Here is a 57,671-nt window from a genome sequence, read left to right on the forward strand (position 1 = left end):
TAGATAATCATATTGGTGCTATTTGGTATTTTATTCATCATTATAATTCTTGTTATAGCGCCTAATTTTATTATCACTACATATTTACCACTACCGGCGGAGGTTGGAGTTTTTCTGGATAAGATTTAGAACTAAATCAAACATTGGAGACATCAAATGACCAAATGTATTAATTAATAGTATGTCTGGTTTGATAACTAGTAATCTGCGGAATGTATCTATGATAATTGCATCAAAAGTCGCACCACTAGCAGCTTTTTGCAAATGTTGCACATGATTTTTTATAGTTAGTAAAACAAAATACTGATTAATTTCATCTTTTCCTCTCAAAGCAAAGCATGATTGATTCATTGCCATATCTACTGCTGCCATTACTGCCTTACCTACAGTTCCTCTGGCAGTTATAAATACAATATTTTTTGGATAAAGTTTGCTATTGCATTTACTTAACCCGATTTCTGTAATACTTTTTTCTGTTTCTGTTACATAAAAATTATCTGGTGCATCTTTTGGTGTAAAAAATGGAATATTTCCATTCCAATATTCAAGAATCTTTGTCTTTGGAGTTCCACCACTTAAAATATCAGCAATATCTGTGAAGCTTGCTACCTCCCAACTTTCAGGGATTAACCCCAATTCAGAATCAACCATTTTGGTATGTTCATGACCAGGGAAGCGGAATTTGACAAACCACTCATGGTAGAGGGTTTCTGCCATTTCTTCTAATATTTTGATGTGTCTTGTGTTGTTTTCTATTAGGTCATCATACGCTGAGAGTATAGCAGCAATTTTCTTCTGCGTGGGGAGAGAAGGTATTTTGACAGGTAATAGATGTAATGCATTCCGATTTAATCCAGGTACTGCACCTGCGGTATTTTGATGAGCGAGATTTAATGTCTTTAAAAAGTAACTTATAAATTTATGATCATTATCTTTAAAGTTTTTGACATATAAAGTTGTGTTTAATGGCCAAAAGTCTTGGTCTATGTGAAAAACTTCTCCAAGGGTTCCGTATCTACCTGTTACAACTCCTGGAGCTTTTACTTTGGCAACGTTATGATAACCACTAATACCTGAGGATGAAACTACTGGAACCTTTCCATCTTGTCGCTTACTACTAGGTAAATCAAACCCTCTTTGAAGCGTTATAACATCACCTAATGTGCAATCTTTCCAATTAAAAACCATTCAACTTTTCTCTGTAACAGTTTTATATTTTTGTAGGGTGTGTTATGCCGCAGGCTAACGCACTATTCTATATTTTCGGTGCGTTAAAACTAAAGTTTATAACACACCCTACAATATTTAATTCCATGATTCATTATTTTTGACTTTATCGAGCTTTCCATAACTTTTCCTGTAATCTGGCAATTACTATCTCACCATCAATTACTTCACCTTGTTCGATTTGTTCAGTTCCCACAGCAATTTTTTGGCGTAATTCTTCAATTCGCCGTTCTCTTTCTTGAAGCAACTTAAAAGCTTCATTATCCGCTGCTTCCCATAAACGTTTCTCTAAATCAGTAATGTTAGCAGGCATAGACAGACATCAGATTACCAAATCTACTTATCATAGGATAGTTTGTGTGTTACCTACCACTCGGTGAGCTACCAAGTTGAGCAGAAACCAGCAAGATGATGGCACTTTAGACAGAAAATGGGCGATGTCTGGCGACAAGAAGCAGAGCTTCTACGCTTTTTTTGATTTAATGCAGAATTATATTCTGTGCGATGTCTACGACGGGCTAGCGCCTACGCAGGATGGAGAAATGCCAGAGTATGAGATGCGATCGCAGTTTCTGTTTTAGTAACTAAATATCAAGCATTTTCAGGGTATATTGCCAGTTTTTACAACAATTTCAATACATCACCCAGTTTTTAGGGGAATGAAAACTGCGATCGCTTATTCCCGGTACGATCGCCCTATATATTGTCACCCGTGCATTATTAAAGTTGTCGCTATGATTGCAGCCAAAACACCCACTCGCAGACACTGGGAACTGTTTGAGGTTTACAAAGTTAACAATTGATGACTCCCTTTCCCTGACTCTGGTAGGAAGTTGCAGAACCTTTGCGATCGCATTTGGGGCATTTAGGTTTACTCAAGTCTTCAGGTTGCTACTCCGGCAAAACTAGTTGGGAAGCAACTTCAAACCTTAACTGTTTTAGTCGAATAAGTTCAAGCACATTCATCATGGTTCTGCTCTGTAACAGAAGAGGTGTTTTGAAAAATGATGGATTCTATCTGACCATCACGGATGAAAATTTTATGTACTATGCGGCGATATATCTGAACCTTCTCATTGTTAGATAGCGATCGCAAACGGTGAAATACTCTCTGATACAGAACTCCAAAACACAAAATTATAAGAAAGTTTTCAGACAGAAACTACATCTTTTTTTGGTTGAACAATCCAATCTTTTCAAGTTCTTGACTTTTAATGTCTACTGTTGAATTACTAACTTGAATTGCAAAAGACTTTGGCTCATGAAAAATTACCCCAAAACCTTTTAAAACCACTACTCCTGATTTTAGATATGCATCTATTCCGAGAAAAAGAATGGTTATTTAGCTTGCTGGTAATATCTCTAGTTATATGGCTGATATTTCTAGGAAACTCCTCTTTGCGAGACTGGGATGAAGGTACTTACGCTCTAGTTGCTAGAGAAATTTACCGTACTGGAAACTGGCTTTATCCCACCCTTCAGAGAGAACCATTTTTGTTAAAACCGCCTTTGATGCAATGGTTAATTGCTTGCTGCTACCAACTAGGAGGAGTGCAAGAGTTAACTACACGCTTACCTGGTGCGGTTTTAACTGCTGTGGGAGTGCCTTTGCTTTATTTGGTGGGGCGTTTGGCTTTTAAGCAAAGTTTACCGGCTCTATTTGCTGCTTTAGTTTACTTGACAATGTTGCCTGTAGTGCGTCATGGACGATTAGCAATGTTAGATGGGATGACTATTTCTTTTTTCTTGCTGTTGTTGTTTTGTCTTTTGAAGGCACGTCATAATCGAAGATATGCTCTAGGGGTGGGATTTTGTCTGGGGTTAATTATTCTAACTAAGGGAATGATAGTTTTGCTGTTGGGGGCGATCACCTGTTTATTTCTGTTTGCAGATCGACAAGTAGCTTTGTTAAAAAATCCCTATTTATGGGTGGGGATTTTGTTAGGAAATACTCCAGCGATCGCTTGGTATACTGCTCAATTGCAACATTATGGCAATACTTTCTTAAAAGTGCATTTTCAAGCTCAAGCCTTTGACCGCTTAATACAACCTGTTGAAGGTCATAGCGGGCCTGTTTGGTACTATTTATTTGAATTACTCAAATATGGTTTTCCGTGGCTATTATTTTTACCTGGAGGGCTTTATCTAGCTTGGAAAAAACGTCATACTACTTGGGGTTCTTTAGTTCTGTTAGGTACAATTGTTTACTTAGGAACTATTTCTTTTATGAGAACTAAACTTCCGTGGTATATCATGCCTGTATATCCATTTTTAGCTTTGGCAATTGGTGCTAATTTGAGCGAAGTTTGGCAGAATTGTGATTTCCGAGTGCGAACTTGGACAATATTCCTGGCCATTATTGCTGTTGCAGGTTTAGGAGGTTGTGTTTACTTTCTTATTAAGAAAGAGCCTATTTTGATAGTCATGAGCTTTCTTTTAGCAATAAGTATGAGCATCGCAGCATGGCTAGTTAAACAGCGCGATCGCAAATTTATTCCAGTTTTATTTACAGGGATGTATTTAGTTTTAATTCTGCTGGTAAGTTCGCAATCTTGGATTTGGGAATTAAAAGAAACTTTTCCAGTCAAACCAGTTGCAGCATTAATTCGTCAACACGTCTTACCAGGAACAAAAATCTATAGCTCATTTGCTTATAATCGTCCTAGTTTAGATTTCTATAGCGATTGCAAAGTAATTTCTGCTTTTGTTGCTGTTTTAAAAGAACAATTTTATCATCAATCTTATTTATTATTAGATCGTCCGACTTTACAGCAAATAATTTTATCTGAATATAAGGTTCTAGGCACCGCTAATAACTTTACTCTAATATCACTATCAATCAAATAATACATGATACTGATTTTAGGTTGAAAAAGTAATGTTTGTAGCATCGCGGAAAATAAATTTCCTAAATAGGGATAAAGATGACGTGTAAGTAACGCTGCTTCGCTACCAAAAAAAGGGATGATAATGCAGTTAGCAATTAAAAACCATATTGTCCCGCTAATAATAGCGATCGTACCGTCTAAACAGTTTCTCTAGTGGGATTATTGATAGTCATTTAATTTATGTCAAATTTGGTTGAAATAGTTAGGAAAATCTTTTCCAGTTCTTAACTTTTAATGTCTACTGTTGAATTACTGACTTGAATTGCAAAAGACTTTGGCTTATGAAAAATTACCCCAAAACTATTCTGTCAACTATTGTTGTAAGCATTTTGGTATTTGGTGGTTATATCCAAACAACTTATGCCTATCAATTACCATCTCATCTTTTAGCTATACCAAAGTCTGCTAACGGTGTCCAAATTGCTGAAGTGGATAGCCCTCACGATCGTGATAGTAGTCATGAAGATGGCGATAGAGAAGCTAGTGATCTTAGAAGAGTGTCTGTGACAAGAACGCACAGAATAAATCAAACTAAGTATCCTTTGAAACATCATAGAAAATATCATTATGCAAGGAGGCAGCATACAAAGTAACTGCCTATGTGGGAATGGCACACAGGCTAGGCACAATTAACAAAGTTTGAGCAGTTGCTCATGGGGCTATTCTGCTGCTACAAATGAAGGTTTTGGTAGGGTCGGAACCAGTATCCTTTTTCTGTCTAGAATCGCTAGTCTGGTTATTTACTTAAGCCTTAAGCAGAAGAAACCAGCCTTACTGTCGATTTACTGATAATTCAGATTAGCGATCGCTAATCTGAATTATCATGACTTGCTATTTTTTTATTGTGGAAAAGAAATGAACAAAGTTGCAAAAGTTACAATTTTCTTCTGGATCATGAAGATTATCGCCACAACCCTCGGTGAGACGGTAGGTGACTTCATCTCAATGACTCTTGGGCTGGGGTATTACATAGGCTTTGCTATAACCTTTGCCATCCTGGCTATTCTCCTATTTTTTCAAATTCAATCCGACAGATATCGTCCAGTCCTTTACTGGGTGGCCATCATTGCGACAACTACAGCTGGAACCGAAGTTTCAGACTTGATGGATCGATCATTCGGGCTGGGCTACGCAGTTGGATCGCTTATCCTGGTAGCCGGTCTGTTGAGCGTTCTTGCCATCTGGTACTACCGGGATCGAGATTTGAGCGTTTATCCGATCGTGAGGAAAGACGCAGAGATCACTTATTGGCTGGCTGTCGTGTTCTCCAACAGTTTAGGAACGGCCTTTGGTGACTTTCTAACAAGCAACTTAGGACTGAGCTATATTCAGGGCGCATTTGTGACAGCTAGCGTCATTGGTGTTGTCATCGCCCTTCACTACTTAACAAAGTTGAACGATATCCTCCTATTCTGGCTCGCGTTCATCTTCACGCGTCCCTTCGGAGCCACCTTCGGAGATTTTCTCACTAAACCAGTCAAATGATGGCGGTCTATCACTGCCAAGGGAGTATGCTTCGGCGATCGCCTTTATCCTGCTGGCAGTTGTCCTATTCTTTTCCGTGCGAAAGGAGAAAAAAGCGCGTCACTCAATTGAGTAATGAGTTTAAGCAGATAGATGACCATAGTATAAAGATATGCGAATTTTAATAATTGAAGATGACGATCGCATCGCTAAACCCTTAGCCGAAGATTTAAAACACCAGCATCATGCTGTTGATATTGCTTGTGATGGGATTGAAGGTTGGGAATATGCCCAAGCAGGTAATTATGATTTAATTTTATTAGATTTAATGTTGCCGCGCTTAGATGGAATTACTCTATGTAAACGGTTACGTGCTGCTAAATGTAATACTTTCATTTTGATGTTGACAGCACGAGATACAACACCAGATAAAATAATTGGACTTGATGCTGGTGCAGATGATTATTTAGTTAAACCATTTGAACTAGAAGAATTAGCAGCACGAATTAGAGCTTTATGTCGGAGAAGCCCAGAAACTCATCAACTAATTTTAATTCACGGTGATTTACAATTAGACCCTAATAATTATCATGTAACTTATGCAAGTAAAGTTTTATCATTAACACATAAAGAATACATGATATTAGAATACTTTTTGAAAAATCCTACTCAAGTTTTAACTCGCTCGGCAATTTTAGATAAATTGTGGGAGTTTGATAAATTATCTGGGGAAGAAACCGTTAAAACTCACATAACAAATTTAAGAAAGAAACTCAAAGCGCTAGGAAGTTCAGAGGATTTTATTGAAACTATTTATGGTTTTGGTTATCGCCTGTGTCCTAAATAAATGCAAATTTAGCTGATGTTTGAAAAAATTCGCCGTCGTTTACTTTTATCTTATTTAATCGTTTTATCATTAATCTTAGGTGGATTTGCAATTGCTGTTCGGATTGTCTTTACCCATAGCCTCTATAAACAACAAACACAAAAACTTGCTGCATTAGCACAAGTTGGTGCTGCTAATGCCGAGTTTGATAACGGTAAACTTAGAATTGAAAATGACTTCCCTCAAGATAAAATGTTTAAAAATTATCAAGAATTAAACTGGTTTGATACTAAAGGTAATCTCATTGCAAAACAGGGACGAGATATATTAAAATTGCCTACTCATGTAAAAGAAGGAGAACAAATTAATCCAGTTGGTAAAAATCGTATTCAATCTGTTACTTTAGCCATTATTAATAGTGATGATAAACAGTTCATTGGATATGTAATAGCAAGTCAATCCCTAGAAGAATTCGATGAAACTTTAAATAAATTAGATTTGGGGTTAGGCGGTGGAATTGTTGTAGCTTTGATTATTAGTGGTGCAGGTGGAGTTTGGTTAACTCGTCAAGCGATGCAACCAATTGAAGAAAGCTTTGAACGGTTAAAACAGTTTACTGCTGACGCTTCCCATGAACTCCGCAGTCCTTTAATGGCGATTAAAAGTAATGCAGGGGTAGCACTTAAGTATCGAGAAGGAATGCGAGAAACTGACGCAGAAAAATTTCAGGCTATTTCTAGTGCTACTAACCAAATGACTCGACTTACAGAAGACTTACTATTTTTAGCTCGTCATGATAATATTCCTAACCACATTAAAGAAACTGTTAATCTTAGTTCAATTTTAAATAACTTAGTGCAATTATATCAGCCGCAAGCAGTGGCTAAAAAAATTCATCTGAAAAGTCAATTTAATGAAAAGCTTTATCTGTTAGGCGATCTGAATCAGATAACACGATTATTTAGTAACTTAATTCAAAACGCTATATATTACACACCGTCAAAAGGGATAATAGAAATCATAGCTAATCTTAGTGTTTCCCATTTAGTAGTTAATGTCCAAGATACGGGTGTAGGAATTGCACCAGGAGATTTAGAAAATATTTTCGAGCGTTTTTGGCGAGCAGATAAATCACGTTCTTATAATTCTGGTGGTTCTGGTTTGGGATTGGCTATTGCCCAAGCTATTGCTGAGAATCACGGAGGATTAATTACTGCCACAAGTCAATTGGGAATTGGTAGTTGTTTTACTGTGCGTTTACCAGTAGGTTCACTTAATTAATGCTTGTAAAATTTTCTTATTAAATACCACAATACAGCTATATTAACCATAAATACTAAAACTTTTAAAATTGTTACCCCTTTAATTAACTCAAATATTTCGGGAGGTATACTAATAGTAACTAATCCAATAACTAATATCTTTGCTCAAGTTTTTTCATACCACAAACCTACAGATTCGATTGCGGTTACTAAAGCATAAATTCCCACAGCTATGCCACTAAATTTTAATGTCGAACGTTTGAGATTGATAACTTTCTCTAATAGCCATTCAATAATCTCCAGTTTTCCTTCTAAAACATACGATTGGGAGAGTGTTACCAGAGTTTCGTAATTTTTCAGAGCTAAAAGTAAAACTAGAGATGTTGCAGCCAGTAGTAAAGCAACGAAGCCCTTATAAATGATGATTGCTACTAAACCAGGGGGATGCTTCTTTTTCATTTAAATCTTTGTAATTATTGATGATTTATATATTGGACAATAAAAGTTAATAACTTATACTAATTCTATGTGAATCTGGGCTTTATTCACTAGAACCAATACCCTGCGATCAGCCGCTTCTCTATGAGATGCTCCGCGAATGCGTCTACACAAATTGTTCCAGAGCATGTGTATTTTTGTGTAAGTCTTATAGCAACCGCACATTTACGGCTACTTTTTCTCAACCTGTAACTCCCGGTACTACACTGACAGTTTCTCTCAAAGGTATTGAAAATCCAGGTGAAGCACAGACTTTAGTATACTCTGTTTCTTTTAGAGGTGTTGGTATGACTACAGGCATACCACTTAGATCAGTAATAATTCAAACCTATGTTAGTAATCATCAACTATGGGCGGAATTAATAAACTAGACGAAAGATAACTGAGACAAGTATCAGGGTGAAAATAATATCAAGTGATCGCACAAGCACTGACTTGTCAGTTTGCGCGATCGCTTTTATAGTTCTGCCCTTCCATATAAATCCAAAGCCTGTAAACCTACGCTTAACAAATTCAGGTAAATCTTTTCGAGTTCTTTACTTTTATTGTATAAAGTGCAACTAATTACCAGAAATTACTGATTGATGTCAATAATATTGTACTAAATTTTCAAGCTCTTAACTTTTGTTATTTAGAGTAAATTTGCTCACTACCTTTTTCAGGAAGGTTAACATGAAAAAGCTAATTCATGCTGTTGCATTAACTTTAACAATTGCGTCTTTATCATCCGCTGCCTATGGCATAACTATAATGAAAAATAGCAGATTTCCTTACATTGTTGGAGCTGTGCAATTTCCTCAAAATAAGGCGAAAGTTGTCAGAGATTCTTTCCAGTTAAAAATTCCTCAAGATAGCAGAGCTTTATCCCAGATGACTATTGCTGTACCTCAAGGTTTAACTGTAAGGAATGACATCAACTTATCTGACCAGTCTGGTCAAAAAATTGCTGCCAATATTACTGTCAATGGCAGAACCATTACAATTGCTTTCCCTCAACAGGTAGCTCCTGGAACTGAACTCAACATTGATCTCAATCGTGTCTTAATCTCAGGAACTTCTAATTCTTGGCTCTATCCGGTTTCTGTCAGGCTTGTGGGGCTGAATGCAGATATCCCAGTGGGCGTATTTCGGCTACGAATTTACTAACGGGTGTTTTTGGTAAAAAGTTGAACATCAATTTTAGCCGTGATGGTTGTGATAACAGGAGTATGACTGCGGGTGTCACGTGTATTAGTATTGTCTTTATGCATAACAATTGAGTCGCTAGTATGTTTATCCGTTTCCTTGCCAGTTTTTGCTCAGATAGCTAGAGTATTAAACCTCACCTTGGAGACGGCAATAAATCAAGCTGAAGCAAATAATCCTCAATTGCTGGCAGCACAGCGCAGTATTTCTGTTGCTCAAACAGGAGTCGCCGTCGCCGGAGTTATACCAAATCCACGAGTAGCAATAGATATACCTTTTGGTCAAGCTGAAACTAAGCGTATTATTGGTATCGAGCAACTGATTGAACTGGGCGGTAAACGCGGAGCACGTCTAGCTTTAGCCAACTCCCAGGTGCAACAAGCCCAGTTACAGTTAGACTCTTTACGTTGGCAAATTCGTATTCAGCTACGTCAGGCTTATGCAGAGTTAGCGATCACTCAAGGAGCGCAGCAGAATACAGAACAATCTCTTGCTATTAACAAACAACTTGTTGATATTGCTAAGATACGTTTTCAAGCAAATGATGTGGCACAAGCAGATGTTGTCCAAGCTGAGTTTGCATTTACTCAAGCACAGCAAAAATTGGAACCAGCAATTAACCGCCTTCGTCAGGCTAGCATTCGTCTGAGTACGCTTTTGGGTCAACCTACTGACACAGTGATTAACTTAGTGGATGGCGAGGCGTTCCGATTTTCTGGGAAAGACTCACAGCAAGGATTGGCAACTTTAACAAAGCTTCGAGATTTAAGGGTGTTAAAAAAGTTAGCAAAAGCGTCACGATTAGATTTAGCTCTAGCTCAACAACAAATACAAGTTAATAATAAACAGATTCAAGTGGCTCACTCAGCCCGTATTCCAGATATCACCTTGGCAGCATCTTATGTTTGGGACCCTGGTTTAAGTACAGATGGTGCGCCACCTCCTACGACGACAACGGCTGTTATTTTGGGTGTGCGAGTGGATCTGCCTTTGCTCAATAGCGGAGGGAGTGGAGTTAGACAAGCTCGTGCTAATCTTTCTGTGGCCGAAGCACAGAACGCAGCTCTAGAATCACAAGTTGATTCTGAGGTGGCGATAGCCTACGAAAATATCGTGAGTACCCAACGAGTATTAGAACGCGATCGCACAGTTTTATTACCGCAAGCTCTAGAAGTTCTCAATTTATCCCGTAAAAGCTATGAGTATGGTCAAACTGGTTTGAGTGATGCTTTACTCACACAGCAGTCTGTGCAAGCTGTGTTTGATAACTTCTACACTGATATCCTCGCTTACCAGACGGCTTTAGGCGCACTAGAGCAAGCCGTTAATCTACCTCTGTCTGTGATTCAGAACACCGATGTCCTCAAAACACCTTAAACAAGCGGGGTGTTTGCCGGGGAAACTTCCCTTGCCAAACATCTTTACCACTATCTTGCTGATGCTGTTGCTAATTGGTTGTCAAGGGAAAGACCCAACAGCCACTGAAACCCCTCCTGTAGTATCCTTACCTGTTGTTGACGTGCAACGCCAGGATATACCTGTGGTAGTCAACATTCGCGGCACAGTTAGCGCTTCTCCTAATATGAGTGCTAAACTTAGCCCAGCTGTAGCCGGAAAACTTGTAGCCGTCACCGTAGTACCTGGTCAGCAGGTGGCTAAAGGGCAGATAATAGCTCGTCTGGATAATCGTCAAAGTCTCGATCAGGTAAACCAAGCAACAGCAGCGTTACGTTCAGCCCAAGCGGGTGTTGCTCAAGCACGCACGGCTTGGAAACTTGCACAGAAGAATTTAGAGCGATCGCGCCGCCTCTACAATGAAGCTCTTAATCCGACGCAAAAACTCACAGATCCCGGTATCCAAGGAGCAAGAGGAGGTGTTGCTCAAGCTCAAAGCAATCTCACTTTTGCCCAAAATAACTTACAACGACAACAAAAACTCTTTAAAGAAGGCATAACACCCAAAAAAGACTTGATTGCCGCCCAAAATCAAATCGAAACGGCTCAAGCTGCTTTGAGCACTGCCCAAGCAGCTGTACAACAAGTCGCGCCCGAAAAAGATGTGATTGCCGCTCAATCTCAATTGGAAACAGCCCAAGCTCAACTTGCTGCTGCAATTGCTCAAGAGAAACAGGTTAATGCTTCCCGCGAGCAAGCCCAAACTCAACTCAGCTTTACTGATCTCCGCAGCCCCATTGCTGGAGTTGTAGCTAACCGCTTTTTGAATATTGGTGATACCACTGACCCTACTATACCAGTCATTCAGGTCGTAAACTTATCAAAAGTGATAGTCAATGCCAATATCAGCGCCGACAAAAAAGCTAATGTTCGTGTTGGTCAAAGCGCCAAAATCCTCAGCTTAACCGACGGAAGCTATTCCAGTGTTGTCACGGCTGTTAATCCAATTGTCGATCCCCAGAGTAATACCCGGAATATCCAAATCCGCGTTGACAATTCTGGCGGGCGGTTAAAAGAAAACCAAATTGTCACTGTGTCTATTATTACAGATATTCATCAAGCAGCAATTACAGTGCCCCAAACAGCGTTGGTTTCAGACCCAGAAAATCCCAATGGACGGATGATTTATACCGTCAAAGCTGGGAAGTTGGAAAGAAAAAAAGTGCAAATTGGTATCCAGCATAATGATGTAACGAGTGGCGATCGCTTTGCTTCCCGCGTTGAGATTGTGTCAGGATTAATAGGTAATGAAAAAGTGGTAGCTAAAGGGGCTTACGGATTGGCAGATAGTACTCTTATACAAGAGGTGAAACAATGATTCGTTTTACCAAACTACTACAATCTCAAGCAAAAGCGATTTACCTAATATTTGTGTTCATGGCAATTTTAGGTATATTAGCTTACAGTAATCTGCCCAGTGGAGTGTATCCGGAATTATCCTTTCCTCGGATTGCCGTAATTGCTGAAGCTGGGAATGTTGCCCCAGAACAGGTAGTCCTCACCGTGACTCGCCCTTTAGAAGTAGCTGCTAACCAAGTTTATGGTGTCCAGAAGATACACTCAAAGACTGCCCGTGGCTCTACAGAACTCTCAATAGAGTTTCAGCCCACGACCGATATGCAGCAGGCTCTCCAACAATTGCAAGCCAAAATTAATCAAGTACGAAGTACCCTGCCAGCTGGCGTTAACCTTACGGTTGAGCGAGTTACCCCCGCAATTTTTCCGGTACTCAGCTACAACGTCACCACCGATACTTTAGCCCAAACAGATCTATACTCGATTACTCAGTATCAAATCTTGCCTTATTTAAGCAGAGTTGCAGGTGTTGCCCTTGTCAATCTTCAAGGCGGAAATATCCCGGAAGTGGAGGTGCAGATTGACCCGAATCGCTTGCAAAATTATGGTTTGAGTTTATCACAAGTTGCCGACACGATTGGGCGTTCAACTCAGAATCAAGCAGTAGGTAAACTAGATAGTAACTACCAGCAAAATTTAATAGTTACTAATGGTCAGCCAATAGACCCGTCTGCGCTCATAGGGATTGTGGTAACGACGAAAGGTGCTGGTAAACCTATATTTTTAGAGGATTTGGGACAAGTTTCTTTGGGTGAGGCTGACCGCACTCAAATTGTTAGTGCTAAGGGGAAACCAGGATTAACACTAAATATCTTCCGTCAACCGAATAGTAATGTTGTAGCTGTAGCTGAGGCAGTACAGCAGGAAATTAAATCGTTGGAAAAAAGCTTGCCGCCAGGAGTGCAAATCGTTAAAGCTTACGATGAATCCGGATTAGTTGTAGACGCGATCGCTAATGTCCGCGATTCTATTGCTATTGGTATTGTCCTGATTATCATTGTACTATACGTATTCTTACGAGAATGGCGCAGTACAGTAATTGCTGCCATCACTATTCCTCTGTCTGCACTTGCTGCCTTTGGGGTGTTATCCTTCGTTGGTCAAAGTCTGAATCTCATGTCTTTGGGAGGACTAGCGGTAGCGATCGGCTTGGTAATTGATGATGCGATTGTGGTAATTGAAAACATCGACCGCCAACTCCAAAAAAACTTGAACTCAACCGCAGCCGTAGCCGTAGCAATGGCTGAATTAACTGAACCCGTGATTAGTTCCACGATCACCACAGTAGCAGTGTTTCTGCCTTTGGGACTGTTATCAGGTGTTGTCGGACAGTTTTTTACTAGTTTGACCACTACCTTAACTGCTGCGGTTGGTTTCTCTCTACTGTTGGCGCTGACTCTCACTCCTCTACTGGCTGCAAGCTGGCTGCGGCGTCAATCAAATCACTCAGAACCCAAATTGTTAGTCAAGCTGGACAATGCTTATACACGGTTATTGCGTGTTGTGTTTGGGAAAGCGCGTTGGGTTGGTGCGATCGCACTGTCTTTACTAGCAGTAGGGGCAGTATTATTTACTCAGCTAGGTTCGGATTTTTTACCAACCTTTGATGAAGGCAGCTACATCATTGATTACCTCACACCGCCGGGAACATCCTTAACTGAAACGGACTTTCTCGCACGCCAATTGGAAGAAATTATCGGCAAAACTCCTGAAGTAACAAATTGGACGCGACGTACAGGTGCAGAAAATGGTTTATTTGCGACTCAGCCGAATAAAGGTGATATTATTGTCGTCCTCAAACCACTGGGGCAGCGTCAACGCCAAGTCTTTAATATTATCGAAGCTCAACGGGAAGATATTTCTAAAAAGTTACCCCAGTTAAATATTGACTTTCACCAAATCCTACAAGATGAACTTAACGACCTTTCTGGTGCGGCTAGTCCTGTAGAAGTGCGAATTTTTGGCGAAGAACCAGGTATTCTGCGTAAATTAGGAGAGCAAGTTCAAGCCCGTATTGATAATATTCCTGGTTTAGTAGACTTGGTGTCTAGTGGAGGAGTAATCTTACCACAATTAGATATGCACGTTGATTCCATACAAGCCGGACAGTTAGGATTGGCAGAATCAGAGGTTGCACAGCAAGTACAGGATGGCTTGTTTGGACGGGTAGCGACTCAGATTCGTCAGGGTGATAAGTTAGTAGATGTGCGGGTTCACCTTTTAGACAGTGTGCGTCGAGATCCGCAACAACTAGACCAAATCCCAATTGTCGGTACAAATGGCACTACATTACCGCTTTCTGCTGTAGCTAAGATTAAACCAACAACAGGCGAAGAAGCGATTCTGCGTGAGAATCAGCAGCGTTACGTTTCCTTTACAGGTGGTGTGGAAAAACGCGATCTCGGTTCGGTTGTCCAAGATATCAATAAAAAATTAGCCGGATTCAAGCTACCTCAAGGCTACATACTCTCAGTAGGTGGATTAATTGCTTCTCAGCAGCAGTCTTTCTCACAATTACTGATGGTCATGGGTTTAGGAGTATTGCTAGTCTATTTGGTGCTGGTTATACAGTTCCGTGACTTATTACAACCACTAGTAATTTTTACGACAATTCCTTTAGCGCTTTTAGGAGTAGTGCTGAGTTTGTGGGTTACTCAGACACCACTGAATGTTTCATCGTTTATGGGGATTATTTTGCTGGTGGGTTTAGTGGTAAAAAACGGAATTATTTTGTTGGAATATACCAACCGTTTGCGTTTAGAAGGTCATTCTGTAGAATCTGCTTTACTTGAAGCTGGTCGTGTCCGACTGCGACCAATTTTGATGACCACACTCTGTACTATTCTGGGTTTACTGCCTTTAGCTTTGGGTTTAGGTGCAGGGGCAGAATTACAAAAGCCGTTAGCGATCGCCGTTATCGGTGGGCTTTCACTCTCTACTATTTTTACTCTAATATTTGTCCCAGTTGTGTTCCGTATCGTTTCTCGATTTCAGGGTTAAAATGCTATGCAAATTATCATGTATCTGACAAAAGTTTTTTATAAAGTGGGTGATATTCCTATATTTAATCCTCTTTATATTCATGCTTACATTATTCATCAATGGCTATTAAACTTTAGAAGCCAGCCTTTATCAGTTAATCAAAAATCAGCAATAATATTCTCCCCCCATCAAGATGATGAAACTTTAGGTTGTGGTGGTTTAATTGCTCTTAAACGTGAAATGGGAATTCCAATTAAAGTTATCTTTTTAACCGATGGGCAAAAATCGCATACAGCAACTCCTTGGATTAAACCACCAGAGAATCTTATTCAAGTTCGTAAACAAGAAGCAACAACAGCTTTACATATTTTAGGGGTAGAAGTATCAGATATTCACTTTTTTAACCTGACAGATTCTACTTTAAGCCATCTAACTAGTGAGAAATATGAAAATACTATTAAGTCTATTGTTGAACTAATACAAACTTTTAAACCAGGGGAAATTTATGTTCCTCATCGAAAAGATAATCATCCAGACCACGAATGTACTTATAAATTTGTTAAAGCCGCAATTGAACAATCACAAATAGAGTTGGAAATACTGCAATATCCCATTTGGATATTTTGGTTATCGCCATTATTTATCAAATTAAGATTTTCTGATTTAACTGGTGCTTATCGATTATGTATTAATTCTGTCTTAGAAGAAAAAAAGCGAGCAATTACAGTTTATAAATCTCAAGCTCCAATTCTTCCACCTCGGTTTCTCAAAAGTTTTTTGCTGAATCATCACGAAATTTTCTTTAAAGTTCAATCGAAAATATAAGTTAGTAACTTAAATTTAATTTTAAATCTATTTTGAACTTCATGAAGGTCTGTCAAGTCTTTTTATGTCCTTAATTATGCCTGGCTAACGCTCTTTTATTACTCTCATCCTAAAATATTTAAAACCTTGTTTTTCCGTACTTGGTTCCAAAGAAGGATTTTTTGGCTTTGCTGAACAAGTGAGGCTTTGACAAAGATCAAGATCAGCATCTTATTTTTATCTCCTCAGAGATATGAAAGAGCGCTAAACAATGATTAAAATTGATTACTGTTGAAATAATTAACGATAGATGATGTTGATTTAGAACTATTTAAACTCAAACTGTTCTGTTAAATCTTTTATTTGAGGTATAATTTTACCGTCTTTAGTTAACTTAAATTGCAACCCCCGCCACTCAATTGTAGTGCCAAAAAGACAATAGCACCAGATTGAAAAACTTATCAAGTCTCGGAAAATTACAAGCCAAAAATATTTTTTAGCGCTCGCATCTTGAAGATATTTGACACCAACAATCCAGCCCATTATTAAACGTAATATCCAGGTAATAGCTAGCCCAAACCAACACAAAATAGACCCTTTTATAGTCACCATTAGTATTAAGCTAGTGATATTCCCATAAGTAAGAACTAGTCCCAAATAACCCCAAGGACGAGAAACTCGAATACCACGCAACCAGCGAACCTGATGCTGAATAGAATCAATCAAGGTGTTAGCAAATAACACGTGTTCTACTATATAGTCAGAAAGCATGACCTTGTAACCCACTTTGGCAGTTAGATAGCCAAGTTGAAAATCGTCTGCGAGATAATCGGCGATCGCTTCAAATCCCCCGATTGCTTTTAGCACTTCTTGACGAATTACAATCGTTGAACCGAGTGCGAACTTCATACCCTCTAACTGTTTGCTGGTAATAGCACCTGCATGAAAATCACAAGCAGTCCCAACCGCTTCTAACTTTTCTACCCATCCCGGTGCTACAGAACGATATAAACAGGTGACAACACCAACATTCTTATTATGTAACGGTTGAACAACTCGCTGCAAGTAGTCTTCCCCAACTCGGATATCGCTATCAGCAATAACTAGGATTTCGTATTTGGCGAAAGATAAAGCATTTGCCAGATTACTCACCTTTAGGTTTGTACCAATAATGCGATCGCAGACTATCAACTGAATATTCAGTTTCGGGAAGTCTCGGATAATTTGTTTGACCACATCTATTCCAGGGTCTTGCGGGCTGCGGACGCTGAAGATAATCTGGTAAGTTGAATATTCCTGTCGACAAAATGTTGCCAAATTTTCGTAGATATCTCTGTCCAGTCCGCAAATTGGCTTCAGGATAGTAATGGGTGGATAAAAATTGGGAGCATATATATGGGATTCTCCGAAGGTGACAACTGCTGAATAGATTGAGTAACAATAAAATAGGATAGCTGACAAGCAAAGAATTACTATTAAAACGTCAATAACTTTCAGGTTGATATTTGCCAAAAAAGCAGATGCATAAATTTCCATTGACTTAAAGCATTAATCTCCCGATTCTGTCGATAAATATTGATTACAGACCATTAGTATCTACTTTTACTAAAGTAAGTTGAACGTCTGTAATTATATGATGTATTTCGGGGTTTGCGATCTGAATTTAAAGATAAAAAGTTAAGAACTCGGAAAGAATTGGCTTTTTGAGAAGAAATGACATTATTTTCCGATTATTCCAGAAAGTTTAAAAATCAAAATTAGAAACCAGGACAGTCAGCAATTATTTGCTATTTATCACCGACTGCTAATAACTTAAAACCTTTTACCAATACCAAAATTGATGCGATTGTCACCATCGCCATTGATGCCGTAATCAATGCGAATTGGTCCCAGTGGCGATTGTACGCGCACACCAAGACCATAACCGTAGCCAGTACCGTTTTTGTTCAGCACCTTTGCTGATTTGGTATTACTTCCCAGATCGCTGCCGATATCAAAAAATAGTGCGCCACTGACGACTGAGAAAACTGGGAAGCGATACTCGGCAGATGCTTGTATATAACGATTATGCTTTTACAGTTGCTTGAGTGCGGCGATCTTTCAAGTAAGAGAAAAATTCCCGCCCTTCACGTAGGCGGCGAACTAACATTTGGGGATCGGTGAGCATTTCAGTGACAATTGGGATAATCGCTCTGGGACGGAAGTAGAACTTCCGATACATCTTCTCAACAGCGTCTTCAATCTCAGCACTAGAAAGATTTGGATATTGCAGTGTAGACATTTGAATTCCAGAACTAGCAACTAAGGAATTGTTGCTAAACCAATTATTTTCTTGTGCTTGACGATAAAGTTCTGTTCCGGGATAGGGGGCTGCGATGGAAACCTGAATTGTATGAGGACTAATATCGCAAGCAAAGCGGACTGTTTCTTCAATTGTTTGTTGACTTTCATCGGGTAAACCAATGATAAATGTGCCGTGTACGGTAATACCAAGTTTATGACAATTTTCCATAAACTTCCGTGCTACTTCTAGCTTGATTCCTTTCTTAATCCCATCTAAAATCTGTTGATTGCCAGATTCAAATCCTACTAAAAGTAGGCGTAAGCCATTATCGCGTAGTTGTTTAAGGGTGTCATAGTCAAGATTGGCACGGGCGTTGCAACTCCAAGTCAGTTTGAGTCGCTGCATGTGTTCGCTAATTGCGATCGCTCGATGTTTGTCAATCGTAAAGGTGTCGTCATCAAACATATATTCTCGCACCTTATCGCCGAAAAGCGCTTTAGCTTCTTCCATCTCGCGCCCAACGGCTTCCGGGCTTTTAGTGCGGTATAAGTGTCCGCCAATTGTTTGTGGCCAAAGGCAGAAGCTACATTTTGCCGGACAGCCCCGCCCAGTATAAAAAGAAATGTATGGATGCAGTAAGTAGCCAATAAAGTATTTGGTAATATCCAAATCGCGATGATAAATCGGCAATACGCTGGGCATAGAATCCCAATCGTGAATCAAGGGGCGGTCTTTATTATGATGGATATTACCCTGGCGATCGCGGTAACTTAGACCTGTAATTTCTTCCCAAGATTTACCTTCGGCTATTTCTTTGCAGGTATAGTCGAATTCGTGACGACACACAAAGTCAATGATTGGGTTTTCAACTAACGTCTGCTCTGGTAGTACTGCTACGTGCGCTCCAATCAAGCCAATTTTTACATCAGGGTTTTGAGCTTTGATTGTCTCGGCGCACTTCACATCATTAACCAGCGAAGGCGTGCTGGTGTGCATGATAATTAGCTCATGATCCTGAGCAATTTCGATTACATCTTCTACTGTTTGATCGTGTGGTGGTGCATCGATCAGCTTGCTACCAGGCACAAGGGCTGCCGGTTGCGCCAGCCATGTAGGATACCAGAAGGAAGTAATCTCACGCTTGGCTTGGTATCGTGAACCGGCTCCACCATCAAATCCATTAAAGGAAGGAGGACTGAGAAACAAAGTTTTTTTCACAAGTATATTTCCTCAATATATAATTCTACGCACAGTCTACGAGACGCTGTGCGAATACGTTATCAGTGTAATTCTAATTAGCTTACCGTAGTATTTCAAAAGTTTGTCAGCGATTATTTGCTATTTATCGCTGACTGCTAATAACTTAAAACCTTTCGCCAATACCAAAATTGATGCGGTTGTCACCGTCGCCATTGATGCCGTAGTCAATGCGAATTAGCCCTAGTGGCAATTGTACGCGCACACCAAGACCATAACCGTAGCCAGTACCGTTTTTATTCAGCACCTCAGCTGATCTGGTACTACTTCCCAGATCGCTGCCGATATCAAAAAATAGTGCGCCACTGACGACTGAGAAAACTGGGAAGCGATACTCGGCAGATGCTTGTATATAACTACGTCCACTACCTAATCCTCCTTCTTGATAACCCCGGACGGAGTTACTACCACCAAGGGTAAAGGCTTCGTAAGGAGGCAAGTCACCAAGGATAGTTCCACCCTGCAAGTTAAATGCTAAAGTTTGTGGGCCTTTAGTAAGACTAATAAAGTTGACAGGGAAATATTGGCTATAGTTACCTCGCAACCTGGTGAGAAAAATATTCCCTAGTCCGACTGGTACTGACTGATCGACTCCGAAACGGAGATAAGAACCGCTAGTTGGTTGTAAAGGGTTATTACGGCGATCGCTTTGTACCCCTAATTGCATAAGTAGCAAATCGTCTTCACCTTGTCCAGATGCACTAAGTGGAACCAGTTCCGTGGGCGCACCATTCTTGAACACCGTTCCTTCTTTTCTGATGTTGCCATTGGCATCACGGATGGAAACTCGTTGATACTGCAAACCTGCTGAAGCTGTCCATTCAGAATTTTTGTAGGGATTATTGCTCAGGGGACGGGTAAAGGTGACACCGCCACCTAGACGAAGGACACGGGGGCGATCGCCATTCTCTTTCCCTGCTTCAAAGGTCTTAATATCATTATTTTTGCCATCAAAAATCAACGAAATCGAGCTACGGCGAAAAAGATTAGTTGTGTAAGAAGTCCGGTAGGGATCTCCCGTAATCCAGGGATCTGTAAATCGCAGGTCAAACAGTAAATCCCTCTGTCCCACCTGCACTTCCGCACCCAATTTTTGGTTTCTTCCGTTTAGGTTTTGCTGTTGATAGCTAACAGTGCCAAACAGTCCACTAGCAGAACTAATGCCACCCCCAACTGCAACCGAACCGCCACTGCGTTCGGCCACATTCACTACTACATCTACTTTGCTGGGGTCAGTGCTAGGGTTAAGGGAGACATTTACATCTTCAAATAGTCCCAGTCCATATACCCGTTGCAAGTCTTTTTGCAGGATATTACGGTTGAATACCTGTCCCGGTTTCAACTCCAACTCTCGTGTAATAATATACTGTTGTGTCCGACCTGGAATTGGTTGTCCCTTTTCGTCTGTTTCCTGACCTTCTTTATTGCGGAACCGGACTCTAATATTCTCCACCACCCCTTCTGCTACTTGCAGGATGACAACTCCATTTTCGGAAACTTGGGGTGTTCCAATCACGTTTGCTAGCACGTAACCTTGGTCTTGATACCGCTTAGTTAATAGCTTGATACTCTCCTGTAACTCACGCAAATTCAAGATTCTGCCATACTGCTCACGAAAGACTTCATCCGCAGTATTAGCAGGTAGTACAGAAGGAACACCTGTACTAGGATTGGCTTGTAGTTTTACCTTAGTCAGAACAGGGTTAGGCTGCACTACAAAGCTTACTTTTACTCCCAAAGGAGTGTCTTCTGGCACTACTTGAACATTGGAGAAGAAGCCAGTAGCAAATATAGCGTTTATATCTTCTTGCAATTGGGAGCGAGTTGTGGTTCGTCCTGGTTGGGTACGAATTACTTTGTAAACTTGGTTTTCTAGTTCTAGTAAGATTTGCCCTACCTGATATCTAACTGCTACTTCCGATATCAACACACGGGCTTCAGTTGCTTCTGGGGCTTTGTTGGTTTGCGTATTTCCCGGAGTTATGGGAAATACAGGTATTGCCACAGGTGCGTTGGCATTCTTTTGACTAAGAGTGGTGTCAGAGTCTTTTTCCGACTGCTGATTAATTTTTGGTGTAAAAACCTTTGTTGTCTGTTTTAAACTGTCAGCAGTTTGTGCATTTGCATTCTTGCATTCGCTTAAAGGAACTGCAATTGCTACTACTGCTACCAATACGGGGAATAGACGCATTTTACTTTACATTCCTCATAGTTACCACACGCAGGACTCCACAGGAGCCACTTAGCGATCGCCTCCTGCGGGGCGTAGCCCATCGCAAAGTAATCATGCTGTTATGCAAAGCAACTGACCACCAAAGCCAAAAATATTGATGAAAGCTATAGCTATAGCCGGATTAGTTGAAGTATTCATGCTGTACATTTATCTGAAATATAGGTTTGTGATTATAAGCAGCAAAGGTCAAGAACTTGGAAACATTCAGATGAATAACTTAATTTGTTTATGGCTTTATTGCTAAAGTAAGCGCAGCATAGTTTTTTAATTAAATTGAAGCAAATCTTTCCGAGTTCTTGACTTTTGTTTTTTATAATTCAATCCAACAACCTTCCTAATCCAAGTTGTTTATCTCTAATTGAAGGAATAAATATAATGAAAAAATATCCAAAAAAATTACTATTAATAGTAATTACTATAGCTAGACAAAAAGTGTAATTTTTAATATTATTTAGAATCTTATAATTTTACATGTGCAATCTTTTTAAAGTTTAGTCAAAATCAAAAACAATACTTTATTCGATGATGAATCTTGCTGAAACTGCCTATCTAGTGGCAATGTATCGTGCATTGGAAAGCGAACGTGTAGATGCATTATTTAAAGATCCATTAGCGCGTGTATTAGCTGGTGGAAAAGGTGAAATGCTTGTTGAGGTTATAGGGGAAAAAGACAAAATTACAAATGCGATCGCCATCCGCACCTATATTCTTGATAACTTGATTTTACAGTTAGTTAATTCAAAAAAGATTGATACTGTAATCAATCTTGCTGCGGGGTTAGATACTCGACCCTATCGATTACCTTTTTGTGCATCGCTTCGTTGGATTGAAGTTGACCTACCGGAAATCATTGCTTATAAAGAACAATTACTTAAAGACCAGCAACCTTTGTGTTGGCTTGAGCGTGTCAAACTCGATATTAGCAACCTTGCATTGAGAAAGACTTTTTTTTCAAAGATTAATCTTGCAACAAGACAGACGCTAGTGATTACAGAAGGGTTGCTATCATATCTACATGAAACCCAAGTAGCATTACTTGCAACCGATATTTATGAGCAATCTAATTTGAATTGGTGGCTATTTGAATTGGAATCATCATTAGCGTTAAAAGATTATGATAAAGTTTACGCTCGAAAACTTTTCGACCAATATTTTGCGAATGGAAATAAAACCTTGTTATTTGCTCCTGAGCAAGGCGCAGAATTTTTTCAACAGTATAATTGGAAAGTTGCAAAATCTATATGTGCATGGAAAGAGTTACACCGACTAAAGCGAGGGAAAAAATTTATCTGGTTACTAGAAATAATTATGAAATTGTTTGCTAATGAATATTGGGAAAAAATTCAGCAGCAAGGTAGTATTGTATTGCTTGAGAGAAGCCCCGCCGGAAGCGATCTAGTAAAAATAAAGGAGGTTGTTGAAAAGAGATGATTCAAGAACTTCGTATTTAGTTCTTAGTTTTTGACCAATATTCCCTATTTCCTCACATCCCAGAGATCCTTATACCTTATGCATTGATTTGCTGAAAACAAGCGTGCCATTCGATTTATCCCCCTCATTTTTAGTAGCTAACTTTGGGGCACTGCTCCCAATACAATCGAAGTCTGGTAAGATCCGAAAAATAATTGTAAAAGGAAAGGGATATATTTTTGAACACTATAATTTCTCGTAGGATTGGCACAGCTATTGCCTCTTTGTTCATCTCTGGCTTAAGCTTTTGCTTTCAAAACGTAGTAATTAGTGGTACATTATCAAGTCACAACTACCACATAATTAAAAAAATACCTTTAGGTGGAGAAGGACGATGGGATTACCTGACATTAGATAGTTCAGCCCGTCGCCTATACATTACGCGCTCCACAAGGGTAACAGTATTAAATGTTGACACGGGGTTGGTTGTGGGCGAAATTCCTCATACTGCTGGAGTACATGGGGTTGCCATTGCCTCAGAATTAAGTCGTGGCTTTATTAGTAATGGTAAAACGGCAACAGCTACTGTTTTCGATTTAAAGACGCTACAAGTTATAGGAGAAGTTAAAACTGGTTCTGACCCAGATGCAATTGTCTATGAGCCTATGTCCAAGAAAGTCTTCACTTTTAACGGCTTGAGCAACTCAGCAACTGTTTTTGATGCCAAAACTAGTAAAGTCCTGGGGACAATCGCTTTAGGTGGCAGACCAGAATTTGCTGCCGCCGATGACTTAGGGCAGATTTTCGTGAATTTAGAGGACAAAAACGAAGTCGTTGCAATCAATGCTAATAATCTCCGAGTTAAGGGACATTGGGCGCTCAAACCTTGCTCAGAACCAACTGGTATCGCAATAGATAGACAGCATCAACGTTTGTTCATCGGTTGCGGAAACCAACTGATGAGTGTAGTGGATGCAAATACAGGAAGTATTAAAGCTACACTACCAATTGGCAAGAGGACAGATGCGATTGCTTATGACCCATTGACTAGATTAGCTTTCAGTTCAAACGGTGAAGGTTCACTGACAGTGGTACATGAAGACTCTGCCGATAAATTTAGTATTGTGAATAACGTTGTAACCCAGTCAGGAGCGCGGACAATGGCATTAGATTTGAAGACCCATAAGTTATATTTGGACACAGCCAAATTTCAAGCCAAGTCTACCCCCGTCGCAGGGAAGGTGCGATCTCGACCAAGTATTATCCCTGGTACTTTTGTGATTCTGGTTTTAGGAGATTGACCAAAACAACTGTCAGGGGAGCAATTCGCAGCCAAGCAAACTTTGCATGGTGGTCAGCATTTGTGCAGGGGAGCAGAGGAGAGACTTATATAAGTCCTTTCCCCTCTGCCAGCCTCCACCCAGCAATTTTGGGTTGGTGAACTATTAGGTTAATATTCTCGTTTAAAGTCCTCCCCAGACCCTATCAATTTCTTCATTTAGTGGTTTTTTATTCCTTGTACTCCCTGCGCTCTTTATCTATTCGGTATTTTTCTATTTGAAAGTCCCTACAGTCCAGTGGTAATGTCTGGGTTCTATCAATCTGAACACCTTGCAGTCGTTGAGGATTTAAACCTAGAACCTGTAATGTCGTTGGAGCAATTTGGGTAGTAGAAACGATTCGACTGATAGTTTTACCTTGCAGATTATGGGAAAATCCAGTGCTACCTACAATCAGGGCTACGTGGGTATCAGCATCAGTAAATCCACCATGCTCTGCACGCTTCTTGATAGCGTTACCAAAGAAGTAGCCAGTTTTGAGTGGAACAATAATGTCAGGGGTGCGCTCGCTTGTCCTTGGATCTCCCAATCCGGCATTGATTATGCTCTGACCATACAATACCTTTCCCTGAGCAGCAGCATCCTCAGTTGAAAACGCCACCCCAGTATTTGGATCAATCGTATTATCAAATGAGTAATTTTTGGACTTCAGCAGGGCTAATGCTTTTCGGACATCAGATGGATTTTTCAAGAAGATCAGTGAGGAAGTATCCTGACCTCGCTCAGAAGCAATCTGGATGCCGTTTCTTACTAAGAGAGCGCCAACAGCAGTCAGGTTTCCATCGCCACCAGCAACACCAGTAACACTATCAAATGTACTGCTCAAACCAACAGTCGGATCTTGGACAGGATTTTGCCCGTGTTTGGCAGTCAAAATCACCAAAGTTGAACTGTCTAATCCTTTCTTTTTCAGCTCATCCAAAATCAGACCGATGCTGGCATCAGTGTGGGCTACTGCACTTACGAGGTCAGGACGGGCATTTCCATTAGAGTCAATCCCGCCACCATTAAATTGAGAGGCAGTCTCTTTCTCGCCTACGCTTACAGCTTGGAAATTCAAGCCAAAAATTGCCGGAGTGCCTACTTTTTTAGTGCCGGAATCGTTTAATCCATCAATCTCATTTAATATCTGTTTAACCTTGAGATCGTCGTAGGCTGAGGTTGTAGCTACACTCGTAAACTGGCTAGCTCTAAAACCAGCAGGTGGAGCCTTAAACAGAGCCGGATTACCCTTTGTCGCGTCATTAAAGAAAGTAGACGTGATTTTAGAGTTGGTGTTGGAGTAAGGAGTACCTGTTGATTGATCAACCAAAGCTCCAAGGGTGCTTGGGAGAAGTCCTGGCTTAGTTGGATCAATTGCCACTGCGGCGTTAATTTCTAGTGAAGAGTAATCGCTAATGCTGCCGACCCGACCCGTTGCCAAATTAAACTTCGTTGGGTCTTGTGTATTTCCAGCGAGAATGGTGTAAGCTGCGGGATGCTTGTCAGACCAAGCGGTACGTAGTCCAGCCCCGCTAGCTACGTCAAAAATGGTATTTACTTTCAGGTACTGGTTGGGGTAAACAGGGTTGCCATTGCGATCAACAGGCAATTGGGTTTTATCAAATCCCTGACCGCCATCTAAGGTGCCACCCTTACCATTAGCCCAAGATGCATCAACGTTTTCAGCAAATTCTACGACAGTACCTGGTTTGGCGGTGCCTGCGATGATTTGGGCAGCAGTAGTACCTGGGGCATACAAGGCGCGACTGTAGGATTTATCATACAATACACCTGTCGTACCGGGGTTAGCACCAGTGATATAGTTTAGCTCCCCAGGGAAGGAATCTGATGGTGCAGAAGTGAAAGCATTAGTGTATGTCACACCTTTTCTCTGCAACCGCTTGATGTTTTTCAAAGAAGATTGCAGATTAGCAACTGATAGATCAGAGTTGTGCAATCCATCAATCGAAATAATTAGAACATGACTAAATCGGGCAGTTGTATTTCCGATACTGATTGCTTGGACACCAGGAATAAGGGTGTTGCTAACAATCGCTGTCGTCAACACCCCAAAAAGTGTTTTCTTCATTGTGTGTAACTAAATTGGAAAAATGGCTTATAATTTCAACAATTTGTAAAAATCCGGAATTCAAGGGCTACTTCTTTTGGCAATGGCTCTCGCCCAGCATTTATTAAAGACTCCCAGAATCACCCATTGAGAGCATTGAAGAGATAGAAGTAAAATACATTCACAGGTATTGATTACAAATATACACGGGAGGAAATGCTCGTAGTGGATATTACGTGATTTTGCTGATTATTAGGAAGCACAAATTTGATTAAATCAATAACAATGCAAGCAACGCAAGTATATTGAATATTGCTTCACCAAATCTTTATAATCACTTGTGATATAGCAAAAATAAATTCAGAACGATTTTATGCTGTTTGAGCAATCATCCAGATTATTAATAATTGTTAATTCCCATTTTTACAAGGCTTGCAGAGTTAGGTAATTTCAAATTTAGATAATAATTTTCTGCCTAGTTTTTTAAAGTATTAGCAAAGTTAAGGATTTCTTAATGTTTAAATAATGTGATAATGCAGCCAAAAATGGCGTTGTTGCACGAATAGGAGAGTGAAAAATTTTGAGGGAAATGGGGTAGATAAGTCAATACCGTTCGGTTAAAGAATTTCTTGGTTGAGCCAGGCTGGAGGGCAGGGGAAAAAGAGAAACTGGAGAACAAGAGAAGCTGAGGAATATAATATGGCATAGTTTTTGCACACTGGAGTAAGTATCATCGTCATGAAAGAATGTATGCAAGAAAAGCCAAGACCAAGTAACAAGAGTTTGCACGCACTAGATTACTTAAACCTATTTCATGGTGATTATGTGACTGTCCCAGGTATTAAAGTTTTTACAGCAAATAGCGGTGCGTAGGCAAAGCCCGTCGCAGACATCGCAGCAGCGAAAAGTAAAGGCAAACTTCTGGTGAGGTAGAAGTGTGTAGATGTGCATCGGCTTTTGATATTCTGGCATCTCTGCACCAGTTAAGACCATACACTACCTTAACTTTATTGGTAAAGCAGGTACTAGGAATACAAATTTATGAAGCGATCGCTTTATGCTGTAGAGTTTGGCTTGGAAAGTGCGATCGCATCCTTAAAAACAAGTCAAGCTGTAATACTTGTTTGTTATAAAGTTATGGTGCGCTGACTCCTATTACTGCATTATCAATTAAACTCTTTCTCGTGGTTGCTCTTGCTCTCTATAGCTTCTCTGGTTAATCTGGAGTCTCATCCGATTGTATAAATCAACTTGAGAATCGGAATGGCTAATGCAAGCGACTAAAGCATAACGTTGCATTTCGATTTCATCTGGATTTAGGCGTTATTTCTACTTGTCCCCTTTGCACTGTTCCTTTTTTGCAAAGAGTGAGATAACTGTCGGATTAGAAAAGATAATGCTCCACAGAATTTTGCAATTCTCAGACAGATTGCAGTCAATCTTTTAAGTAAAGAGAAGCGTGTCAAACATGGAATAAAAAATAAACAGTTTCTTGTGGGTTGGATAAGAATTATTGAACACAACTTTTAGATTGGCTTAAACTAATATATCAAAATTTTAATTAAATATTTTACGTGAAAAATCCACTTATTGTCTTAGAGGTATTTGCTTAAATATACCCAATTAATGATTTTTTTAGTATTAATAAATAGTTATTAAAATGGATACAAGCATATTGTATGCTAAGAGCAGAATCAATTTTTAAAACTTATTATTACAATTACCTGTGTCATTTTAAAACCTTGCTTGGTTTTTATTAGGAAATAAGATGCGTTTGCCCTGGTGAATGGGCGGTAATTCTAAAACTTGCTGACACTCATTAGTGGAAAATATGATCGCCTCCTTAATTCAAAAAGTAGCGGGTTATTACTGCTTAGAATTTACAATAACTTGAATTTGCCCATCTCACGGCAAATTACATAATCCAAAGTGAGAGTGATGATTAAGATAATAATGCAGTGTAATATAAAAAACTGCGAGCCGATTCAATAAAAGCAAAAGGAGGATTGAGGTAAAGCCAGGGTAAAATATTTTTCGGAATAATTGCATCTGGATAATAAATCGGCATTGTCCAACTCCACAAAGGTAGTAAAAACTGTAAAATTTGCTTGATATCAAGAAAGAGAGTTTGGAGATTAGCTAATGCCAATCTTATTCCGAATGCTAGTCCTTGGAAAAGTAACACTAGGATGGATAAAAACAAAACTTCCCCCCCCCTATATGCTCACCGAATATAATATTTATAGGTAGAATTAAACCCAAGTAAATATAGAGCAGAAATAAAGAAGTTAGAGCTACTTTAGCCACAATAATCTCCGCAGGAATGGCTAAACGCTTCAAATAGATAGAATTTTGCATAAAAGCACTACTACCTTAAGAAATTGTTTCGACAAAGGTACGCCAAGGTAAAATTCCAGTCGTGATGTATAAAGCATAGGAATTTCCTCGTACTCCTTTGGAAAATAGTAAAGAGAAAACCACTGTATAAATCAGAATTTCGCACAGAGGATTAATCAAATTCCAAAGTATACCCATGCTTGTACCAGCATAACGGTAACGCAGTTCATACCAAGCGTTGTACTGGATATAGCGTCGATATTTATAAAGATTGCTTAACAATCTAAAGTTTGTCATGTTTTAATTTCAAGATCCTAATTTAGCTACTCCAAAATCCAAAAATAAATTGGGTGCAGCTCTTCTAGGAAGACGATATATTACAAACGTATTATGTGCTTATAACCCTTCTATATATAGATTTACGTTTTCTTGCTTAAATAGGTAGAATTAAGCGATCACAGAAACATGAAACGCAAAAACCCCATCTCAGTATGTAATACGATCATACAAAAAAGATATGATTTCGTTTTTGAAATTTGAGCGAACCTATTTTTAGAACGCCTAAAACTCACAATCCCTTCCCTGTTTAAATTTCAGGCTTTATACCTAAATAAAATTTGTCTTTTCAAAAGAGCCGCACCCAAATAAATTACATCAAAACTGTCAACTTACACATCTGAGTGCCATTCGGACATCTCGTGTATTCAATTTTCATTTGACAGTCAGAGGATGTAACCGCATCACCTCCTGCACTTCTACCGTATCTCCTGAAGGCGTATACACGAACCCGCCAGACATTGCAAGTGCAATCCTATACTTCGTCGCCGACTCAAACCAAGCGCTCACATCTAAGGTGAGGTTACTGTATTCTTGCCTTTAGCCCCACTCCGGCAACTATTGATAAACAACTCAGTGGGGTTATCGCACCATCCCTCATGAATTGCTTCCTTCACTGAGGCGATCGCTTGTCGGATGACGGTAGAAAGAAGTGTTGGTTAAAGATGCAGGCGATCGCTATGCCAAGACTTCAATTGGCCATTTCTGGCTAAAAATGAAACAATATCAAGGATTTAAGACATGGATAGTAGATTTGCATCGGGTTAATAGCGATCGCAATTACCTGACTGCATGAAGGTTTGGATTGTAAAAACAATCTAACAACTCCTCTACCTTACTTTGTACTCTGTTTGCTACAAACACAAATAAAATCTTAAAACTATTACTGAATTATTTATGAATTGCTTCTCGACCTGGAGAACCTTGAGCAATTATAGTAGTCTTCAGACTATAAATGTTAATTAATCAGCGATTTTTTTATTCAAAAATTTAGTCCAAATTTAGTCCAAATGTCGAACCATGAATTTTAAAATTACCTTGAGACAAGGGCTTGAGGCGAAAAATTATCGGTCTGCAAAACCTCCACCCCCGGTTCAAATCCGGGTGCCGCCTTTCCAATGTACAAATGGGTTATGAATAATACCTTTCGATAGGTAGTACAAGTGGTGCTACGCCCTGAACAGACCAAAGGTTTTTTGCTTAGGACTTACGCACCAGTTACGGAATAACGAACCGCAGAGGCGCAGAGAAGCCAGTGCGTTGTGCGGGTTCCCCGACTTAAAGCAACTGGCGCGACACGGAGAAATCAGAGTTTCAGAGATATTTTGCGTAAGTCCTATTGCTCAAGAAACGTTGGATTGTGGAACGAACCTTTGGTTGGCTCAACTGGTGTCGGCAATTGAGTAAAGACTATGAGCAACTCCCTGAAACGGCAGAGACGAGATTAAGAATAGCAAAAAACTGTGAGTTTAGAGAGCGGTTGCTAGTTAGGTCAAGTATGGCAAAATGAAAATGTCATCTCTCTTTATTTATGGTTAAATCCAATGCTTGCCAGTCATATTCTCCGCAATCGCTATAAAATAATCAAGCAATTGGGAAGCGGTAGCTTCGGAATTACCTATTTAGCTGAAGATTTAGATTTACCTGACCATCCTCTGTGTGTTGTCAAAAATCTTCGGCAAAGGCAAAGCCAAGAAGAGTTACAAATCTTTATTAATTTTTTTAACAAGGAAGCGAAAGCTTTATATCGCTTAGGTCGTGAGTACAGTCAAATTCCACAACTTTTTGCCCACTTTGAAGAAGGGGGTGAATTTTATCTAGTACAAGAATATATTGATGGACATGATTTGAGTCATGAAATTTTCTCTGGTAATAAATTAAGTGAAGCTAAGGTAATACAGCTTTTAAAAGAAATCTTAGAAGTATTAACAATTATTCATAATCAAAATATCATTCATCGAGACATAAAAGCACAAAATCTAATGCGCCGTAATAGTGACGGCAAAATAGTATTAATAGACTTTGGATCTGTCAAGGAAATTAGTAAATTAACAGTCAATTCTCAAGAAGTAACCAACGTCTCTGTTGTTATTGGCACTTCTGGCTATATGCCTAACGAACAGTTAAATGGGTATCCCAAGTTATCCAGCGATGTTTATGCAGTGGGAATGTTGGGAATTTATGCTTTAACTGGGATTAGACCCCAAGAACTACCGAAAAATCCAGAGAGTTTTGAAGTAATTTGGCAAGATCAAGCTTCGGTTAGCCCCTTTTTAGCAAATGTGTTAGATAAAATGGTACGTTCTAACTTTAAGGAACGCTATCAAACAGCAGGTGAGGCGTTGCAAGCCTTAATAGCATCATCTGAATCCATACAGCTAACACCACCGCCTTCATCAATTTCACCATCATCACATTTTTTCGTAGCAAACCAGAGACTTTTGATTGGCACCGGAGTCTTAGTGAGTCTACTTTTTGGGATAGGATTATTATTTATAAATTTTTCAAGACAACCCACAACTAATGTGACGCGTATTCCAAATTCAGGAGAACCTACACCTAATTCGGAACAACCCACACTCGTTCCAAAACAACCATTACCTAATGCGGGACAACTTACACCCCAGCCAGGGTTGACAACGCCAGAAATACCAGGTATAAAACAACCTATAACTGATGCAGAAACATGCCCAAAACCTGTACCTCTAGCCCCAAATACTCCACCCAAATTGGTAGATCCGAAAAATCATTCTTATAAATATTATGGAGAACTAAAAAATGGATACCCCAACGGTTGTGGAACTTACATTTTTGCAAATGGTAATAAATATGAAGGAAAATTCAAAGAAGGTAAATATCATGGTAGGGGAACCTTCATATTTAAAAATGGAAATCGCTATGTAGGTCAGTTCAATAATAATTATTACGAAGGTATAGGCAAATTAATTTACAAAAATGGTTGTCAATATATAGGTAAATTCAAGCAGAGTAGATTTGATGGTCAAGGAATCTGCATATCTCAGAATGGCATTCATGAAAGTGGAATTTGGCGTCAGGGGAAATTGGAAGGAAAAAATCAGACTTGCTGCAATTAGTGTGTGGCTTCAGAAGTCGATTTGATAGTTAATTCCCACTAATTACTTATTATAAAATACGAGCAAAGTTGATGTTATTTTTAACTTTTTATTCTGCCTAGTAGCGTGGGCAATGCCCAGCCTAATTAAAATTTTTCATAAGCTAGGATTTTTATATTTTTGAATAAGTTTGTTATAATATCGATTTAAAGATTTGTAAATTTACTTAATTATGAGCATATAGAACTACTGCCATTTGCGTTCTAGCGCCCTATGGTGTCTTGCTTCTGCCTTCAATTAATAATCGAGAATGAGCATATTACATTTTCACTAGGTGTTGATATTTTAGAGGAGTGGACAATGAATCAAAAACCATTTATCAAACTGATATTGCTAGTTTCTAAAGCTTATTTAGTTGCTATTAGCAGCTTCGTTATTGCTTTAGAACCATATTTACAGGTGTCTTTAGCCCAACCTCAGCCAGACGTACCACCAACATCAAAACCAACCCCAACTACCCCACCAGATACAACCCCAACTACCCCACCAGATACAACCCCAACTACCCCACCAGATACAACCCCAACTACCCCACCAGATACAACCCCAACTACCCCACCAGATATAACTCCAACTACCCCACCAGATACAACCCCAACTACCCCACCAGATATAACTCCAACTACCCCACCAGATATAACTCCAACTACTCCACCAGATATAACCCCAACTACCCCATCAGATATAACTCCAACTACTCCACCAGATATAACTCCAACACCAGCACCAGTTATCCCACGAAATACAACACCAACACTAACACCAGCACCAGTTATCCCAAGAAATACAACACCAACACCAACACCAGTTATCCCACGAAATACAACACCAACACTAACACCAACACCAGTTATCCCACGAAACACAACACCAATACCGACACCAGTTATCCCGCGAAATACAACACCAACACTAACACCAGTTATCCCCCAAAATACAACACCAACACTAACACCAGTTATCCCCCAAAATACAACACCAACACTAACACCAGTTATCCCCCAAAATACAACACCAACACTAACACCAGTTATCCCGCAAAATACAACACCAGCACCAGTTATCCCGCGAAATACAACACCAAATGAGAGAATGCGTACTCGTAACTATATTGGGATCGGTGGTAATTTTGGATTGAGTGGAGATAGTGCTTTAGGTGAAACAGCTTTTACTGTCTTTAGTAAAATTGGTTTAACAAATAACTTCTCTTTTCGTCCAGCTGCTGTAATTAATGACAAAGCTGTATTTCTTATACCTATAACAATTGACTTTCCAGTGGTGGGAACAATCACAGATTTAGGAGAATCCCAAATAATTGCAGTTCCTTATATAGGAGGGGGAGCAGCAATTTCCACAAGTGAAGATAGTTCCGTAGGATTTCTTCTTACAGGTGGTGTAGATGTGCGTGTATCACCTGAATTTACCGCAACTGCTGGAGTAAATGTTGGCTTTCTCGATCAAACTGATGTTGGGCTACTGTTAGGAATTGGTTATAACTTTTAAAACTTAGAGTTGATTTATAAAGTAAACATTAAACCTGTGCAGGTTAGCTTCCACTGCATGTAATCCAACATTTGATTGTGTTAGGTTCCTAGAGCTATGATTTTATCAAATCCCAAACATGAAGATAGAATAATTGGAAAGAGTGAAAATTAATTTTAAGTAATTGAGTTAAAATTAACTAGAAATAAAGCATAAATTTTTTAGTAATTAATACTACAATGATGCCAAGCTTTGACTATAATGCCATAGTTATATAAAAGCTTTTAAAATTTTTTAGAAGAGGTTAAAAAAAGTTTTTGTACTCAACTATATATGGAATATTTAGTAACTAAATCCCATCAAAATAATAATCATAGACTAAAGTCGAATAAGCCAGGAATGTATTTTCTCTTATGCTTATCTTTAGAGCGTAGGATAAGAATCCATCAACATTAGTGATTTGTGCAATTAATTTTACACTTACGTAGAGATGTTACATGTGGCGTTCTCTACAACCGCTTCTAATTTTATTGGTAGTATTTTTTTATACTTAAATGGTAGATAACGATGAGCGCAACGACTACCACCAATCAGAACGTTGATAATCATGCGTATATGACGGTAGCTTTAAGCCAGCTTAGGGAGACTTTGGTGAAGCACGCTGATCCAAGTTTGCTGGAGGGAAATACCACACATGAGAAAAGTCCGATCGCTTCACATTTAATAGATTCAATTACATCCCCTGAACCTTCTGCGTTAGATAAACTCTGCGTCACTTTTGGTTTAAGTAATTTTGAACGGAATTTACTGCTGTTATGTGCTGGTGTAGAACTTGATGCCAGTTTTCCAATACTTTGCGCTGCTGCTTGTGGAAATGTACAGCGTACTTATCCCACTTTTGGTTTGGCAATGACTGTGTTAGAAGGTATACACTGGGATGCCTTGACTCCCGCAGGTGCGCTACGCAGGTGGAAATTAATTGAAGTGGGTTCTGGAAGTGAGTTGATGAGTAGTCCTTTGCGGATTGATGAGCGTATACTGCATTATTTAATGGGTGTACAGTATTTAGATGACCGTTTGTTGGGGATAGTCGAACCTGTAACAGTGATTCCAGATTTAGTACCCTCTCATACACAAATCTCAGAAAAAATGGTAGCTGCTTGGTGGGTGGAGATTCATGATTTTCTCAAGCTGCCAATATTACAGTTATGTGGAAATGAGGTAGCTAGTAAACGTCCAATTGCGGCTCTAGCTTGTCACTATTTGGAATTAAACTTATACGCAATTGCTGCTCATGCTTTGCCAACAACTCCCAGTGATATCAAGCAATTTAAGCTACTTTGGGAGCGGGAAGTGGCACTAGCTAATTGCGCGTTGTTAATTGACTGCGATGATTTAGAAGGTGCAGATACAGGAAAAGAAGGAACGATTACCTATTTATGCGAATGGATGCGTTCTCCGGTACTTATTACTACTACTGAACGCAAGCGATCGCGATTAAGGCCATTACTAGTTTTTGATATTGAACGTCCGACAACAAAGGAACAGTACACTATCTGGGAGCAAGCATTAGATGATACATCTGAATTGATTAATGTTCAAGTAGATAATTTAGTATCTCAATTCAATCTCAGTGTTCCGGTGATTCAAGCAGCTTGTTCTCAAGCTAGCGTTCAGTGGCGTCAGCAGGAGTCAGAAGTTACAGAAATTATCGAAACTCCAACAGATTTTAACTATCTTCTTTGGAATACTTGCCGCGCGCAAGCTCGTCCGAAATTAGATGATTTAGCACAGCGAATTGATTGTGCAGCAAACTGGGAGGATTTGGTATTGCCAGAATCTCAGATACAAGTTCTTAGAGATGTTGCTATGCAGGTTAAGCAACGAGCAAAAGTATATGATCGCTGGGGTTTTGGAGGCAAAAGCAAGCGAGGATTGGGAATAAGCGCTTTGTTTGCTGGTGTCAGTGGTACAGGTAAAACAATGGCAGCAGAAGTCCTCGCGCTGGAATTGCAATTAGATTTATACCGGATTGATTTAAGTGCAGTAGTTAGTAAGTATATTGGGGAGACAGAGAAAAATCTTGGTAGAGTATTTGATGCGGCAGAGTTGGGAGGTGTAGTATTACTATTTGATGAAGCTGATGCTTTATTTGGTAAACGCAGTGAAGTTAAAGATTCCCACGATCGCCACGCCAATGTCGAGGTAAGCTATTTATTACAGCGTATGGAAAGTTATCGTGGACTTTCTGTATTAACAACTAATTTAAAAAGTTCATTAGACCAAGCATTTCTGCGTCGGATTCGCTTTATTACCCAGTTTCCCTTTCCAGATTCAACTCAAAGGGCAGAGATTTGGCGGCGAATTTTTCCCAAGTCTACACCAACAGAAGGTTTAGATTATCAAAAGTTAGGACAGTTGAATGTTGCAGGAGGTAATATTCGCAGCATTGCATTGAATGCTGCATTTTTAGCAGCAGATGCTAACGATGCAGTAACAATGTATTATATGTTGCAAGCAGCGAAGAGCGAGTATATCAAATTAGAGCGATCGCTCACAGACACCGAGGTTAAAGGATGGGTTTGATATTTCCCTTTTTTAACTGTAAATATAAAAGACTAGGCCAAAGTCTAAATTTTCGCATAATTTTCAATAAATCAATTGAGCTATAATTTGTTGGATTGTTAATACGGTTTGCGTAAAAATGGAATTTAATGCTAGAGAAAATTAGATGGAAAAAATCAGACTTGCTACAAATAGATTGAAAGCTTGCAGATACTTAGGTTGAGGATTAGGTTGAATTCGGGGTTTTTACGTATTATGTCATTATATAGTGAACAACGTAAGTACAGCAAAAATCAACAGAAACAAACATTGGCTTTCTCAGATAATTTAGAAGAAAGCATGTTTCAGCCACAACCTTTTTTAGTACAGTCAAAAAGCGATCGCCTACACCAACCTAAGCAAGATGATTTAGAGACATCCTTGATGCAGGCTGAACGTTACGGTCATAACCTCAGTAAAATTAATTCAGCAAGTATTCCCGATACTCAAATAGTACAGCCAAAATTGAGAATGGGAAATTTGCCTGGGAGTATGCCCAAACTAGACGTTAATTCCCCAAAAATCCAGTCAGTAAATACTCTAAATACTGGTGAAGTTATCCAAACAGCAAGAACTAGAAAGCCGCAAACTAGAAAGTCGCGAACTAGAACTCCTCAAAGGATAACTCAAAGTGGACGCATCAGCAAAACACCTAGAAAAAAGCGAACTACAACTACTGATGATGAGGCTGCAAAGAATAAATTAGGCCATGTACCTGGTACTTTTTTGCTACCAGAAAAGCCTAAAGACTACGTTGGTACTTATGAAGGGCAGCGTGAAAAATATAAAAAAACACCAAGTGGTAATAAGGTCGAAGCAGACCATATGACACCGGATAGCTTGCACCAACCCCTTGGGCAAAAACGGAAAACATCTGACGGTACAGCATTGTCGAAACGCTTGCCAGCAGCGCAATTACCTTATGAGTTGCATCGACGCAAGAACACTACAGGTTCTGGCAAGGAAGTTGAACATCAACGAGCATATCTCTTGCACGCTCATCATGGTCAAGTGCCTTTTGCTGGACCTATGGGTACACCTAAAGAACACTATGCAGCAGCGATGGAAATTGATTTGCGTAATACTTTTGACGACCGGACAGTATTTGGTAAACCTAACAGCCTTGACCCCAGAACGTTTCCACCAACTCACAAGCAAGGCATGGCGATACCATTTGAAGACATGGCTTGGTCAGCAGATAGAATAAAGGAAATGTTACATGAATCTAATCGCCAAGAACGTATTAGTTCTGAGGGTAAAACACATTTGTACTCAGTAGTTGAAGAACAATTAGGGGCACTTAAAGGGCAATACCCAAAACCTAAGTAATTATTTATCGACCATTAAAGGCTGTATTTTTAGCAGCCGATGGCGACGACGCAGTAACTATTATATGTTGGAGGCAGCTAAGAACGAGTAGATCAAATTAGAGCGATCGCTTACGGATACTGAGGTTAAAGGATGGGTTTAATTTTTAATTTTAATTGATATTTTATAATTTATCTGTTCACTTGAATGTAAAAATAAATAATTAACTTTTGACTTGAGCGAGGATATTGTTATGACTAGCCAACTTAATATTTCTAACAATAAAACTAGAAAAGAAGCATCACCTTTATCAGACACTCCAACGCCCGCAATGTTTGAGTTGCATCCATTTGTAGTGCAGTCCAAAAGCGACCATCAGCTACAGCTACAGCAACCTGACTTGAAGACATCTTTGATGCAAGCAGAAAAATACGGACATCACCTAAATAAGTTTCAACCACGACCTTTTGTAGTGCAGTCAAAAAAAGATAATGTACAGCAACCAGATTTAAAGACATCTTTGATGCAGACTGAAAATTATGGTTATCATCTCCACAACATGCAGACTGGTGGTGATTCAAATACTACAGCAGTACAGGCAAAAAAAGCTAGAGAAAGTGGTAATGCAGAAGTCATTCAAATGGTAAGAGCTCCAAAGAGGCAACGTACCACTTCTGGCAGATCAAGAACCCCATATTCACGACCAGTAAACTCACAGTCACAATCAAGAACCACATACTCACCAGGTCAACATGGCTACAAAACACGTGAGCAGCAACGGCTTAGGGATGAGTACAAAATTCCCATAGATGGTAATAGCACACATCAATCGGAACACACAATAGGTTTTGAGCCGTTGAACCAAACATCAGGTTTAACGCGGAAACAAAATGGCAAATTGGAAAACAAGGCACCAGCTTATCAAGAGATGTATCAACCCCACAGGGATCACATTGGAACTGGAACAAAAAGCAGGGCTGATGCATCAGGTTTTAACTCAGAATCATATCGAAACTCTCAAAGACATCTGCTTGAATCTGGAGATGTAAGTAGTGCAGTGCAAATAAATCAGCTAGGATATGCTTTCGATCCAAACTTCCGAAATAAGGCTAGCACTCCACAAGGATTAGCTGCAACGAATTCTTACAATACAATGGTTAATAATATGCAGCAAGTAGAATATGCCCAAGGAGCTAATAACGTAACTGTTCCTGTTAATCGATTAAAGCAGCAAGAAATGCTACTTGCACGAGAGGCGGCAACAACCGGGGAATGGCCTTCCCAAGTTCGACGAGCAAATTTCAATTATAACCGAACAAAAATGGAAAATCAATCCAACATTCTCCTACGTGGGCAACAGCGCCAACAAGAACAATTAAGCGCTATGGACTTATCGTAAAAGTAAGTTTATCTAGTTTATCTAAATAAAAAACTTTGTACAATATTTTTTCATATTTGTCTGAATTACCAGCAATCATGAATAATAAATGGGGTGCTTTCTTATTTACTTGCTTACGCTGCTACATTGGGCTATATATAAATACTTGTACTAAGCCAAAATCATTAATACTCTATTTCTAGATTCTCTGTAGCTCTTAATTAAACTACTGGAACAAACTACCGCGCAAATTTCCTATTTCTGGGAGTACAGACGCTATAGCTGCTAATCTTGCTCTTTCTTGTGAGGTATTCACTATTTATGGTGGTAAATTTTTCATTGCATCTTTTGTAAAATCAATTGTTCACCACCTTGTTTTGCGACAATGGCTGGGTCTAAATCTAGCCTTGCTTGAACATGTTCTTTTACCTGTCTATCTTCGTTAATTACTTGGTCACGAACTAATTCTGCGGCATTTTTTAATTTTACCTGGTGCTTGCTATCTTCAGCTTTGCTAGTCTCAAATTTATGAGTATTAGTTACAGGGATTTTAACCGCGCGCTGGGTAGTAGCAAATCCTTTGCGATCGCCCAACATATCCATCGCTTCTCTTTTAGCTAAATATTGACCGCGTGACCCTATTTTTGTAGATGCAGTATTTTTATGCTCGTTGTATGTAGAAGGAGGCGACATAAATTTTTGTTGATTGTTCTGTTGGACGCCGCCGCCAGAACCTGCTAAATTACTCTGAGTTGGTTTATTTAACAATCTTGTAACTTCCGGGTCATGATGAGGCAAGCTTTCTTCTGTTGCTTTATTCTCAGAAATCTTATTTGTTGCGAGTGATGTTAAATGCTCATCCGAATTTTGCTTTTTTTCTTTATCTTTTGATTTGGAAGTTTCCGTTGCGCTTTCAGTTTTTTCAGCAAAGTCTTTTTTTGGTTCAATATTTATATCTTTTTGATTATTAAGAGTTTTTAACCCACTAGCACCACTCAGCACCTTCTCTATTACTTTTTTATTGTTAGTCAACTTATTTGTCTCTAAGTCCATACCCGATGTTAGCTTTTTTTTCTCCTCTTCATCTGTCGATAGCATTTGTATTGGTGTAGTAGAAATCGCACATTGAATTTTATCAAGGTGATGACCGTAACGTTCTGCCTGACTTAGAGATGTTTTTAAGTCTGGTTGCTGCGATCGCGTCTTTAATTGCATAATAAACGGGCAACCTTGAAGCATTCCCGAATTTTGATTGGTTAGGGAATGCGGCGTTTTTTTCTTATTTCTTTCCTGGATCTGGTACACTCGGCTATATATACAGATACTCTGACTAAGCTTTAATCATTAATACTCTATTTCTTCTATATTAAAACCATTATTAAGTAAGTCAACAGAAAAGATTAGACTTTAGTCTAATCTTTTGCAGGATTTTCAGCAAATCAATTGAGCTATAATTTGGGGTATTGCAATTCAATTATAACTTAGAATTTAATCTCACTAGTTTTGGATACTTGGTAGTAAGCAATTTATCGCTGATGTAAGCAAGTCGCTCCGATTAATATATTTATTGTTCAATATTATACCTGGAAGCAACAATGAGTACTCAAAAACTTCTTCAGAAAAAGTCTACCTCAACAGACACTGCAACCTCAGATAATCGATTTGAAGGTCGTGGGTTTGCCGTGCAAAACAAGTCAGATAACGAGCAATCAGACTTAAATACTCAACTAAAGCAGGCAAAGCGCTTTGGTCACAGTATTAGCCAAATGAAGTCAGAATCTGCTCAACCTTCAAAACAAAACCAAACTAGTCAAAATTCATCCTCTGGTTCTCGTAGTTCCATGCCTGCACCAGTAAGATCAAAAATGGAAAATTCGTTTGGAGCAAATTTTGGCGATGTCAGTATCCATACAGATAGCCCTCAAGCTAAATCGATGGGTGCGTTAGCTTTCACTCAGGGTAGCAATGTTCACTTTGCCCCTGGACAATATAACCCGCAAAGCTCTTCAGGACAAGCACTGTTAGGACATGAACTTACCCATGTTGTACAACAAAGAGCCGGAAGAGTAGCTGTACCACACCAAAGTAAAGGTGCCCCGATTAATGCTGACCCCAGCTTAGAAACAGAAGCTGACCAAATTGGAGCAAAAGCTGCTCAAGGTCAGCAGGTGCAAGTTCCTGGGGCAACTAGTAGCTTCAAGACTATCCCGCCAATCCAGAACAGCACCGAACCCGTTCAGTGTTTCTTACCCTTGTTAATGGGTGGGTTGAGAGCCTTAGGAGGAATGGGAGGAATGATGGGAGGAATGATGGGCGGTGGTCAACAACAAGGTGGTGGAGGCGGAGGTATGATGTCAGGTCTCGGTGGAATGCTTGGCGGAATGCTTGGTCCGCTTGGAGGAATGGCAGGGAGTATGTTAGGTGGCGTTGCTGATAGCTTCATGGGCGGTGGTGGCGGTGGCCAACAACAAGAGCAAGAAATGTAATTAGGAATTTGTTTTTGGTGCGTGACGCTGTAAATAGTAATGTCAGGTAGATTATTTTTTCGTAGCGTCACGCACTCTACATTAAGGCTCATTTGTTGGGTTTGGTTCCTCCACCCAACAAATGATCAAGTTTTTTTTGCTTAAGTTAAGTGTCATTCAACCCGAGATTATTTAATTGTAATTCGTGGCGAGTCGTACTCCCCACTTTGATTTTTATATAATAGACTCTCTGCCCCATCTACTTTTACCCGCACTAAGTATTCTCCTAGTTTGATGTTTTGAAGAGGTATTGCGATCGCATCAGCATCTTCTGTTTGTGTCGGTACCAAACAAGAGTATGTGACTGGCTCATTATTTGATATTCGATTTAGTTGTAATATCACTCTTTGGTCTTTACCAACTTTTGGACTAAATTTAACGCTGATATCTATTGAGCGTAAATCCTCATCATTTCCTTGTAAAGATGTTGTATGTAACGTCTCTACGGTAATTTTTGGATGTAGCACAAATGGCATAACGTTTGATTCGACAAGATTATGTTGCTCTTTACTGACTAAGCTCTCATGTATAATTTGTACAGATTGCACACCTACGCATAATGGAGGTACTTGTATACTTACTTGCGTGTCTTGAACATCAAAAGGTGTGAATAATTTATCTATATTACTTAGTCTTACTTTAGTTATATCACCGCGTAATTGTTTACCCTGAATCAATAGCGTACTACCTACAGTAATATGAGCTTCGACTTGTGCGGGCATCGTTACTTTTTCGATAATTGGTTCAGACAACATCAAGTCAAGAACCTCTAATTTCTCGGTACTATCACTCTCTATCAAAACCATTGATACTTGATAAGTAGCCGAAGGTCGATAATTTGTTTGCAGGGCAGACCAGATTCTGGAAGTTTCTTCCATAGTCAAGAATGCTGGACTAACTTTCATCTGCCCAACTTTAAGAGCTAAATTAGATACAGACAAACCTGTAATAGCCTGTGAAAATACGCTCGATGTACTTGTCTCGGCAGCATTTTTTAAAGCATTTTCGATAGTTTCAGATGTAATATTAGGTAATTTATGTAACATTTGCATTGCGTAACCTAGTAAAATCTCCGCTTGAAAATCTTTAGGACCATAAGCCGTTAATACATAGTGTAAGTCAAGAGCTAACGGTGGATTGGTCGAGTTTGTGTTACTAGTGGTGTAACGACTGCGGTATTCTTGAGATATCCAATCAACGTTACGATTTTGCGTGACATGATATAAAAAAAGGTTAATTTGCGCGCGCTCGTCACTTCCCACTTGAACTTTATCCGGTGGCAACGCTGTTACAAGTACATCACCAACACTAGCTGCTATGGCATCACTTACTAAACCATTTTCCAGCAAGTTTTTTATTACTGCCGTGACGGTGGCTATAGAGAGGGCATTACTCATCCTGCTTCCTCATCGTAATCCCATAAATAATAATACCTAACAATAATAATTATGTAGGTTGAGTTCCCTTTAACGAAGCCAACTTACGGATTTTGGAGATATTTTGTGATTTAGACAAAAGTATAATGTCAAATATATATATAATATATTAGTATCGCCTTAACGCGAAAATAGATGATTATTAGTATACTTATCAATTATTATCTAACTATTTAGTACATCAGGTTACTCAAAAAAGTTTATTAAAAAATAGGATGGGTTTGCCCAGATGAACTCCCCACCATCAAATAATTCTTGGATAGGTCGCTTGATTGGTGATAGCCAGCGTTATCGCTTGGATAAACGTCTAGGTGGAGGTGGTATGGGAGAAGTTTTCCTAGCCACAGATATGCGCGTTGGTAAAGATGTAGCACTCAAACTGCTCAAGGATAAATTGGTCGCATCTGGTGAGATGAGAAAACGGTTTGAGCGGGAAATTGCAATATGTGCTGCTTTGCAAAGCGACCACATTATCGGAATTAGTGACTGTGGTGTTACTACAGAAGGTTATCCATTTTATGTCATGGAGTACCTGCGTGGGCAAACGCTGCGTCGATTATTAATGCGCGAAAAACAATTACCACCGGAACGTGTGGTAAAAATTATGACACAAGTGTGCAAGGGTTTGCAGCTTGCCCACAGAGGGGTAGTCATGCAACGCGATGGGAAAAACACAGAGCGCATTAAGGTTATTCATCGCGACTTAAAACCAGATAATATTTTTTTAGTTCCTACAGACATTGGTGAGTGGGTAAAGATTTTAGATTTTGGGATTGCCAAAATTTACAATGAGTCTTCTGAGCAAACAAATCTTACTAAAACATTTATTGGCACATTTCGCTACTCGTCACCCGAACAAATTCAAAACAATAAAAATATAGATGTATCTGCTGATATCTACAGTTTGGGAATCATTATTTATGAAATGCTTAGTGCTGCAGACCCTTTTGGTTTGAGCATTCAAGGTAATAATATCAGTGAACCTTCATGGTTACTTGCTCATAGTTATGAACCACCTAGACCGTTACGTGAGCAACCTGGGTGCGAGCAATTGTCCCCAGAGTTAGAAATTGTAGTAATAAAATGTCTCGAAAAGAACCCAAGCAACCGCTTTGCATCGGTGGAACAATTGAGTCAAGCGTTGCAAGCTGCTATTACTATAACCAAAGATACTAGTTTTAAGCCAAGTCAAACTATAGTTCAAGTAAAACCACTGCAACGACAACCGCAAAACATATCTCAACTAAATTCCAACGACGAAACAGTTGCTAGACCCTTACAACTGTCACCCGAAAAACCATTACAACCAAATTCTAACGATGTAACAGTTAATAAGCCATTGCGACCGTTATCACAAACATCTCAGCCCGGTTCCAATGACGAAACAATTAACAAACCATTGCAACCACCATCGCAGCAACCTGCATCTAATCTACCTCCACAACAGGCATCCGAAGGTACTATTATGCAGAAGCGACCTTCTAATACTACACAAAAAGCACCCGACGAAGGTACTATTATGCAGAAGCGACCTTCTAATACTACACAAAAGGCACCCGACGAAGGTAATATTTTGCAACCGGGCGCTGGTAGTGGTGACAGACAACCACCAGATAAAACGTTATTTCAACCACGACCCATTAGCAATCCTGGTAGACAACAGATTGTCGATAACACGATTATGCAACAGCAGCCTCGTGCTGCGAATAGTCAACATCTGGGAAATCCACCCCTAAATAGACCTGAAAATACAATATTCCAACAACGACCTGCTTCTAATCAAAGGCAACAGCAGATACCAGAACAAACAATCTTTCAGCCAAGAAGAGATATAGTAACATCTCAAAAAAAATCTCTTAACACCTTGCTGATTGTAAGTATGATTTTAGCGATCGCACTGACACTAGGTATTATTTTTTACCTTATTTCTAGTAGAATTAATAATAATAATCATAGAAGGGTGCCGACATCTCATTATTATATTGAAGATAAATCCGTTTAACTGTAATTTAAAGAAAAAGTGGCCGCTTTAACCTGTCCTAATATTAAGTAAAGAGTTGACGCATTCATTGACTACTTACATCAGTAAGAGGTAAAAGTAAAGCGCTTTTGTCAATCAGTTAAAATACTCAAAATATTATTAATATAAATGATAATCGCGGCTGTGCAGAGAAGGAGTAGGCAAGCGACGCTCGCTTACTCTCTCTCTTTTTAATTATCATTATCTTCCATTTTATAACGCCTACTTGTCTGCGATCGCACCCTGTCCACTGTTTCATAGCATTAATGCCTGTAATGTATATCTTTCTTGCTTTCAGCTTTTCTTAGTGCCATTCCTCTATAGTGGTTTTGAACGTGGAGAAATAGGAAAAGGTTTAAAGATATTTTGTGTGGGTGAGGGAGCAGGTGTAACTAAGTTAGGTGTCGGAATGGGTTTTGATTTAACGGTGATAAAAAATGCTCTTTCTTCCTGTTTACCATATGCGTCAGTTACTTGAAGTGCGACTCTTTGTGGAAAGTTACTGATATTAATAAATGATTTTGTGTCAATAGGTTTTACATTTCCATAGGGGTCGAGTTTAACTTGAATATTTTCTCCTTCTACGTTCCAGCTTAAAGCAACGTTCTCTCCTTCATTTAAAACTATATTTGCCTGGTCTATACTATTTTTGCCATTTATTTTGAAAAAGGCAATCTTGAAAGGTTTTGCTAGCATTTCAATTTTACTGTCAGCTTGTTTGGTACTATTTCTATCAAATACCTTAAAAGTCTTAACTATTATTTCGGGAGTAAAAACTCCAACTTTATTGACTAAAATATCAATATTGCATTTGAATTTTGGATCTGGAAGATTTTTTTGACAAATATTCTTGGTTGTAGGGTTGTTAATGTCATTACCTTCTTTATCTTGAAATTGTATTTTTACAGGCTGAATAGCTTCTAAATTATCAGCAGTTTTGAAATGAATTATCACTTGAAAAACTAACTCTGGATGTGTAATTTTCCAACTCAATTTTACTTTCTCACCTTTTTGATATTGGCGTTTATTTGCTTTTAATTCCGTTACTTCTGCTATTTCTTTTTTTGTAACTTCAACTTCAGCGGTTTTGGGAGCAGTTTCAATTATACGTTTAGAAAAAGGTGAATTTTGTAGATAAGAAGCTTTGAGTTCAAAAATGTATTGACCTACTGTGTTAATTCCAGTAGAAACGCGATTACATATTAATTCTTCTTGGGTTATGTTACAGGGGGGATTAAGATTATTCTGATTTTTATTAATTAACTGATTAATACTATTGTTATCATAATTGAATACTACAGGCTGATTACTTGGTGGTTTCTTAGTTATCACTACTAAATTTTTCAGTCTCTTATAATTATCAATTTTCCAGTTTAAGTTAACTTCATTACCTTCAGTTATTTTTGGGTTATCAGTACTAAATTCAATTCTTAACGGGTCAGGATGTAAAAGTCTCCAAATCATATATGCAATCCCTGCAAATAACCCCAAACCCAGTAAAATTAATAGTAAAAATTGCCACCAAGGACGTACTTTCCATGATAAAGTGCCTTGAGGAGATACGTTAGCCAAAGGATAGCTTTGCTTATCTGTAATATTAACTTCAAAATTGATTGGTAAAGGTTGACCGAGAAATGGTCGGCGCCACCAAGGACCTGGTTTAACTAGTAGAATTGCTTTTTCAGTTATATTGGGTAATAATTTTAATTCAGTAGGATTAAATTTGTAAATGCAAATTTCTTCTTCATCTCTTGTTTTCGCATTAAAAAATAGTTCCCGTATCAAGTTACCTTGATTATTAAATACTAATTCATAAATACCCTCTTTATGGCCAACTTTTCCTAAAATAGTATGAAGTTCTATACCTAACTGATAGTTTGCTGGTAAATTAATGTATATCAAATCTAGCAGTGTTAAGTCAGGATTATTTTCTGAAAGCAAACGAATCGTTGGAGAATAGCTACCAGCAAGAGTATCAATAGGAGGACGAAATTCTAAAGAGATTTCACCTTCCGAATTAGGGTTAAGTTCCAGTGCGCTAACATCAAATAAGCCTAATCCTTCAAACTTACTAGCAGGGTAAGATATTTTAAACCAATTTTCATCTAAATCTGGACAGGTCAAGCGAAATCTGTCTACACGGCTGGAGCGATTTTCGACTTTTATCACCACTTGTAAAGGTTGGTCGAGTCTATAAGTTATAAGTTTATTTGGATTTGTGGCAGGTATAATCGAAAAAGTTGGGTCAAAAGCGCGGATGACAGTTTGTTCTTTGAGCAAAACTTTGAGTTGCCCAGGAAAATTTATTGGAGTATCTTGCGGATAATGTTCTGGAGAATCCACGACAAAAGTATAATCATAAGTACCCGCTAAAGCATCAACTGGGATTTCAAAATCAAACGTAACTTCGCTGCTGCTTTCTTTCGGCGCCACTGCTAAACTAGCTTTTGGAGAAGCAGACCACCCACTGATTTTTTGAAATGTCTCATCAAAAGTAAAAAATAAGTCGATAACAGCGCTTTGGTCGCCCTCATTAATCACGACAGCATAAAGTGATACAATATCTCCTGGCATTCCATATTGAATTCCAGGCGGATTGATAATAACGGATAGTGGATTAGACATATTATTAAAGTACTTGTTATAAAGTGCTAATTTGCCACCTAAAATTTTTGTAGAAACGCAATATATTGCTTCTTTTCTAGAAACATTTATTTAATCTGGTGTAGTCTGACTTGAAAATCTTCACTGCCACTAATCACAATTCCTTGACTGCTTTTCACGTCAATACTTCTAATTTTTTTAGAACCTGGGAAAATAGTTATGCCTTTTGGTGATTTTGTTTTATCGAGTTGATGACTGGAAGTTAAATACCATACAACTACTCGTCCGTCATCTCCACCACTAACTAGAAATTTACCTTCTTCACTAAATGCTAAAGTTCGTATAGGTTTTTTTGACTCATCTTGCCAATGGTCTAAGAGTTTACAATTAGAGTCATTGATTTGCTGTTGATTATTGTTGCTTGTAAGTTTGCATTGTGTTAAATCCCAAATTGCAATTAATCCAGCCGAGTCAGATGTTGCCAGAATTTTTTCTGGTGAGTCAGGAATAAAAGCTAACGAGAGAACAGAGTCATCTTGTCCACCTCTTCCATTGCCATCTATTTTTTCCAGTCTTTCGACTGATATATTTTGAAATGGGCTGTTAAGTTGATTTTGATTTCGAGATAAAATTAAAAACCGATTAAACTCACCTGAAACAACAAGCATTTTATCGTCAGGACTCAAAGCTAATGCCCAGATTGGAAAACGTGTTAGTTTTTGCCGTTCTTCTAAGTCGATGACTATCGGTTCTTCGGGAAATTTTTTAGTAGTAAATTCTCTCGACCATACTCTTACTTTGCCTTTGCCCGAACCACTGAATAAATTAAGTGAGTCTTTGGTAAATGCTAAATCAAATACTTTATCACTTTGTTCTTGAGAATCTTGGAGTGTACTAATTATTTCACCAGTGGATATCTGTCTTAACTCAATTTTTCCATTTTCTAGACCAATTGCAACACTGTTGTTTTCGACTGGTACGAACCTTACAGCTAGAATTGGGTTGTTGGCAAATGCTAATACTCCTTTAGGTTCTCGAGGTTGAACACATTTGGATTTTTGCTCATTGGGTTTTGATTTTAGTGTTACATTTTCATCTGCTTCTAAAGAATCTGTTCTGATTCTCCAAGACCTCAATGTACAATCATTAGAAGCACTAACAACAGATGAGCCAGTACCGCTACCGATAACACGAACTGAATTGACGGAAGCTGTATGTGCAATTGCTTCTTGTCTAAATAGTAAAGCTAGTAATACTGCTAGCAATGCCAGAATAGCTAATTGCAACCATAGAGGTATAATTGGTAAAACTTCTAATTCTAAAGTTTGAGTGGCAGGGTCTGTACTGCCTAACCTTTGGTCAGATAGTTCTGCTTTTGCTTCTATAAATATAGTTTTTCTGATTCCAACCCAAGGAAGTTTTGTTTTAACATCTAAAATAACTTTTGCTGTCTCTCCTAAATTCAGATTTGTGATTTCCGGAAACTTCTTAAATGTACATTTTCGCCAATCTCTACCCTGAATTTGCACATTAATTTCTTGAAGTAAATTGCTGACATTTTTAAATAGCAATTCATAGGAAACATTATTCGACTTCCAGTGCGGCAACCACGGGCGCCGGGAAGGAATTCTTTGCTTGTTTTGTGGCGTGCTAAAATTAATATAACCAACAGGCAGTATTTCCAAGTTACCTTCTGCATTAGCTGGGTAACTATTATTGCTCGTAGCTTCAACAGTAAAAAGATAATTTAAACTAGGTGCTTGAACTACAGAAGGTGGCTCACATCTAAAACTTACTTCCATTTGACTACCAGTATTTAAGGTGAACTGACGTTCAGCACTGTTAGTCACCCAAGAAGCATCGATACCTATAAAACGCAACAGCACATTACTCGCGACTTGTCCCTGATTTCTAACTCGTACAGGTACATCTATAACGTTGCCAGGATATACTTGAAACATGCGTATTGGTAATTCGACGCTAATCTGGATTGGTTTATTGTCTGGCTCAATTTCCAAACGCAGTAGGAGTCTACGCTCTCGTGCTAACTGAGGAGAAAATATTTTTACAGACAGGTTAACTGTACCAACGAATCCGGGAATTGGTGTATTAAAAATAAATACTTGGAATTTAGTGCTGCTACCATGAGGTTGAGCCGCAGCAACTTCTGGTTCGAGACGATACCAACGGTAATTAGGATTGCGGATTTCCCCGGCAGCAACAATTTCTAATTGAAAATTGGCAAAGCGATCGCTATCATTATTAACAGTGATTTCAAAAGAAACCTCCAGTTTATTTGGTCGATAAGTTAAGCTTTGCGTTGAAAGACTAGCACTTATAAGATTGTCACTATTACTATTCATTTTTATTACAATTTTATTAATATTCGATGTTTAGATTCCCGACTTCGGAAAAAGTGTCGGGAATCTTTGCTACGCTAATTTTTCAAGTTTTTGAGATAATAAAGAATAGCTTTTGCAGTTGGTAAATTAGTAGCAAGTAAAACATTGTTGATATTACATATCCTCAATAATGCTTCTTCACTTGCCTGACCAGGTTGAGGCGCCATCATTAAGTCTCTGAGAAAAATCACTGCGATAATTTCTCCAGAGTTAACTAATGAGTTAATTGCTTGATACCCTCCCGAATTGGCTGGAGGAATTTCTTGGGTAACGCTTAAACCTGTTTGTTTATACAAATCATCGCTGAAAGTTTGCCATGTTCTCGTTAAGCAGTACGATAAAAATTCTTCGTGTTCAGACACTAATTCTACAAGTTCAGATTTTTTGCTATCGTGAGCGACAATCACTATCTGCTTTTCTTCGAGAATTTTAGCAACCTGTATTGATGGTTCTTCTAATTCTTCTAGTTCCACGTCGATTTCTGGACTTGTAGCTATTACCTCTTCGCTGTGTAGTTCAGGGGCTAAAATAGAAGCTTCAGACAGTAATTCTTCCTTTACTTGTTGAGATTGTGTATCAAAATCCACATTTTCTCTGTCGCTGTTTATTGCTTCTATAATTTCGCTTTCTTCCTGATGTTCTGCACTATCTGTAACGTCATGCTCTTCGCTGATATCCCTGAGTTGAACAACTGTATTTTCGGCAGTATGAGGTATCTGATTATCTTCGGACTCAGCAACATTCTCAGTTTCCTGAAGAACATTACTTGCAATATCATCGTCAGCATCACTGACTTGAACTATAGTAGATTCGGCAGTATGAGGTATCTGATTATCTTCGGACTCAGCAACATTCTCAGTTTCCTGAAGAACATTACTTGCAATATTATCGTCAGCATCACTGACTTGAACTATAGTAGATTCGGCAGTATTAGGTATCTGATTATCTTCGGACTCAGCAACATTCTCAGTTTCCTGAAGAACATTACTTGCAATATCGTCTTCTACTTCGTTTGTTTCTGTGGTTTCGGGTATAGATTCGGTAGAGCGAGCAGGTGTAGCAATATCATCTGGCTGAATCAACGTTGGCTCAAAATGTTGTTCAATTTCTTCAGACGTATTAACAATCTCTTGCTTTTCTAGACTTTTCTGATGAGGACTAATTTCCTCGGCAATAGGAATAGGTGCAACCGATTCATTATTAGTAAGTTGTGCTTCCTGGGGTGTAGCACTGGCATTTTGTTGACGCCAGTTAGAAAATACCGAAGGATTAATGATTCTAACAACTGTTTCGGCTTGCTGGGAGTCGGGCATTTCATCTTCCAACATCAGCACAAAATCACCGATGCGAATAATATCGCCATCTTTAAGCTGGTATGAATGATCTTTCTCTGCTAATTTGCCGTTGACTATCGAGCCATTCCGACTACCAACGTCGCAGAAATAATAATTTCCTGCTTGAGCAAAAAATTTACCATGCAACCGACTAACATCAGTGCTATCGAGAACTAAATCAGAATCTGGGGAACGACCAATTAAACATTCGGTTCCTCGTCTGGTCGTGAGAGTTAGGTCAACTTCCTCGAATTCACTTTGTGCTGGAGATGTGGAAACTTTTACTTTCATATTGATGTTCTAGTTGATTTTCTGGTTAATCTTATTTATTTCCGTTACCCATCGTTGACGAGTAATGTGTTCTAGGTTTAAAATATCGTCTTGCGACCAGTGAAAATGGTAAGCAATAAAAGCTACTTCCTCATATAAAATATCAGAGGGGTAGCTCATGACTCCCCCGCTAACTCTAACCTCACGTTAAATTGCGTATCACAGTGTGGGCAATGCGCTGGGATATGTGTATTAGATTGCTGATTGATTCGATTGTAAAATTCTCTGAGGTAAGAAATATCACGCAATACTAACTCTTCGAGTTGTTCGGGAGTCACAGAGTTTAAACTACCTAAGCGCGAAATGACGCGTGAAAGCATAATTAAGGCGCCGTAAGCTGGATTATCCTGAACTTTACGTTCTTGCTGCACCCAAAGTTCATCTTTGGCAGTAGCTAAACGCATTACACCATGACGATGTATCCGGTCTTGGGAGTCAATTAATCCTCTAGGGAGCGTAAAATTGAATTCAGTACAAAGTTCCTTACGGCGCATAAATAATAATGTAGAGACGTCCTATACCACGTCTCAAATTCTTAATTTTGTGGAATTTTCAGATTCCCGACTTCTTCGATAAGTCGGGAATCTGAAACCTGGGGTTGAGAATCTAAAACTGGGGGAGTTGCAGGTTCCAAACCGTTGATGTGACGGTAAAAATCTTGAAGATAATTTAAATCCTCGCTAAAGAAGTTCTCTACGATCGCAGGAGTAACTTCAGATAAGGCACCTAAACAAGTAATTACACGTGCCAAAATAATAATCGTGGCATAAGCTGGATTAGCTTTAACACGTGGGTCACGTAAAGGAGAAATTTCGTCTATTGCTGTTGATAGGCGCATCGTACCTTTACGATGGAGGTTGCCGTCAGAGTCTATATACCCTTTAGGCAATGTAATCTCAAACTCTGTAGCAAACATAGTCTGTATTCAACCTCCAATTATTTCACCCGTTTAAATTCCTCAAAAGCGACTTCGACTTCCTCAATTTCTATTTCTGTACTGCGGGCGTTAACATCGGCAATTTTGTAGCGAGTAGGCCAAGCACCTGCTAATTCAAACCTGGCAACTTCAACACTTGCTTGATTGTAAATCGACAAAGCAACCAGTTTTCGTTGGTTTGCCCATCCACCTGTTTGCACTTTGTCAAACCAGTTCCAAAAATCTATTGAGTTGGTCATACCCCTACGAAGAGTAATATTGCCACTCTTAACATTGCCTGGAATTTTGGTTCTAACTGCTAAACCTTTAGATTGTCCGCTTCCCGAACTTTGGGAAGTAACTTCACAAATTTCAATTACATCCTGCGTTCTGGTAAAACCTTGACATTCCAAGAAGTAAGCATCAGGACTTTGTTGCCCGTCTAGGTCTAGTCCTAAGTAGAAACGATGTGCCGTTAGAATTTCAAGATTTTTTCCACCTGCTTGTACCACCGTTTTACTCCACGCTACTTTTTACTGGGTACGTTTAATTCCTTCATGAACCAATTCGATGGTTTCATTTGCCATATCGCCACCAGATGCAGTTAAAGTGGGTCCTGTATATTTACAGGGATAACACTTGTCTATAACCCAACGTGCTTTTGGCGTACCTTTTTGGTCGTAAGCTGTCACTGCACCTTCCTTACGATTCTCAGTCCATTTCCGAGGGTCTCCCATGTCTTCGTTACACTCTTGATACCACCTATATAGGTCTATATCATCGGTCGCTATAACTTTTATTGTTATGTTAGTAAATTTAACGACGGTTGGTGTTGCTTGCCGCGAGATTTTTCCTTGCTTAGATGAGCCGTGAACTTCTTGTGCAGGGGTATTTTCTATACCCAAGCCACTGATTTCTTTGATGAATTTATCTGTGATATCGCCTGCTGAAAAGTAAAATTTACAAGCTGTCAGAAATTCTCCTGGCATGATGTTTTAACTCCTTTGCAATTAGTTATTTGCTCTTTAAAATTATTCGTCAGTAACGTAATTCCGTTAGAGATGCAATTAATTGCGCCTCTACTGTTGTTCGTCGTCTTCAATACCATTCCACTGACTAATACGGAGGATGACGAATTCTGCTGGTCTAACGGGACATACACCGACTTCGATATATAAACGACCTAAAATCATAGTGTCTGGTGTATTTATTTCTTCGTCGCATTTGACATAGAAAGCCTGTTCAGGTGAGGCGCCAAATAATGCTCCTTCACGCCAGATTCTTTCTAGGAAATTACTGACAGTTCGTCGCACACGCGCCCACAAATCTTCGTCATTTGGCTCGAATACTACCCATTGAGTACCTAGTTCTAAAGATTTTTCGATATAGCTAATCAATCTCCGAACACTGATATAACGCCATTCAGTTTTATCGGGTTCAACCAATGTCCGGGCGCCCCAAATCCGAATGCCTCGATTCGGAAATCGACGGATACAATTTATACCTTTTGGGTTTAACAGTTCCTGTTCCCGGAAATTGGTGTCGTAGTCTAAACCAATTACACCTCTAGGTACTTCATTAGCAGGTGCCTTGTAAACTCCGCGAGTTTCATCGGTACGACCCCAAACACCCATAACATGTCCACAAGGAGGAACACTGATCGGGTTGCCGCGATCGCGTGGGTTAGCGACTTTAATCCAAGGATAATAAAGGGCACCGAACATTGAACGGCGATTAAATCGGTCCAACCATTCTACAACCTGCTGCGGTTTAGGACAGTCAGGAGGAGAATCAAGAACTACCATGCGGTTGGGTGGGTTGGGAATATCCCCAGTGTTGGCGCCTTCACACATGCTAATCATCAATTCCATGATGCCATGAACTTGGTCTAAGTTCATCAATCCTGATTGATACACACGCATTAAGTCAGGACAAGCAACCATTGTGATTTCATCGATTTCAAATAGTCCGCGTACCCCTGTACGGTCGTCGCGTACACCCTCAATATCACTGGAAAGAGTATCGGGTGCCGTGGCAACTATTGGTGCTGCAAGTTCGTATTGACCATTCCCAGGACGACGCGCTAAAGGTTGTCCAGTTTGAGAAATGTCTTCAATGGTTATAAACATTGAATTTCGCAATGCCGCAACTGCATAAGTAGCAAATTGAGCATTGCCTTCGCGGTTCATTGTTAAGTTGTCGTATTCTTCGAGAATTTCATCTCCTCGACGAATTTGCACCTTGAAGTATTCGCCTGTATTTGGTGGGGCAGACCCATCTGTTGCTTCTGGTAACGCACGAGGTCCACTATCGCTAACCAAGATTATAATCGTGCCTGCTGCAACTTGTTCCGGACGCATACTAAACCGTAGCGAAGGACGATTCCCTCGACCAGTAATCCGAAGTGAAGTCGGTTGCGGATCTGGTGGTTTGGAGCTGCTGGGTAAGGAAGTACCAATACTAGTAATCCAGCAGCGACCACCACCATTCATAAAGTAGCCATAAACTGCAAAAGGCAAATAAGCATTGAAATCAGTAAAACCATCCGAATTGAGACGGGAAAAATAGTTTAAAAACTGTGTCCAGTTAGTAACAAGCATCGGCTTGAACAATTCAGCCCCACCGCGCACATCTTCAGTAAAGCCCACAAATCCGGCAATTGCCGTACTAACACCTTCGATTGGACGACTACCTCGGTCTATTTCTTCGATATAGACACCCGGAGCAAAATAATCAAGTCTTGCCATGAAAATACCTCGAATATAAAATTTAATCAACCATTTGTAAAGACGCGATATTATCTCGCATCTATAATGCAGAGTTCCGCGTCTCTAGGCGGGATTTAAGGAGATTTCTTTGAAGGTACAGCTTAAACCATCTACCAATGCATTGACTTGACGGGGCAAATATCCCGGACTGTTGATTTGTAATACGTAGTTACCATTACGAAGGTCTTCAAAGTAGAACAACCCCTCCTTATTGGTAGTAGTTGATTTTTCCGTTCCGATTACCTTAACTTTTGTTTCCTTCATCGGTAAATTAGTAACAGCATTTTTGACTATTCCTGCGACTACTACCCGCTTGGTGAAACTTTCAATACTTCCATTTCTATAAACACTTCCATTTTCAAGTTCAAGTTCGGGTTGAAAATTATTTTGCAGTCCGATAGTTCGTTGCCAAACTAAAGACACTAAAGATACTTGCGGCTCTACAGGAACTGTCACCATCAGATACAAAGCTGGACGTAAAGCGATAGTTAGCGCACTCCACAAAGACCCAGCTTCGATTTGCGGTTCTACAGCAACCGTCATATTCAAATTTCCATAACCCCGCAATTCGGGAACCAGAAACTCTTCCTTGAGGGCACGGTGGCGCAGTAGCAGACTTAAAGCTTGCGAAAGCAGATAATGTTCACTTAAAGCCGTTCGATCCCAAGCCGTTAGTAGCATAGAAACATCAAACCAGGTCGGAGACCAATTCACAGAAGCAGGTTGCAAAGCTTGTGTTAACTTGCGTTCAACTTGCCTTCCCGAATGTTGGATTTGCTTACTCTCACGAATGTCATAAACGTACAAATTGAGAATCGAGCCTCCACCTTCTTCTTTACGATTACTTGGATGACTAAACTCAATTTGCTCCGTACTAGAAAGCGATGTTCCTCCAGCGAGAATTCCTGCTAGGGTTTGAAGAATAAAAATAATCATGTAAGCATGATGTCCATACTTGCTACTAACGTTTCTTAGATATATCTAGGTTATATGAATGCAAACTCTTGTAGTAATTAGACTTTTGTCGAGATTTCATCCAAACTCGAAATTTATTACAAAATATGAAAATATATGAATAAATGTTAAGAATACTGCTATTTGCTGCGTAAAATGACGTAATTATCTAGTAATTAAAAGTAAAGGAAAACTAATATCTAATGTAAAAGTGAGTAAAGCAATGGCTGTCAGCTTCTCTCTCGAAAAAGAAAAAAGTAACTGTGATGATTCACACGCACTTGTTACAGAAACTTTAATTGGGCTACAAGCAGAACAACTTACCTTTCATTCCCCGATATTTTTTGTACGTATAGTTTGCTACAATCAGTTACTAAAAAAATTTCAAGAAACAATTGAATACGCAGATAATCAACCTCGCTTTTCTCAACGAGAGATAGCATATTTACGGTCGGAAGCTTGGTTAACTGATTTTCCCCATGTTTGGAATGTACATGAATTTCAACTTCCCCAGTTTCCAGAATCTTTTTCTTACATCTGTGCGATCGGCTATAGAAATCAAAAGCCAGAATATATTCAAGTAATCACTCACGCACCTCTTTCAGCAAAATCGCGGCATTACGTCAAAAATGCAGCCCAAATTCTCAGTAAATATATAGATACATGCTCAGATAATTTTCAACAAAAGTCTAAGACTGAGATATTAGAACATCTGCTTCACAAAGTCGGTCATGAATTGCGAAATAATATCGCTTTAGTAAAACTTTACGCACACAATTTATTTTTGGGCTTACAAGATAATTCTTGGCAAGAGCAAGCAGCAGTCATTTGCGAGAGTGTGAATGATTTAGATACCAATCTAACCAATATAATTTCCTGTGGTCAAGAGTCAAATTTAAAAATAATTCATCAAGACCTTAGAACTTTAGTAGACGAAAGTATAAAATACCTTCAGCCGTTAATTAATCAAAAACAATTAAAAGTTAACATTCCTGATACCTCTGCTACATTACCTTTAGATAGGTTACAAATGAAGCAAGTTTTTGATAATTTACTTAGTAATGCAATTCACTTTAGTCCTAATTGCGGCGTCATCACCTTTAGTTGGCAGGCTTTTCACGAAGAAGTATTAATTAAAATTTCAGACCAAGGGCAAGGAATTTCACCCTTAGATATGCAAAAAATTTTTAATCCGTTTTATTCGCTGCGCCCTGGTGGTACAGGATTAGGTCTAACTATAGCCCAAAAAATCGTATTAGACCATTGTGGAAATCTTTGGGCA

43 protein-coding genes and 3 pseudogenes (1 of these 46 running past the window's edge) are annotated in these 57,671 nt (G+C 39.2%); 24 read left to right on the forward strand and 22 right to left on the reverse strand.

The features are described 5' to 3' along the window. Window positions 1-90 precede the first annotated feature (90 nt). On the reverse strand, window positions 91-1,188 hold the full coding sequence (locus V7K48_RS20605) for a restriction endonuclease subunit S (RefSeq protein WP_335075070.1): 1,098 nt from the start codon (window positions 1,186-1,188) through the stop codon (window positions 91-93). A gap of 145 nt (window positions 1,189-1,333) precedes the next feature. Next, complete coding sequence (locus V7K48_RS20610; RefSeq protein ID WP_335075071.1) at window positions 1,334-1,540, reverse strand: type II toxin-antitoxin system ParD family antitoxin; 207 nt, start codon at window positions 1,538-1,540, stop codon at window positions 1,334-1,336. A 76-nt stretch (window positions 1,541-1,616) separates the two neighbouring features. Between V7K48_RS20610 and V7K48_RS20615 the strand changes: the two genes are divergently transcribed. From V7K48_RS20615 to V7K48_RS20640, 6 genes are all read left to right on the forward strand, one after another. Continuing rightward, window positions 1,617-1,808 (forward strand): hypothetical protein, encoded by a 192-nt coding sequence (locus V7K48_RS20615; protein WP_335075072.1) that lies wholly within the window; start codon window positions 1,617-1,619, stop codon window positions 1,806-1,808. 730 nt (window positions 1,809-2,538) lie between these two features. Further along, the gene (locus V7K48_RS20620) at window positions 2,539-4,074 is read left to right on the forward strand and encodes an ArnT family glycosyltransferase (protein ID WP_335075117.1); all 1,536 of its coding nucleotides are present in this window, start codon (window positions 2,539-2,541) and stop codon (window positions 4,072-4,074) included. 322 nt (window positions 4,075-4,396) lie between these two features. Further along, complete coding sequence (locus V7K48_RS20625; protein ID WP_335075073.1) at window positions 4,397-4,708, forward strand: hypothetical protein; 312 nt, start codon at window positions 4,397-4,399, stop codon at window positions 4,706-4,708. Window positions 4,709-4,970: 262 nt separating this feature from the next. Beyond that, window positions 4,971-5,600: a COG4705 family protein gene (locus tag V7K48_RS20630; protein ID WP_335075074.1), complete on the forward strand. Its 630-nt coding sequence runs from the start codon at window positions 4,971-4,973 to the stop codon at window positions 5,598-5,600. A 151-nt stretch (window positions 5,601-5,751) separates the two neighbouring features. Beyond that, the gene (locus V7K48_RS20635) at window positions 5,752-6,426 is read left to right on the forward strand and encodes a response regulator transcription factor (RefSeq protein WP_335075075.1); all 675 of its coding nucleotides are present in this window, start codon (window positions 5,752-5,754) and stop codon (window positions 6,424-6,426) included. Between the two features lie 15 nt (window positions 6,427-6,441). Beyond that, on the forward strand, window positions 6,442-7,686 hold the full coding sequence (locus V7K48_RS20640; RefSeq protein ID WP_335075076.1) for a sensor histidine kinase: 1,245 nt from the start codon (window positions 6,442-6,444) through the stop codon (window positions 7,684-7,686). On the opposite strand, the pseudogene V7K48_RS20645 reads toward V7K48_RS20640, so the two are convergent. Then, window positions 7,683-8,126, reverse strand: a pseudogene (locus V7K48_RS20645) (DUF2127 domain-containing protein). The gene V7K48_RS20640 and the pseudogene V7K48_RS20645 sit on opposite strands and share 4 nt — an antisense overlap. 176 nt (window positions 8,127-8,302) lie before the next feature. Between V7K48_RS20645 and V7K48_RS20650 the strand changes: the two are divergent. The 6 genes from V7K48_RS20650 to V7K48_RS20675 all read left to right on the forward strand — a co-directional run bounded on the left by V7K48_RS20650 (window position 8,303) and on the right by V7K48_RS20675 (window position 15,968). After that, entirely contained in the window at window positions 8,303-8,536 is a 234-nt protein-coding gene (locus V7K48_RS20650) for a DUF2808 domain-containing protein (RefSeq protein ID WP_335075077.1), read from the forward strand. A gap of 301 nt (window positions 8,537-8,837) precedes the next feature. Next, window positions 8,838-9,311, forward strand: a complete 474-nt coding sequence (locus V7K48_RS20655) for a DUF2808 domain-containing protein (RefSeq protein WP_335075078.1) — start codon at window positions 8,838-8,840, stop codon at window positions 9,309-9,311. Window positions 9,312-9,383: 72 nt separating this feature from the next. Then, a complete protein-coding gene (locus V7K48_RS20660; RefSeq protein ID WP_335075079.1) occupies window positions 9,384-10,727 on the forward strand; it encodes a TolC family protein in 1,344 nt (447 codons plus the stop codon). Further along, a complete protein-coding gene (locus V7K48_RS20665; protein ID WP_335075080.1) occupies window positions 10,708-12,123 on the forward strand; it encodes an efflux RND transporter periplasmic adaptor subunit in 1,416 nt (471 codons plus the stop codon). The genes V7K48_RS20660 and V7K48_RS20665 overlap by 20 nt, the downstream gene beginning before the upstream one ends. Then, complete coding sequence (locus V7K48_RS20670) at window positions 12,120-15,161, forward strand: efflux RND transporter permease subunit (RefSeq protein ID WP_335075081.1); 3,042 nt, start codon at window positions 12,120-12,122, stop codon at window positions 15,159-15,161. The genes V7K48_RS20665 and V7K48_RS20670 overlap by 4 nt, the downstream gene beginning before the upstream one ends. Window positions 15,162-15,167: 6 nt before the next feature. Beyond that, on the forward strand, window positions 15,168-15,968 hold the full coding sequence (locus V7K48_RS20675) for a PIG-L deacetylase family protein (protein ID WP_335075082.1): 801 nt from the start codon (window positions 15,168-15,170) through the stop codon (window positions 15,966-15,968). 306 nt (window positions 15,969-16,274) lie between these two features. Here V7K48_RS20675 and hpnI read toward each other — a convergent pair whose 3' ends face one another. From hpnI to V7K48_RS20695, 4 genes and pseudogenes are all read right to left on the reverse strand, one after another. Next, on the reverse strand, window positions 16,275-17,483 hold the full coding sequence (hpnI, locus tag V7K48_RS20680) for a bacteriohopanetetrol glucosamine biosynthesis glycosyltransferase HpnI (protein WP_335075083.1): 1,209 nt from the start codon (window positions 17,481-17,483) through the stop codon (window positions 16,275-16,277). A gap of 276 nt (window positions 17,484-17,759) precedes the next feature. Further along, a pseudogene (locus V7K48_RS20685) lies at window positions 17,760-18,008 on the reverse strand (BamA/TamA family outer membrane protein); the annotation flags it as partial. A 4-nt stretch (window positions 18,009-18,012) separates the two neighbouring features. Further along, window positions 18,013-19,449, reverse strand: a complete 1,437-nt coding sequence (gene hpnJ / locus V7K48_RS20690) for a hopanoid biosynthesis associated radical SAM protein HpnJ (protein WP_335075084.1) — start codon at window positions 19,447-19,449, stop codon at window positions 18,013-18,015. A gap of 145 nt (window positions 19,450-19,594) precedes the next feature. Further along, window positions 19,595-21,679, reverse strand: coding sequence for a BamA/TamA family outer membrane protein (locus V7K48_RS20695; RefSeq protein WP_335075085.1), 2,085 nt, complete (start codon window positions 21,677-21,679; stop codon window positions 19,595-19,597). Between the two features lie 564 nt (window positions 21,680-22,243). Here V7K48_RS20695 and V7K48_RS20700 point away from each other — a divergent pair. Together V7K48_RS20700 and V7K48_RS20705 are read left to right on the forward strand one after the other, a co-directional pair. Next, window positions 22,244-23,152, forward strand: coding sequence for a class I SAM-dependent methyltransferase (locus V7K48_RS20700; protein WP_335075086.1), 909 nt, complete (start codon window positions 22,244-22,246; stop codon window positions 23,150-23,152). A gap of 218 nt (window positions 23,153-23,370) precedes the next feature. Continuing rightward, on the forward strand, window positions 23,371-24,432 hold the full coding sequence (locus V7K48_RS20705; RefSeq protein ID WP_335075087.1) for a YncE family protein: 1,062 nt from the start codon (window positions 23,371-23,373) through the stop codon (window positions 24,430-24,432). Between the two features lie 208 nt (window positions 24,433-24,640). Here the strand turns inward: V7K48_RS20705 and V7K48_RS20710 are convergent, their stop codons facing one another. The 3 genes from V7K48_RS20710 to V7K48_RS20720 form a co-directional block, all read right to left on the reverse strand. After that, window positions 24,641-26,542 carry an alkaline phosphatase family protein gene (locus V7K48_RS20710; protein ID WP_335075088.1) on the reverse strand — a complete coding sequence of 634 codons (1,902 nt, stop codon included), beginning with the start codon at window positions 26,540-26,542 and terminating at the stop codon, window positions 24,641-24,643. A 1,921-nt stretch (window positions 26,543-28,463) separates the two neighbouring features. Beyond that, window positions 28,464-28,724: a hypothetical protein gene (locus tag V7K48_RS20715; RefSeq protein ID WP_335075089.1), complete on the reverse strand. Its 261-nt coding sequence runs from the start codon at window positions 28,722-28,724 to the stop codon at window positions 28,464-28,466. Between the two features lie 170 nt (window positions 28,725-28,894). Continuing rightward, window positions 28,895-29,155: an ABC transporter permease gene (locus V7K48_RS20720; RefSeq protein WP_335075090.1), complete on the reverse strand. Its 261-nt coding sequence runs from the start codon at window positions 29,153-29,155 to the stop codon at window positions 28,895-28,897. Window positions 29,156-29,846: 691 nt separating this feature from the next. Between V7K48_RS20720 and V7K48_RS20725 the strand changes: the two genes are divergently transcribed. The 7 genes and pseudogenes from V7K48_RS20725 (at window position 29,847) to V7K48_RS20755 (ending at window position 39,121) form a co-directional block, all read left to right on the forward strand. Next, window positions 29,847-29,990 (forward strand): hypothetical protein, encoded by a 144-nt coding sequence (locus V7K48_RS20725; protein ID WP_335075091.1) that lies wholly within the window; start codon window positions 29,847-29,849, stop codon window positions 29,988-29,990. Between the two features lie 543 nt (window positions 29,991-30,533). After that, window positions 30,534-30,704, forward strand: a pseudogene (locus V7K48_RS20730) (transposase); the annotation flags it as partial. Between the two features lie 34 nt (window positions 30,705-30,738). Further along, window positions 30,739-32,289 carry a protein kinase domain-containing protein gene (locus V7K48_RS20735; RefSeq protein ID WP_335075092.1) on the forward strand — a complete coding sequence of 517 codons (1,551 nt, stop codon included), beginning with the start codon at window positions 30,739-30,741 and terminating at the stop codon, window positions 32,287-32,289. A gap of 339 nt (window positions 32,290-32,628) precedes the next feature. After that, window positions 32,629-33,831 (forward strand): hypothetical protein, encoded by a 1,203-nt coding sequence (locus V7K48_RS20740; RefSeq protein ID WP_335075093.1) that lies wholly within the window; start codon window positions 32,629-32,631, stop codon window positions 33,829-33,831. A 546-nt stretch (window positions 33,832-34,377) separates the two neighbouring features. Next, on the forward strand, window positions 34,378-36,396 hold the full coding sequence (locus V7K48_RS20745; RefSeq protein WP_335075094.1) for an ATP-binding protein: 2,019 nt from the start codon (window positions 34,378-34,380) through the stop codon (window positions 36,394-36,396). A 234-nt stretch (window positions 36,397-36,630) separates the two neighbouring features. Continuing rightward, complete coding sequence (locus tag V7K48_RS20750; RefSeq protein WP_335075095.1) at window positions 36,631-37,743, forward strand: hypothetical protein; 1,113 nt, start codon at window positions 36,631-36,633, stop codon at window positions 37,741-37,743. Between the two features lie 232 nt (window positions 37,744-37,975). Further along, on the forward strand, window positions 37,976-39,121 hold the full coding sequence (locus V7K48_RS20755; protein ID WP_335075096.1) for a hypothetical protein: 1,146 nt from the start codon (window positions 37,976-37,978) through the stop codon (window positions 39,119-39,121). Window positions 39,122-39,436: 315 nt separating this feature from the next. Here V7K48_RS20755 and V7K48_RS20760 read toward each other — a convergent pair whose 3' ends face one another. Next, a complete protein-coding gene (locus tag V7K48_RS20760) occupies window positions 39,437-40,339 on the reverse strand; it encodes a hypothetical protein (protein ID WP_335075097.1) in 903 nt (300 codons plus the stop codon). 356 nt (window positions 40,340-40,695) lie between these two features. Here V7K48_RS20760 and V7K48_RS20765 point away from each other — a divergent pair, with 356 nt between their 5' ends. Then, entirely contained in the window at window positions 40,696-41,586 is an 891-nt protein-coding gene (locus V7K48_RS20765) for an eCIS core domain-containing protein (protein ID WP_335075098.1), read from the forward strand. 167 nt (window positions 41,587-41,753) lie between these two features. Here V7K48_RS20765 and V7K48_RS20770 read toward each other — a convergent pair whose 3' ends face one another. Further along, complete coding sequence (locus V7K48_RS20770; protein ID WP_335075099.1) at window positions 41,754-43,022, reverse strand: DUF4255 domain-containing protein; 1,269 nt, start codon at window positions 43,020-43,022, stop codon at window positions 41,754-41,756. A gap of 268 nt (window positions 43,023-43,290) precedes the next feature. Here V7K48_RS20770 and V7K48_RS20775 point away from each other — a divergent pair, with 268 nt between their 5' ends. Continuing rightward, on the forward strand, window positions 43,291-45,063 hold the full coding sequence (locus V7K48_RS20775) for a serine/threonine protein kinase (protein WP_335075100.1): 1,773 nt from the start codon (window positions 43,291-43,293) through the stop codon (window positions 45,061-45,063). Between the two features lie 336 nt (window positions 45,064-45,399). Here V7K48_RS20775 and V7K48_RS20780 read toward each other — a convergent pair whose 3' ends face one another. From V7K48_RS20780 to V7K48_RS20825, 10 genes are all read right to left on the reverse strand, one after another. Further along, the gene (locus V7K48_RS20780) at window positions 45,400-47,706 is read right to left on the reverse strand and encodes a COG1470 family protein (protein WP_335075101.1); all 2,307 of its coding nucleotides are present in this window, start codon (window positions 47,704-47,706) and stop codon (window positions 45,400-45,402) included. Window positions 47,707-47,792: 86 nt separating this feature from the next. Continuing rightward, entirely contained in the window at window positions 47,793-50,048 is a 2,256-nt protein-coding gene (locus V7K48_RS20785) for a hypothetical protein (RefSeq protein ID WP_335075102.1), read from the reverse strand. Window positions 50,049-50,122: 74 nt separating this feature from the next. Then, on the reverse strand, window positions 50,123-51,712 hold the full coding sequence (locus V7K48_RS20790; protein WP_335075103.1) for an FHA domain-containing protein: 1,590 nt from the start codon (window positions 51,710-51,712) through the stop codon (window positions 50,123-50,125). Window positions 51,713-51,721: 9 nt separating this feature from the next. After that, a complete protein-coding gene (locus V7K48_RS20795; RefSeq protein ID WP_334972515.1) occupies window positions 51,722-51,871 on the reverse strand; it encodes a DUF6760 family protein in 150 nt (49 codons plus the stop codon). Continuing rightward, complete coding sequence (locus V7K48_RS20800) at window positions 51,868-52,245, reverse strand: phage tail assembly protein (protein ID WP_335075104.1); 378 nt, start codon at window positions 52,243-52,245, stop codon at window positions 51,868-51,870. The genes V7K48_RS20795 and V7K48_RS20800 overlap by 4 nt, the downstream gene beginning before the upstream one ends. A 41-nt stretch (window positions 52,246-52,286) precedes the next feature. Continuing rightward, a complete protein-coding gene (locus V7K48_RS20805; protein WP_335075105.1) occupies window positions 52,287-52,667 on the reverse strand; it encodes a hypothetical protein in 381 nt (126 codons plus the stop codon). Between the two features lie 20 nt (window positions 52,668-52,687). Continuing rightward, window positions 52,688-53,179, reverse strand: coding sequence for a phage tail protein (locus V7K48_RS20810; RefSeq protein ID WP_335075106.1), 492 nt, complete (start codon window positions 53,177-53,179; stop codon window positions 52,688-52,690). 21 nt (window positions 53,180-53,200) lie between these two features. Further along, window positions 53,201-53,656 (reverse strand): phage tail protein, encoded by a 456-nt coding sequence (locus V7K48_RS20815; protein ID WP_335075107.1) that lies wholly within the window; start codon window positions 53,654-53,656, stop codon window positions 53,201-53,203. Window positions 53,657-53,746: 90 nt separating this feature from the next. Then, window positions 53,747-55,414, reverse strand: coding sequence for a phage tail sheath family protein (locus V7K48_RS20820; protein ID WP_335075108.1), 1,668 nt, complete (start codon window positions 55,412-55,414; stop codon window positions 53,747-53,749). Window positions 55,415-55,498: 84 nt separating this feature from the next. Continuing rightward, window positions 55,499-56,371: a Pvc16 family protein gene (locus tag V7K48_RS20825; protein WP_335075109.1), complete on the reverse strand. Its 873-nt coding sequence runs from the start codon at window positions 56,369-56,371 to the stop codon at window positions 55,499-55,501. A gap of 241 nt (window positions 56,372-56,612) precedes the next feature. Between V7K48_RS20825 and V7K48_RS20830 the strand changes: the two genes are divergently transcribed. Continuing rightward, window positions 56,613-57,671, forward strand: the 5' portion of a protein-coding gene (locus V7K48_RS20830) for a sensor histidine kinase (protein ID WP_335075110.1). The gene runs 63 nt beyond the window's last position; 1,059 of the gene's 1,122 nt are visible here — the first part of the coding sequence; the start codon lies at window positions 56,613-56,615; its stop codon lies beyond the right edge, outside the window.

The sequence above is a fragment of the Nostoc sp. genome (assembly GCF_036919615.1).
Classification (GTDB): domain Bacteria; phylum Cyanobacteriota; class Cyanobacteriia; order Cyanobacteriales; family Nostocaceae; genus Nostoc.

Coding starts and splice junctions, on each gene's coding strand:
- V7K48_RS20745 (WP_335075094.1), top strand. CDS start 34,378: ATGAGCGCAACGACTACCACCAATCAGAACGTTGATAATCATGCGTAT.
- V7K48_RS20605 (WP_335075070.1), bottom strand. CDS start 1,188: ATGGTTTTTAATTGGAAAGATTGCACATTAGGTGATGTTATAACGCTT.
- V7K48_RS20620 (WP_335075117.1), top strand. CDS start 2,539: ATGCATCTATTCCGAGAAAAAGAATGGTTATTTAGCTTGCTGGTAATA.
- V7K48_RS20665 (WP_335075080.1), top strand. CDS start 10,708: ATGTCCTCAAAACACCTTAAACAAGCGGGGTGTTTGCCGGGGAAACTT.
- V7K48_RS20775 (WP_335075100.1), top strand. CDS start 43,291: ATGAACTCCCCACCATCAAATAATTCTTGGATAGGTCGCTTGATTGGT.
- V7K48_RS20610 (WP_335075071.1), bottom strand. CDS start 1,540: ATGCCTGCTAACATTACTGATTTAGAGAAACGTTTATGGGAAGCAGCG.
- V7K48_RS20825 (WP_335075109.1), bottom strand. CDS start 56,371: ATGATTATTTTTATTCTTCAAACCCTAGCAGGAATTCTCGCTGGAGGA.
- V7K48_RS20670 (WP_335075081.1), top strand. CDS start 12,120: ATGATTCGTTTTACCAAACTACTACAATCTCAAGCAAAAGCGATTTAC.
- V7K48_RS20785 (WP_335075102.1), bottom strand. CDS start 50,048: ATGAATAGTAATAGTGACAATCTTATAAGTGCTAGTCTTTCAACGCAA.
- V7K48_RS20750 (WP_335075095.1), top strand. CDS start 36,631: ATGTCATTATATAGTGAACAACGTAAGTACAGCAAAAATCAACAGAAA.
- V7K48_RS20740 (WP_335075093.1), top strand. CDS start 32,629: ATGAATCAAAAACCATTTATCAAACTGATATTGCTAGTTTCTAAAGCT.
- V7K48_RS20765 (WP_335075098.1), top strand. CDS start 40,696: ATGAGTACTCAAAAACTTCTTCAGAAAAAGTCTACCTCAACAGACACT.
- V7K48_RS20755 (WP_335075096.1), top strand. CDS start 37,976: ATGACTAGCCAACTTAATATTTCTAACAATAAAACTAGAAAAGAAGCA.
- V7K48_RS20625 (WP_335075073.1), top strand. CDS start 4,397: ATGAAAAATTACCCCAAAACTATTCTGTCAACTATTGTTGTAAGCATT.
- V7K48_RS20820 (WP_335075108.1), bottom strand. CDS start 55,414: ATGGCAAGACTTGATTATTTTGCTCCGGGTGTCTATATCGAAGAAATA.
- V7K48_RS20790 (WP_335075103.1), bottom strand. CDS start 51,712: ATGAAAGTAAAAGTTTCCACATCTCCAGCACAAAGTGAATTCGAGGAA.
- V7K48_RS20655 (WP_335075078.1), top strand. CDS start 8,838: ATGAAAAAGCTAATTCATGCTGTTGCATTAACTTTAACAATTGCGTCT.
- V7K48_RS20795 (WP_334972515.1), bottom strand. CDS start 51,871: ATGAGCTACCCCTCTGATATTTTATATGAGGAAGTAGCTTTTATTGCT.
- V7K48_RS20800 (WP_335075104.1), bottom strand. CDS start 52,245: ATGCGCCGTAAGGAACTTTGTACTGAATTCAATTTTACGCTCCCTAGA.
- hpnI (WP_335075083.1), bottom strand. CDS start 17,483: ATGGAAATTTATGCATCTGCTTTTTTGGCAAATATCAACCTGAAAGTT.
- V7K48_RS20735 (WP_335075092.1), top strand. CDS start 30,739: ATGCTTGCCAGTCATATTCTCCGCAATCGCTATAAAATAATCAAGCAA.
- V7K48_RS20695 (WP_335075085.1), bottom strand. CDS start 21,679: ATGCGTCTATTCCCCGTATTGGTAGCAGTAGTAGCAATTGCAGTTCCT.
- V7K48_RS20805 (WP_335075105.1), bottom strand. CDS start 52,667: ATGTTTGCTACAGAGTTTGAGATTACATTGCCTAAAGGGTATATAGAC.
- V7K48_RS20700 (WP_335075086.1), top strand. CDS start 22,244: ATGATGAATCTTGCTGAAACTGCCTATCTAGTGGCAATGTATCGTGCA.
- V7K48_RS20780 (WP_335075101.1), bottom strand. CDS start 47,706: ATGTCTAATCCACTATCCGTTATTATCAATCCGCCTGGAATTCAATAT.
- V7K48_RS20770 (WP_335075099.1), bottom strand. CDS start 43,022: ATGAGTAATGCCCTCTCTATAGCCACCGTCACGGCAGTAATAAAAAAC.
- V7K48_RS20675 (WP_335075082.1), top strand. CDS start 15,168: ATGCAAATTATCATGTATCTGACAAAAGTTTTTTATAAAGTGGGTGAT.
- V7K48_RS20815 (WP_335075107.1), bottom strand. CDS start 53,656: ATGCCAGGAGAATTTCTGACAGCTTGTAAATTTTACTTTTCAGCAGGC.
- V7K48_RS20630 (WP_335075074.1), top strand. CDS start 4,971: ATGAACAAAGTTGCAAAAGTTACAATTTTCTTCTGGATCATGAAGATT.
- V7K48_RS20760 (WP_335075097.1), bottom strand. CDS start 40,339: ATGCTTCAAGGTTGCCCGTTTATTATGCAATTAAAGACGCGATCGCAG.
- V7K48_RS20640 (WP_335075076.1), top strand. CDS start 6,442: ATGTTTGAAAAAATTCGCCGTCGTTTACTTTTATCTTATTTAATCGTT.
- V7K48_RS20635 (WP_335075075.1), top strand. CDS start 5,752: ATGCGAATTTTAATAATTGAAGATGACGATCGCATCGCTAAACCCTTA.
- V7K48_RS20710 (WP_335075088.1), bottom strand. CDS start 26,542: ATGAAGAAAACACTTTTTGGGGTGTTGACGACAGCGATTGTTAGCAAC.
- V7K48_RS20720 (WP_335075090.1), bottom strand. CDS start 29,155: ATGACAAACTTTAGATTGTTAAGCAATCTTTATAAATATCGACGCTAT.